Here is a 57,671-nt window from a genome sequence, read left to right as displayed (position 1 = left end):
GTCGTAGGCGGCCTGGATGTCGTCCAGCGAGAAACGATGAGTTACAAGGTGATCGAGCTTGAGTCGCCCCGTTGAGACGATGTTAAGCAGACGGCGCATTCTTTCCTTGCCGCCGGGGCAGGTCGAGGTAATGATGCGTTTGTTAGCGAGGCCTGCGCCAAATCCATCGAGTGGAATAGGAATGGCCTTCGAATAGATACCCACGCTGGAAATGGCCCCACCCGGACGGGTGACGTTGACGCAGGTCGCGATGGTCTCATCTCTCCCGAGACATTCCAGAGCGACATCGGCGCCGACGCCATTCGTGAGTTTCATAACCTCTTCCAAAACGTCGCACCGGGTTGGATTCAGAAGAATATCCGCGCCCATCGTCTTTGCCTTCTCGAGGCGAGCGTCGACTGGGTCAACTGCGATAATCAACCCAGCGCCGAGCAGGCGAGCGCCAGCGGTCGCGCAAAGTCCAATCGGCCCTTGAGCGACGACAACGACAACGTCGCCGATCTTGACGCCGCCGGACTCGGCAGCCGAGAAGCCAGTGCTGACGATGTCCGGGATCAACAGGACATCTTCGTCCGTAAGGTTGTCGGGAATCCGCGCCAGGTTTGCCTGTGCGTCAGGGACTACGAAATACTCGGCCTGGCAACCGTCGAGGTAGTTGCCGATTTTCCAACCTCCGGCAATCTGCCAGCCACCGGTCGACTTGCCGCCGCATTGCGAATGGAAGCCCATCAGGCACGATGCGCATTGACCGCAAGGGGTCACGGCCGAGCAGAGGACCCGTTGGCCTTCTTCGTAGCCCTTCACCTGCGAGCCGAGTTTCTCGATGATGCCGATCGGCTCGTGGCCAAGCGTCAACCCCTTCTCCACGGGGTATTCGCCCTTGAGGATGTGGATATCTGTACCGCAGATGGTCGTTGTGGTGATGCGAATCAGCGCGTCCGTCGGGCCGATGTCGGGCACGGGTTTATCGTCCAGCGCAATCCTGCCGGGTTCCACAAAGATTGCAGCTTTCATCATTTTCATCTGAACCTCCTACGTTGGATCGGGACCCCGGTTTCTCGAGTTGATTTCGACGCGATTCGCAGCATCCGTTTCCTGAGCGTCGGCTTCATTTCCGAACTCCGGCGTGAGATGTCTTAAATAATCGACAGAACAATTACAGTGTATCGCCGTATCGTCGCTTCGGGCTGTTTTTAGGACGGGTGGTTACCCTGGCGTCGGCGCCACGGTAGCGTTACGTTGATCGAGGTCTTCGATAGGAAGGTAGGCGAAACTGTTAAAGGAGTATGGTTCCTAAGCGGAACGGATGTGTATGGTTAAGAACAATTAACGGAGCCGCCTGCCAGCAACTAGTAAGCTTGGATTGAACGGCGGCGAATGCCGCTACAGCTCTGTAGGGCGACTGGCGAAGGGATACCAGATCGTCAATGCGGGGCACTTTCAGTGGCAAGGCTTTGATGAAGCTTGTCCTGAAGATGCAGGAGCGTGTCATGATCGGCTCACAACTTCTCAGCGTCATATCCACACTATCCAGACGCCGCTTGATTAGAATTCGGGCACAGGCGGTTCCACTGCATTCGGTGACGTGCAGCGGCGTGCTATCGAAGCGATCTCGCGTGCGCGCATACCAGTCTGCGGTCTACGCAATGAGACACAAGGCGCGGCGGATGTTCTGGTTCTGAAGCGCCTCTTTTTGCAATCAGGAGGGCGACATGGCTGGATCGCTGATGGATGTAGAAGAATCAGTCTTCTCGGACAGCGCCTGTTTAACTTTCTGAAGAGTCCCATCGCTCCGCCAAATCATGAATTTGGCGTAACAGGTCTGTTGCGACGGAAAAATGGCAGGCAAGTGCTTCCAGTGTTCACCATTCTGCTCAACCCACAAGATTGCGTTCAGTACGGCTCTTGGGTCGGCTCTGGGACGTCCGCGTGGAGCAGGGGTGCGGATTTCGGGGAAGCTGAACGCTCGTTTCGGTGAAGTCGAACAAGCTGGAGGGCGGTGCTGCGTAGTGTATGGATTGTAGCGTGAGTGTTCGGGATCAGGTGGTTTCAGGCAGCATGACCGGTTGTACCGGGGCCATGTTTCCTCCTTTTTCACGCGTGTGATCGTCGTCGTTACTGCGTAACGACGTAACGGCGAAGTACGCATGCCACTGCACCGAATCAGGTTCAATCTCCGCGAGGGTACGTTCATCTTCCGCGATGACCAGGCGCTCGATCAACGCCCGTTGCGTTACTGCGTAACGACGCGCCAGTCTTGCAAGTGCCAGGGAGGCGCGGGTGTCGATCCAGACGTTCAGGCATCGCTCGCCGTTGCCGTCATTGCCTGCATGAGGGCGCCGCGCCCTGTACGCGGCTTGCCGTTGCGCCGCTGTTTTTGCCATGTTCTTCTCCAATCTGATTTCGTTACTCCGTAACGGCTTCACGCGCGCGTTACTGCGTAACGTTGCCGTGGGCTACGCAGTTACCGGGTTGTTCTTTTTGCGCATCGAATCGCCCTTGAGCGGGATCTTGTGGGCCTGATGCACGAGACGATCAAGAATGGCGTCTGCAAGCGTTGGATCCTGCAGCCACGCGTGCCAGTGTTCGAGGGGCAACTGTAATGCGATGAACAACATTATGCGGAGTTCGTCCGTACGAACCCCGCTGCCGTCAGCGTCCAGTGGCTTTGCGTCTATGCATAATACGTGCAGTGTTCAGTGACGCAATCAGCTTATCTGTGGCTTTGAAGCGCCCAGAACGCAGCCTCGGCGCCACGATGGATTCGAGCGCTTCAAGTTTCACGGAAGGGTCGATGCGAGTGTACATTTCGGTGGTCTGCATGCTCGCATGGCCAAGCCATAGAGAGACCTTGCGCAAGTCTTTGGTCGCTTGCAAGACCGTGAGCGCGCAAGTATGTCTCAGCACATGCGAAGATACACGTTTGCTCAAGATGGATGGACAATCTGTCGAAGCGGCCTTGGTGTGCTTTCGCAATATATATTGGAAGCCGGACCGCGTCATGGACTCTCCGCGGGCATTGATGAACACTTCCGGGGTGCCAACGGCGCCTCTTATGGCTAACCACGCTTTCAACGCCGAGGCCGTCTCTTTCCACAAAGGCAAGCATCGTTGCCTGCGACCCTTGCCGTGAACGACTACACTCGCATACGGTTGCATATTCAAGTCACCAATGCACAATCCGACGAGTTCTGATGCGCGCAATGCGCCAGCGAAACAAAGGTGGAGCATGGCACGGTCTCGAATTCCAAACCAGTCAGACGGCACTGGGGCATCCAATATCGCCTGCATTTCCTGCTGGGTCAGGTGACTCACCAAACGGCTCTCCGTCCGCTTCATCGGTAGCGCCAAGACCCGACGAACCTGCTCTAGGGCGGAGGGTACCCGATACTCAACGAAGCGCATAAACGATTTGATTGCAGCGAGCCGGGTGTTCCGCGAACTTGCGCCGTTATGGCGCGTAGTCTCGAGATAATCGAGAAAGGAGAGGATCATTGGCGCATCTATCTGCTCGAGAAACAACCGAGACGGTTGAGTCTTCAGACGTCGACTGGCGAACTCCAGCAGCAATTTAAAGGCATATGCATACGATTCGCACGTATTGTCACTGGCTCCGCGCTCCAATGGCAGACGTTGCTGGAGGAATGCCGTGATATGCGGTGCAATCGGGGTCATGATATTGCTCCCACAAAGAACGATTCACAGCAGTCGGCGATACCCTGCAACAGTTCAGGTGTTGCCTCAAGATACCAATACGTATGATTGACGTTACCGTGCCCGAGGTATGTGGACAATGCCACCATGTGTTTCGTGATGCGGTCCCGCCTATCCGGGCAGTTCTCGAGTGACCTCACTGCAAATGTGTGTCTCAATGACTGGGGCGTTGGCCGTGGTCGCGCAGGAGCACACGGCAAGCCAGCCCTCTTCGCGGCGGAGTCAAACGCTGTTTCGACTGCCTTTACGCCTAATGGTTTTCTCCACAAGGAAACAAAGATGTGCCTATCGAACGGAGCATAGGAACGCCGTTGCTCGATGTAGCGGTCCAGCGCTAAACGGCACGTTTCGTGAATCGGAATAAGGCGACTTTTTCTGAATTTGGTATTCCTAATCAGTAATCCATCCGGCGTGAGGTCCTCGTAGACAAGCCGGAGGGCTTCCGAAACGCGAAGTCCCGTGCAAGCCAACAGTGCGAACAGGGTACCGTACGTTCTCTGGCGTAAGGGATGCGTGCCTTGCAGGAATGCAGCATGGACAAGTTTTTGGACATCCCCTTCAGACAGGATATAGGGCACCGGTCTCGGACCCTTTTCGCTCCCGAACACGGCCGCGGGAATCTCGTGACGTGCATCTTCAGCCCGAGCGTAGCGCGCGAAGCGCCTGACGTTGCCAAGCCTGCGCGCACGCTGCTGAACCGATTTCGCTTGCGCCGCCCACGCCAGAGCGGTCTCGTTGCAGACATGGTTCTTGGCCATGGAGTCCGAGAACGCGGCGAAGCTCCGCAAACAGCTGCCTTCTGACTTGAAGGCAAACCCGCACGCGCGACGCATCTCGATATACGAATCTATGAGGTCGGCTAGCATGATTGCACCTCAGGCCACGGTTGTGCGATCCTTTGCAACTCAGGTAGATCGACCTTGGCGTAAATCTGCGTCGTGGCCGTGGAACGGTGTCTGAGAACGAGCGCGATGTCTTGCAGCGAAGTGCCATCACGCAACATTGCGGTAGCCACCGAATGGCGAAGGACGTGAGCTGCACCGCCACTGGGACACGCGACACCTGATCGGCGCATTGCCCGTTCAACTATGGTGGAAACGGCACAGTGGTTCGCGAACTCGTGGAATGGAGCCCGGCAGCCGACGAATACTGCGTCGGTACTACTAGGTGGTCGTGCACGTTGTAAATAGTCTACGATCGCCCGACCGACTTCTCTGGTTAAAGGGAACTTCGTCGGGTGTCCGCTTTTTCCGGTAATGGATATTGACGCGCCTTTCCAGTCAATATCAGATAACCGCAAACGAACCAGATCTCCGGCCCGCAGCCCCAAACGGGCCAGCATCAGCACTATTGCATAATCTCGTATGCCGACCGGTGTAGCGCGATCGCAAGTGTTACGTCCCGGCCTAAATTAGGGTTGTCGTCGCGAGCTATGTGGCGTGAGATTGCGAGGGGCGTCGCGCACTAAATGAGGAATGGAATGGGCCTCGTTTAGTGCGCGACGGCGGCGCTAGATTGGAGGGTCGGTTTTACGGCGCCAAGGTTGATCGGGATCCATTGTCTCGCGATAGCGTTTGTCGGAGTCGCGACGCAGTTCGTGCTCGTATCGTTGTTCGCATACAAGGGCGAGGCGGTAGAGGAAGTCGGTCAGAGCACGAGCACAAGAATCAGGGATACCATGGGGGAATAGCGTGTCAAACTCGGGCGTCATTTCAACTCCTCGATCGCCTGTTGTAGCAGCTCGTCGGGTAGATGGTTCAGTCCTTTGGGCACGGCCATCTGCATAGAGGTGCGCAGAATCCGCCCCGCTTGCCGGGGCAAGCCGCGAGAGGCCTGGCGAAGTAACTCCAGGCCAGATTCGGCCAGCAACGTATGACTGCAGCCGGCGCTCTTCAATGCGTGTTGGATGAACAGGGCGAAGCGCTCGCGTTCGATCACGGGTTTGAGTTGAACGCGTGCCTGGATACGTCCATATAAAGCTGCGTACGGCGCACGCTCGAGCGTTTGGCCCAGACTCGGATGGCCTGCGAGCCAGACAGTGAGCAGGTCGCGCGAATCGAAGGCGAAGTTCAGGAAGGCCGGGAAGTCGCGGAAGAATTCGAGGGGCAGGTTCTGCGCTTCGTCGATAATCCACACGGGCAACAACTGTTTGCTCTCGACGAGCTCCAGGATGCGCAGCTTCAGATCCCGCCACAGGTCGGCACGCCGATAGGCGGGCTCCAGACCCAGCGCCCGAGCTAGGCTGCGGTACAGATCGATGCGCCCGAACTCGGTTTCAGCCAGATAGATGACCTGGTAGCGATGGGGATTCAAGGCCAGTGCTGCGTGGCGTAACGCGGCAGTCTTGCCCACACCGGGCTCGCCCGTGAGCAAGCCAATACCGGGACTGTGCAGTAGCCACTGGAAGCGCTCGTTGAATTGCGCCAAGGCGCCGTCGTCCCACAACTCACTATGTTCTTTGGAAAGCGGCGCGCAACGTAGACCGAAGTGTTGTCGATACATGTCACAGCTCCCGGGCGTAGTGACGTTGATAGGCAAGCTCGATAAGATTGGGACCGTGCGCTGCGTTCTCGATCGGCGCGTCGTGTCCTGTCACGGCCGGCTCGACGGTCTCAGGCTGAGATTTGCGCCGCTTGCGTGTGCGATTGCCGACAGCGTCGAGCAGGGTTGCGGCGCCCAAGGGCTCGCCCGCCTCACTTTCTACGCCCTTGACGGTTCCCGTATGGGGATCCACCACGAGCAACACGGTCTTGCCGACCAGCTCGTATGGCACTTCGAAGCGCTTGCCCTGAAATGACACGGTGCCGTCGCGGCGCACGTAGCGCTCGATACGGTGCAGGAACAGTTCGTCCAGTTGTGCGGCGCGTGCGCCGAGTGTGCCGATACGGGGTAGGTCCTGCTGATAGCGGGCGAGCGGCGTCTGGTTACACAGGCCGCTGTGTTCGGTGCGATGGTAAATCTGTTCGACCCAAGCCCACAGGCGCGCGTTGAGGTCCGCCAGATCATGGACGTGCGTGGTGTCGAGCTCGCTCAGGAATTGAGCCCGTAAGCTGCGATGCCAGCGCTCCAACTTGCCCTTGCCCTCGATATGGACTCGAGTCCATATCGAGGGTTATGTGCCGGCCAAATATATGTCGCGGCGGATGATGAAGGGCAGACCTGAAGCGGTGAATGGCCAGAACTATGCGACATATTAAATTGGTTCGATACTGGTAAGCCCCCGTTTCAAAGGACGGCACGCCATGTTGGAAACCCTATTCACTCGCCCTTGTAGTCTGGCTCGACACTGCTCCAACCCGTTCGCCGCATCTATAGATCAGTATCTTGAGCATTGCTTGGAGCAAGGCTATACACGGTCGTCATTGAGGAAGATCGCCTGGGTGTTGATGGCCTTTTCGCAAAGCCTTGACCTGTCTCGAACGAGCCGGATTACCCGTCAGGAGATCGCGTTTGCGGTAGATCGCCGCGCTCGTTTTGCCCGGCGACCTGAGCACGCCCAGGATTCGAGAAGCTCACGACTGTTGTTCATCCATATCGCGACCGCGTGGCTGCGTTTTCTCGGCTATCTGGAGGAGGATATAGTCGAGCCGCGGCCATTCGCACACCTGGTCGATGATTTCGTAAATTTCATGGCCGAAGAGCAAGGCCTGACCGCCGCGACAGTAGCGTTTCGTCGTGAACAGGTCACGCATTTCCTGGACATGACCTGGCCCGCAAGTGGCTCTCTGAATACGATCTCGATTCAGGACGTCAATGCCTATCTTGCCCGGCAAGGCAATCACGGCTGGAGCAGAGTGTCGCTGCATACACTCGCGGACGCATTGCGCAGTTTTTTCCGCTATGCGCAGGCCCAGGGATGGACCAGCAACATCGCGGCGGCCATCATGACGCCGCGTATCTATGCCCACGAAGCTTTGCCCCTCGGGCCACGCTGGGACGAGGTGCAACAACTCATTGAGTGTTTCACCGGTAACAGTGCAGCAGACCTTCGCGATCGGGCTATCGTACTGTTGCTCGCAGTCTACGGACTGCGTCGTGGCGAGGTTGCCCGACTTCGCCTGGAGGATCTGGACTGGGCCGGTGAGAAGCTCTATGTGACGCGCCCAAAGCAACGCTGCACGCAACAGTACCCCCTGGATTCGGTCGTTGGCGACGCGATCATCCGGTACTTGAAGGAAGCGCGGCCACGATGCGTTCATCGCCAGCTGTTTCTGAGTCTTGACGCGCCCATTCGCCCCCTTTTGCCGGCCTGCATTAGTCCCATTGTGCGTTCGCGCCTGGCCGCTCTCGGCATCCACCCCCCACGGCGTGGCGCCCATTGCCTGAGACATGCCTGTGCCCGGCAGCTGTTGGCTGGAGGCTTCTCCCTCAAGCAAATCGGTGACCATCTCGGTCATCGTAGCGCCGCAGCGACCAGAGAGTACGTCAAGGTCGACCTCGACGGTTTGCGGCAAGTGGCCGAACTCAATCTGGAGGCGCTGTTATGAAACTCTCCGATCTTGCGCACGAGTATGTGGCGTACAAACGCGCGCTGGGCATGCGTTTCGATACCGAAGCAGAGACACTGGCTGCGTTCTGCCGGCGTGTCGGTGATGTAGCGTTGGTCGAGGTCACCGCGGATCAAGTAAGGAGCTATCTTGATGGCCGCCTGCCCACATCCAGCTACTGGGAGCGCAAACACACGGTGCTCAACGGCCTGTTTCGATTTGCCATGCAGTGCGACTACATCAAGATTTCGCCGGTTCCTTGCCGCCATCCGCAAATTCCGCCCCCTCTGATTCCCTACATCTATTCGCAGGAGGAGTTAAAGCGCCTGCTGGATGCAACACCAGCTGTGTGCGGCCCGCAAGTTCCAATGGAGGCGTTTGTATTCCGCACTCTAATCCTGTTGTTATATGCAGCCTGCCTTCGACTCGGCGAAGCGCTGCGACTTACGATGAACGACGTCGATCTCGATCAGGCCGTTCTTTGTGTTCGAGAGACCAAATTTTACAAGACGAGGATGGTCCCTCTTGGCAGAGATTTGAGCACGGCGTTGCGCCATTATGTCCAGCAACGCAATCTGGTTCATGCGCACGATCCGGAGTCACCATTCTTTTGTTTTCGCGATGATCGTCCCTTGAGCCAATCAGCAGTACGAAGCGCTTTCCGGCGACTGCGTGCGCTCGCCCGTGTCAGTCGCCACGATGGTGCCCGCTATCAGCCACGGATTCATGATCTTCGGCACAGCGGCACGGTGCATCGACTAGTGGCCTGGTATCGCAGCGGCTCGGATCTACAGCGGCTTTTGCCCCAGCTTGCAACGTACCTCGGCCATATCGATCTCTCTGCCACGCAACGCTATCTCACGATGACCCCGGAACTTTTGCGCGAAGCAAGCCTTCGCTTCGAGCGGTATGCCAAGGAGCCCCGTCATGAATGACACAATTTTGCTCGGACCTTGGGTCCGGCGTTTCCTGCTCGAACACTTGGTCGCTGAGCGCAATCTCGCCGTGAATACCAGAAAGAGCTATCGTGACATGCTCACGCTGTTACTTCCCTATGTAGCCGGAAAGGTCGAGAAGCCAATCGATCGTCTGACGGTCACCGATCTATCGGCGCAAATCGTGCGTCTGTTTCTGACTCACGTGGAGCAGCAGCGCGGTTGCACGGTCGCGACGCGCAATCAGCGCCTGGGTGGTATTCACGCATTGGCGCGATTCATCGGCGAGCATAGCCCCGAGCATATCGAGTGGTGCGGCCAGATTTGTTTGATTCCTTTCAAAAAGGCCAGCCAGCCCTCGATTACCTATCTGGACAGGCAGGAAATGGATGCGCTTCTTGCTGCACATGACGAGCATAGCGCGCAAGGGCGGCGTGAACAGGGTTTGCTACTATTTCTCTACAATTCTGGCGCGCGGGCCAGTGAGGCCGCGCAGGTCAAGATCAAAGATATCGATTGGCACGCGGAGTGCGTCCGCATTGTCGGCAAAGGAAACAAGCAGCGCCGCTGCCCGCTCTGGACCGACACCCTCGATCAATTGCGTGTCTTGGCGGGCGAACGAGACGGGTCAGAGCCGGTATTCCTCAACCGCTGCGATCGACCGATGACCCGATCAGGCATCCATACGTTGGTAAAACGCTGTGCCGGCCACGCTGGTGATCGCATGCCATCACTCAAAGACAAGAAAGTGGGACCCCACGTGATTCGCCACAGTACTGCTTCCCATTTGCTGCAGTCGGGTGTCGACATCAACACCATTCGGGCCTGGCTTGGACATGTCTCGCTGACCACCACGAATGTCTATGCCGAAATCAATCTGGAGACCAAGGCTCGCGCATTGGCAACGTGCGCAGTATCCGGGACGATGAAGGCAAGAAAGCGCTGGCGCGACCAGCCCGACCTGTTGGAGTTCCTGCGCACGCTGTAACCCAAAAATTATGTGCTGGCCGCATCTCGCAAATCCATGCGGCATGCCGGTATAAAAGGCCGCCGCGACATATATTTGGCCGGCACATAACCCTCGGGAGCATACGGTCTACAATAAACCAGCCTGATCGACAGCCGTGCACAAATGCCCTGCAATGTCGCCGCCCGATAAGCGGCGCCGTTATCGACGATCAACATCTTGGGCACACCGCGTTTGAGCAAGGCCTGCTTGAGTACGCCCTCGATGTCGATCGCGCTCTCCGAGAAGCAGAACGCGCTATGGGCGATGAGCCGCGAGGCGTCGTCCATCAACGAGACCAGGTAGGTCTTGCGGCGCCCTCGGCCAAGCGACAAGTGCGGGCCATGCAGGACATCGCCGTACCAGATGGAGCCGGCGTGTTCGGCCACGAAACTGCGTTTCTCCTCGGGCAAGCTGGCCGAGCCAACGATGCGCGAGAGCCCGTGGGCTTGCAGCAGCCGATGAACGGCGCAGCGCGAGAGTGTGTCGTGCGCCACGATACCCGCAGATTCGAGCAGCAAACGGATCTGGCGGATCGAGCGTCGCGGATTCTCGCGCTTAGCTGCAAGGATCGCAGCTTGCACGGCCGATGGCAGCTTCGATTGCCCGCGATCCACACGGGGCTTGCTGCACAGGCCCTCCAGCCCGTGCTGTTTCCAGGCGTAATACCAGGACTGAAGCGTCTTCTCGCCGATATGGCGACGACGAGAACCGGGAATTGCGTACTCCTGCTGAGCCAGTTGGCGGATGATCTGCTGCAAGTCGCCGCGATCAAGCCGTTCGCGACTGACAAGTGGTCCGAGTACGGACAGGCGAAACAGGGCCTTCGGGTCGATGTCCTTCATGCTCACTCCTATGGTTAAAAAGGGAGTGCCATGAGAACCGCGAACCGAATTCGGCGCGAGTGGGCAAAGTGTGTGGAGAGCCCGGAATGACGAAAATTAGGTCGTCGCGTACCCAATCAGGATAAACGGATCACGGGACGCAAACGCCGTCGCCGTCGAGCCAGGCCATGGCTTCGCACAACGGCATGCGCTGCAGGCAGCGCAGCCAGAATTCAGTGATATCGACTGATCGCCCGAGTTCGCCGAAACGGCTTCGCAAATGAAATTCGAACGAGAGGCTACGCTCGCCAAGCCGCTGCCACCAGCGCCGTACCGTATGTCTGCCGAGCGCGAAGATCGCACTGGCGCGGCGCTGCGAGCAGCCGGCCAACAGAAGGAGTAAGACACGCTGTTGGTCCGCCCAGTTGTACCAACGGTGGGGAGCTATGCACAGCGGCAGGCGCGAACACGTGCGGCTGCAGGTTCGACAGCGAAAGCGCAAAACGGGAATCGGATTGAGAGCGCCAGCGGCGCTGCGGTCGGCCTTGCGATGGTAACGACCGTGACACCACACATCCGAGCAGCCGCAATGTACGCAAGCGACAGGTCGATACACTTGCGGCGTGCGATCGACCGCATTGAGATGTTGTTCAAGAACAGGAAACGCGAATACAATTCGATGCATAGGCCGGTCTACTTTGTTGTTCGTGTGGGGCTTCGTCACTTCCCACGATAACAGAGCAGTACTGGCCTTCTTTACGTCCGTCTCATCTCATGATGTTCAGGGTTAAGTTCCAAACTTCATCCTATTTGATACCGAGATAAACACCTCCGCTGGAACCCAGATATAGCGGGACGTAACAGCAAGAAGCGATGACCTTCTCAACGTCGTTTGCAAGAATGTAGCGAGGAAGCGACGACAAACCCCAATTGGCCACCTTAGGCACAGCGGCGTCGAGGTCGGGCCTGCATTTTCCTTCGGCTATCAGAAAGCGAAGAAACATGCGTAATGCCGTCGTACAGTTTTTCGTTGCTGCCAGCCCTTGCCTTGAGCTTTCATCGAGAACAAACTTTCGTAACCGAGGTGCCGTAAAGTTCGCTGGGTCAGTTCCCTCGTTTTTGAGCAGCTTCCCGATGGAGATGCCGTAAGTGGCCAGGGTCGAATCTTTCGTTCCTCGCCGCTCACGCATCCATCGACAGAATTCAACCAGCAGCTTCGGATCCAGTGCCGTGTCGCCGACATCGGATGGTGCCATGATTCCGGCTTCCCGAAGGTAGTCCGTGAAGAGGTGTACGCCATGCATCAAACCCTTGGGGTTTGCATGACCGTATCTTGAGCATGTGCATTTTTTCAGGTGTTTTTTGAACCGTGCTACAGCGTCTTGAGATAGGTCTGTATATGGAATTCGTTTCTTGTCAGTCCAATGAAGCAGATGCTCAGCTGCACGAATATGTCGGCGCGCGGTGATCTCCGCGAATCCGGTTTCCCATAGCTTCGCCGCAAACCCATCAAGCAGGTAGCTTCCAGCACTCCCGGAAAGCTCATCCACTCTCTGTTGAGATTCGAAGTACTTTGCAAACATGATGTCCTCCTGTTTCGCCGACGCGGCTAACGAAGACATCACGATTATGCATAGACGCAAAGCCACTGGACGCTGACGGCAGCGGGGTTCGTGCGGACGAACTCCGCATAATGTTGTTCATCGCATTACAAATTTTACGGGTTCGACTCCGTAAAAGCTGGCTGGTGATGATGGTCGAGCGGGTACCGACGCGATCGTCGAGGACTTCCAGCAGATCGTTGCGTGCGCTCTGATCGAGGTCCTGCAGGCCCCAGTCGTCGAGTAACAGAACATCTATCTTCGCAAGCTGCGCCAGACGCCGGGTGAAGCTGCCATCGCCGTGTGCGATCTTCAGTTCCTCGAACAGGCGTGCGACGCGTACATAAAGTACCGCGAAGCCTTGCCGGCAGGCCTGCTGGGCAAATGCGCAGGCAATCCATGTCTTGCCCGCGCCGGTCGGCCCGCTCAGGATGATGTTCTGGGCGTTGCGAATCCAGTCGCAACCGGCGAGCGTGGCGACGACGCGCTGGTCAAGACCCCGGCTCTGCCGGTATTCGATGTCCTCGATGCAGGCCTGCGGGTTCTTGAGTTTCGCTGCCTTCAGCAGGCGTTCGAGCCGCCGCGTGTCGCGCCACGCCAGTTCGCGATCGACGACGATGCCAAAGCGCTCTTCGAACGACAGGCTCGAACTGGCGGTGAGCGAGACCTGCTCCTCGAAGGCGCGCGCCATGCCGTCGAGCTTGAGAGCCTTGAGCTGGGTGAGGGTTTGCTGCATCAACATCGTGACCTCCTGAGGTCAGTGGTAATAGTCGGGGCCGCGCACGTTCTCGTGCTCGGGTGAATGCCATTCGGTGAGCTGCAACGGGAGTGCGGGTTGCCGGTCCAGGCCGGACTCGAGAATCGAGAGTACCGAACGGCGAGTGGGCGAACCGATGACGAGGGCCCGCTGGCAGGCTGCTTCGAGCCGATCCTTGCCATACTTGCGCGCGAGCCCCAGCAGGCCGAGGCAGGCCCGGTAACCCATCTCGGGATGCGGGCGGTTGGTCAGCAGATGGTTGACGATTGCTTCGGCGCCGGGGCCGATTGAGGCGCCCCAGTTCAGCAGGCGACCCGGTGTCCACTCCATGTGCGCGCGATGCGCCGCTGGCATGTGTTCGGGCACAGTCGTGTGCTTGCCCTTGAGCCGGCTGCGCGCGTGTGCGGCGACGCGCTTGCCGCTGTGCAGGATCTCGACGCCATGGCGGGTGACGCGAGCGTAGACTTCCTGACGAACCAGACTGTGCGGCACGCTGTAATAGTGGTGGTCGACCTCGACGTGGTAATCGATGTTCACCCGACACTTCTGGAACGTGGCGATCTCGTACCGACGCGCAGGCAGCGCGCGCAGCGCTGGCTGGTCGAGCCGTTCGAACCATTCCCGGCGATTGCCCTCGAGCTTCCTGAACGGGCGCTGGTTCAGGTCGGTGATGAGCCTGCCAATCGCCCTGTTCAGTTCAGCGAGGCTGAAGAAGCGGTGATTGCGCAGCCGGGCGAGAATCCAGCGTTCGACGATCTGCACGCCGACTTCGACCTTGGCCTTGTCCTGCGGCTTGCGTGGCCGCGCCGGCAGCATCGCGGTGGCGTAGTGGTTCACGAAGTCCTGCGTGGTCCGACCGAGCCCGGGTTCGTACCGGTCGGGCTTCGCAATCAGCGCTCTGGGGTTATCCGGGACGAGCAGTTCGGGGACGCCGCCGCAGAATTCCATCGCCTCGATCAGCCCGCCGATCCAGTCCGGCGTTGTCTCCGAAGGCATCGCACAGGCATACGTGTAATTCGAGGCGCCAAGCACGGCCACAAAGATGTGGGCCTGGAAGTCAACCCCGCCGTCGCGCGAGAGGACCGGCATGGTCTGCCCGGCAAAGTCGGCGAACAACTTCTCGCCGGCGCGGTGCTGCTGGCGCATCGAGCGCTTGAGCGTTTGCGCCCAATCCTTGTAGCGCTGGCAGAACTGCGTATAGCGGTACGTGCGCTGGCCGGGATGGAGCGCGACGTATTCTTCCCAGAGCAGTTGCAGCGTCACACCCTTGCGTCGCAACTCGCGGTGAATCAAGGTGCAGTCGGGCTCGATCCGCTTCGCTGGCGCCGGCGGCGAAGCCGGCGACAGGACGCGCCGCTCAAGTTCATCCTCTTCCAGTGGTTCGACCGTCGCCCAGTCGAGTCCGGCCGCAGTGGCGAGCTGAAGGTATTGCGTGATCGTCGCCAGGCCGACGCCGAGCGCGCCCTGTACCTGTCGATGCGTGAGATTGCATGCCCACTTCAGGCGGAGCACTTCCTTGATTCTGCGCATGGTTGTCCGGTGTGCCGGCATCGTTGGTAACTCCCAAAGGGAGCTACCTTAACGCCGGGGGATTGGCCCATACGCAGCGCCGCCATCACGAAACCGATGATCCGTTCCGGTTTGCCGAACATCGATTCCGGAAACCCGAACAGGCATTTCGGCAAATCGAACAACCGTTACGGAACACCCGCGCTTCTGTTCGACTTCAACCGCAACGCGTGTTCATCTTCCAGCGAAAACCCTGTTCGGCTTCAACCGAAATCTCTGTTCGGCTTCGCCGAAATAAGCAGCAGGGGCGGCAAACAGGTGCCTGACATTGACCCAGGCAGCATCGGAAAGTGGCAATTCAATCATCAAAAACCTCGCGGAGTCGTTGGCCGGGCACAGTCAATTAGAGTCTGCGCGGCCAACGTTTTAGTGACGTAACCTTGGGAGCCGAATGTAGTGGGCGTGCCTTTACGCCGCCGGCTTCGTCATAGCAGACGCAGGAATAACTGGCAGAAGGACGTACGCGCTGTGCGCGCCGTTCTGATGCAAGGTCGTGGTTCCAGAAAAAACGCTTGCGGGTCGGTCTTCAGCATCTTCGTGGAGAAAGGGGCCGCAACCTCGAAGTGGGTTTTTCATGTTCGAGAGATGTGCTGCCTCGCCGGAATACTCATAGTCCTTTCCGCGTACAGTCAGGCCCACTCGATAGCCGGCAGGAACCAGAAGGGACGTAGGCCAGATCTCCACATTGAGCGGCACGGGCGTGCCGGGGACCAACGGCGCACTTTTCAGGTGTGCATGATATGGACGCCACGGTTTGCTCAGTTCTTCGTCAAGCTCGCGGTGGGAAGCCCGTAGCCAACCTTGGCCCAACGGCATGTGCGGGTCCAGTGCACCTTGAAACACCACTTCCTCGCCGTCTGGGTCGAAGATTCGCATGACAATGAAAATGTCTGCATCGGTAGTGGACGACGATGCGAGCAGATTTGCGGCCAATGGTCCGGCAATGACCATCGGTTGCTCCAGCGGCGCAGTCAGGAAATCCAGTCCGTCGCCCTTGGCCTCGAATGACCGGTTCGCGTCAACCGAAGCAGGAGTCGGAGAGAGGGCTCCGTTCAGCAAGTCAAGATAGAGAGGCGTCCACTTCGTTTCAGGAAGTGGCCATCCGGTACTGTGGTACTCATGGTGTCCTCCGTCAACATGCCGAATTCGAAGCTGTACTCGATCCCGCTTTTCCCATCCGTTGTCGGCTCCCTTGAGAAAATGATCGAAGAATTCCTTCTGAAGACCGACGCCATAGTCCGTGTAAAATTCAGCCCAGTGCTCACCGTCGTGAACTTCGAGCCATTTCTGCGTGGACGCACTTCGCATGAATCCCTCGATGTTGCCCCGCAGATGAAGTCCGTGTCCTCCCCAGTTTCCGGCTGACAGCAGAGGGACCGTAATCTTCGAGAAGTCTGGCGACCGTTGACGGTAGTAATCGTCGTCGAAGTGACGGTGCTCGATATGTTTCCATGAAGGCACTCGTCGCGCTGTCAGGGCTTCGTCAGAGAGTGTCAGGTCTCCGCAAACCAGTTCGTTGGTCACGACGCTACGCGGGCCTCGCTCTCCGAGTCCGTTTTGCACGGTTTTGACTTGCATTTCCTGCCAGTCACGAGCGAATGTGCACAGGATGCCACCGTGATGCGTCGAGTCCCTGTATCTGTCGGCATATCCCTCCCAAACGCAGATGGCAGCGAGGTGAGGCGGTTGTAAGGCGGCCACGCGCCACTGGTTCGTTGCAAAATACGAGACCCCTGCGAGCCCGACTTTCCCATTGCTCCATGGCTGCAGCGCAGCCCATTCAATGCATTCGTATAAGTCCTGTGTTTCCCGCAGCGAATGGTTGTCGACAACACCGTCGGAACGGCCGGCTCCTCGCGAATCCACCCGTATGCAGACGTAACCGTCACGTACCCACTTTTCCGGGTCGACGACCTCCCAGTTCTGGTAAAGATTCGATGAGCCGCGCACCGCATCCGGAAATTTCTCCTCAAGAATTTTCCAGGCCGTGGGGTAGCCCTTCTGGAAAGACAGGCCTTTGCCGTACGGCCCGTAGCTCAGGATGATTGGGCCGCTCTTGTTACCCAGGGGTCTGAATATGTCGGCCTTGAGCACGTTTCCATCATTCATAACAATGGAAACATCCCACTCGACTACCATCCCGTCTCGCTCTTCTGTCTTGTGCGCCGTCATTGTTCACTCATAAGGTATTTGCGGGTTTACCCATTCTTTGTAAAAAATTATCACACGATCAATAATAAACGAGAATTTGGAGTTCGGGAACGCGCCCGATCTCTTAACAACCGACAGTTGCAGGGCAAGAGGAGACGAAAAAAATGGAGGGGAGAGCAGAGTCTGTGGCTTCAAGTGCCGATATCCAGCTGGAGCGAATTATGGATAGGCAAAAGTTTGGTTGGTTTCATTGCAAGGTGGTGCTGCTCTGTTTCCTGATCATCGTTCTTGACGGGTTTGACACAACGCTTATCGGGTTTGTCGCGCCGGCATTAGCCTCAAGTTGGCATATCAGTCGAGCAGCCCTCGGGCCAGTTGTCAGCGCAGCCTTGCTTGGCATTGCGGTCGGTTCGTTTTGCGCTGGACCTATGGCAGACAAAATCGGTCGCAAGGGCGTTCTGGTTGGCGGCGTTGGTTTTTTCGCATTGATGACGCTGGCGTCTGCGTTTGCCCCAAATGTCGCGACACTGTCGGTTCTTCGGATCCTGACGGGCTTCGGTCTGGGCGCGACAATCCCTAACGCATCGACATTGGCCGCCGAATACGCTCCTTCACGGCACAGGGCCACCGTGGTTACAGCCGTGCTGTGCGGCTTCACAATCGGCGCTGCCGCAGGCGGCTTTGCGTCGGCGTGGCTAGTCAAGCAGTGGGGGTGGCCAAGCGTCTTGATTTTCTGCGGCCTTCTTTCGTTACTGCTCACGCCGTTGCTGATGACGGCGCTGCCTGAATCGATTCAGTTTCTAATTGCTAGTGGTGCACCGGAATCACGTGTGCTTGAGCAACTGAGAAGGCTTGGTGGCGCGACGGCACGAATCACTGTTGGCTCTCCTGTGGGAAGACAGAAATCAGTCTCGTCCAGTCCAATTAAGCGGGTGTTATCCGGTTCTCTTCTGATTCAGAGCGTCGCGCTATGGGTGGCGTTCTTTCTCGCGTCTTTCGCGGTCTACGTTCTGGTCGGATGGTTACCGATGCTGGTAATCGACGTTGGATTCTCGTTGAAACAGTCTGCTTTGGTGGCAGGGACATTCCAGGCAGGCGGAGCTGTAGGTGTCATTTTCCTCGGCCGTATGATGGACCGGTGGAATCCTCATCTGTCGCTGGCGTGTGCATACGTCGCTGCAAGTATGCTGATATTTATGCTCGGCAGCGTACCGGCCGGCCAGCTCCTATGGCTGGCATTGCTAGCCGGCTCCATCGGGTTCTGCCTGGCCGGTGCCAATGCGGGCATCTTCGCACTGGCTGCGATGACGTATCCCACGGAGTCGAGGGCGACAGGGACGTGCTGGATGAGCGGTATAGGCCGATTTGGCGCAATCCTGAGCGGCTTTGTAGGCGCTCACCTCCTGGGCGCAGGGTGGACGATGGCAGAGGTCGCCGCATTGCTTACCGTTCCAGGTCTGGTCGCGGCGCTCGCAATTTTCGGGAAATGGTTGCACCATCGCCGGTCCTTGCGCGAGGCAAAGCGCGGTTACGTTGGGCAGGCGACCCAGGAGGTCCCGGAAGGTTAGCAATCGGAACCGCCGCGCCGTCAACGCCACTTTGAGATATATGCAGTCGCCGGCCGCGCACTTCATCACGCGCTAAAACAGCATGTTGCTGGTCACGTTGACGGCGCCTATCTTTCCGAGTCGGATCGTCTCGCCCAATCAGGACAATTAAGAACCGTGGCGAAGTCGATGGACTACCCTCGTATTTGTCCATCCGGACGATGGCCGTCGGCCCATCGTTCGTCCGTTTTTCTATTTGCACCTTCGATGACGTCGCCATTGCCGGTGAAGTGGGGGGCGAGCGGCAGCGGACGCGTAACTCCCCGCCGGGGAGCCTTGATCAGTATCCGAAGGGGTGGGACGACCATGGCACTATCTGCGCTCGACCTGTCGAGACTTCAGTTCGCATTCACGGTCTCGTTTCACATAATCTTTCCCGCACTTAGCATCGGACTGGCAAGTTTCATCGCCGTACTTGAGGGCTGCTGGCTGCGAACAGGGCAACCTCATTACAAAGACCTTTGCATGTACTGGTCGAGGATCTTTGCAGTCGGCTTTGGGATGGGTGTGGTGTCGGGTGTAGTGATGGCCTATGAGTTCGGAACCAACTGGGCTGGTTTCTCAAAATTCGCCGGCCCTATCACCGGCCCGTTGCTCATCTACGAGGTCATGACCGCCTTCTTTCTGGAAGCGGGATTTCTTGGGATCATGCTTTTCGGTTGGGAGCGTGTAAGCCGACGGGCCCACTTTGGAGCCACGTTGCTCGTCGCCATGGGGACGTTGATATCAACTTTCTGGATACTGGCGTCGAACAGCTGGATGCAGACTCCACAAGGCTTTCGCATAGAAAACGGTCACGTGGTGCCGGTTGACTGGGTCAAGATAATTTTCAATCCGTCTTTTCCGTATCGTCTGGCTCATATGACGATTGGTGCATTTCTGGTCGCCGCCCTCGTTGTTTCGGCAACCGGCGCATGGCATCTGCTGAAAGGTAGACGTGACCCCGCCGTGCGAGCCATGTTTTCGATGGCGCTCTGGCTTCTTCTGGTTCTAGCACCAGTACAGGCTCTTGTAGGCGACCAGCATGGATTGAACACCCGGGAGCATCAACCCGTGAAGTTGGCCGCAATCGAGGGGTTGTGGGAGACGGAAAAGGGCGGAACTTCGCTCAATCTTTTCGGCATCCCCGACATGGACGCGGAGCAGACACGCTATGCCATCAAGATTCCGCATCTTGGAAGTCTCATCCTGACGCATACGTGGGACGGCGAAATTCGAGGTATGAAGGAATTTCCGAAAGAGGACAGGCCAAACTCGCTGATTGTCTTCTGGAGCTTTCGCACCATGGCCGGATTCGGTGTCCTGATGATTCTGATGGCCTTCGTCGGTCTCATACTGCGACTCCGAGGAGGGATATTTGAGGTTCGGCTTTATCAGAAGGTGATGGTTGCGATGGGGCCCGTCGGGTTCATCTCACTGCTGGCAGGGTGGGTGACTACGGAGGCAGGTCGTCAGCCTTGGGTCGTCTACGGCGTAATGAGAACTTCGCAGGCGGTTTCGCCGGTGACCGCGCAGCAGGTTGGAATCTGCTTGATGTTGCTCGTTCTGGTCTATGGAGGGGTATTCGGCACCGGTATCTATTACATACTGAAGCTGATAAGGCGGGGACCACCGATTTTTAACCCGTTGGATGCCGAGCACCCAATCACTGTCGTAGAGCAGTCTGGACGCCGCCCTCTTGCCGCCGTCGAGTGACCTGGTCGCGTCCTCACCCGGGTTGCCCCGTTTCCGCACGCACTGGAACTGATATGACCATCACTGTTATCTGGGCAGCGATCATCGCGCTTGGACTCTTCATGTACGTCGCTCTTGACGGATTCGATCTTGGCGTAGGCATGATTTTTCCATTTTTCCCAGACGATGATGAGCGTGACTTGATGATGCACTCTCTCGCTCCAATCTGGGATGGCAACGAAACATGGCTGGTACTGGGCGGGGCGGCGCTGTTTGCCGCATTCCCGGTTGTCTATTCCGTCGCATTGTCGGCGCTATACCTGCCCATCATCTTCATGCTGATTTGCCTCATATTTCGAGGCGTGTCGTTCGAGGTGCGAGGGAAGGCGGGACGTACCAAGAACCTCTGGAGCCTTGCTTTTACCCTGGGGTCGGCCGGCGCATCCCTGTTCCAGGGAATCATTCTCGGCGCCTATCTACAGGGCATCCCCGTAAAGGATCTGACGTTCTCGGGCGATGCATTTTTCTGGTTGACGCCGTTTAGCCTGTTGTCGGGTTTCGGGCTGATGATCACGTATTGCCTGCTAGGTTGCTGCTGGTTGGTTATGAAGATGCAAGGCAACCTTCGTGAGCGTCTCAGAGCACTCGTCTGGCCGCTCACAATCGTTCTGCTTTTATTCATGGCGGCGGTGTCTATCTGGACACCGCTTAGCAACGTCTCGATCGCAAAGCGCTGGTTCTCAGACAGTCTGCTCTTTCTTCTGATTCCTATACCGGTTCTGGTGGCAGTTACCGCGTTCTCGATTTTTGCGTCGGTCCGAAAGCACCACGACGCGTTGCCTTTCGTGCTCGCTCTCGGACTCGTTTTGCTGGGCTATATGGGTCTGCTCGTCAGCGTCTGGCCATATGCGATTCCAGACAGCCTCACGCTGTGGGAGGCGGCGGCACCCATAGAGAGTCAGCGGTTCGCTCTCTATGGTGCCGTGATAATCATCCCGATCATCATTGCCTACACAACCGCCGGCTACTGGGTCTTTCGGGGCAAGACTGACACTCCAGAATCGCCCTACCACTGACAGGACCATGGAAGCCGCCGTTCGATGACCCTTGGCAACTCAATGCCGGGAGATCATGCCCAGTTCGCAATCAACCAACTGGTTGTCGAAGAGGCTGCGCTCATGGGCACCCTTGGTTGATCTGTCCGTCACCGAGAAAACGTAGATAGACGCGAACGCCACGATCATTGAGAAGAGCGCCGGATATTCATACGGGTAGATGGCGTGCGCGTGGCCCAGCACCTGAACCCAGATCGTCGGGCTGAAGATGGTGAGTATGACGGCGGTTGCCAGGCCAAGCGAGCCGCCCCAGACTGCTCCACGAGTCGTCAGACCCCGCCAGTAGATCGACAGCAGAAGGACAGGGAAATTCGAGCTGGCTGCAATCGAAAACGTGAGGCTGACGATGAAGGCGATATTCTGCTTTTCGAAGACGATGCCGAGCAGGATTGCAAGCACGCCGAGCGCAAGCGTTGTCATTCTCGAGACGCGCATCTCTTCGCTGTCGGTTGCCGTTCCTTTGCGAATCACGTTGGCGTAAAGATCGTGCGACACAGCCGACGAACCTGCGAGTGTAAGCCCGGCGACGACGGCGAGAATGGTCGAGAACGCCACTGCACATATGAAACCCAGGAAGATGTTGCCACCCACCGCATGTGCAAGATGGATTGCCACCATGTTCACGCCGCCGATGATGGCACCCGACGGGGTATGGTACTCAGGGTCTGTTGCGACGAGTGCAATGGTGCCGAAGCCGATAATGATGATCAACGCATAGCCGATACCGACAATTCCCGTTGCGTACAGAATGCTCTTGCGCGCGGCTTTGACGTCGCCGACCGTGAAGAAGCGCATGAGAATATGCGGAAGGCCGGCTGTGCCGAATATCAGAGCCAATCCGAGTGATACAGCGGAGATCGGGTCGGAGACAAGGCCACCTGGGCTCATGATCGCTGCATGCTTGGGATGGGCGCTGATTGCCTGAGTGAACAGCGCGTTCAGGCTGAAGCCGAACCGGCTAAGAACCATCATGGCCATGAACGCCGCACCAGCGAGCAGGAGAACCGCCTTGATGATCTGAATCCATGTGGTTGCCAGCATGCCGCCGAAAAACACGTACACAACCATCAGAACGCCGATAATCAGCACGGCGGCAATATAGTTGAAGCCGAACAGCAGCTCAACCAGCTTGCCTGCTCCGACCATCTGGGAAACGAGGTACAGCAGCACGATAACGATGGAACTCGATGCTGCAAACGCTCGAATCGGGCGCTGTTGCAAGCGGTATGAGACGACGTCCGCCAGCGTGTAACGCCCCAGGTTGCGTAAGGGCTCTGCAATGAGGAACAGGATGATGGGCCAGCTTGCCAGGAAGCCTATCGAATAGATGAGGCCGTCGTAGCCGCTTGTGAAAACAAGGGCTGAAATCCCGAGCAACGAGGCGGCTGACATGTAGTCGCCGGCGATCGCCCAGCCATTCTGGAAGCCCGTAATGTTGCCACCGGCCGCATAGTGGTCTGACACACTGTTATTCTTTTTGGCTGCCCAGCGGGTGATGAACAAGGTCGAGGCCACGAAAACCAGGAACATGCCGATTGCAATCGGGTTGTGCGCCTGAGCGGCTGGCGAGGGGGCTGCTGCAAGTGCTGGCAAAGCATTGAGCAATAAAATCGTGAGCAGGCTGAGTCGTTTCACTTTTGTGCTCCTTGCTTGATTTCGGCAATAGCCGCGTCAAACGCTGTGTTTGCCCGGAAGACGTAGATGGCGACCAGCAGGAATGTGAAAACGAACATTCCCAGACCGACCGGAATTCCCCAAGTCGACGGCAGGCCCGATGAAATCGGGTGTCCGAGCGTTTGCGGCGAGAACGCGAGTGTCAGAATGAATCCGAAGTACACGATAAGCATCGTCGCGGTGAGCGACCATGCGAATGTGCGACGACGATGAACCAGCGCCTGAAAGCGCGGGTCTTGCAGGATCGGATTAGCGGCCACGACGTAGACTGCGCTTGGCGGCGATGCATCGCCGGGCTGCGCGGAAGCTGTATGTACCATGCTGTCTCCTTGCATGTATTGTTATGATGGGTGCGGTTGAGGGCCGACTGAATTCCGTCGGCCCACCTTGAACTTCTACTGGAAGCGGGGTGAAACTGCCGTCTCACGCATTACTGCGTCGGGGGTTCGGTACTTCTCGGCCATCTCACGGTCGGTATCGGTTTTCAGTTGCGCCTGCATGTAGGCGCCGAGATGGCGGGCGTGCTGGACAATCGCACTACCAAACTGGGTTCGTACGGCGCTGTATTCCGCCAGAGCTGCTTCAATGCTGCTGCTATGGTTCAGTGCCTCAACCAACGCCATGGCGTCGCCTGCTGCTTTGGTCACGCCCATGCCACAGTGCGGCCGCGCGACAAATGCAGCGTCTCCGAGCAACGCGATACGCCCGAATGCCATCTCAGGCACTTCCAGGTCGAAAATGGGCTGGAAGAGGGGTTGGGTTGCCTTCGTTACTACTTCGGCAAATTGCGGCGCGAGGAGCGTATTCGCGGCTTCTTCCATGTCGGCGATTACATCAGGCCGAATCAGCGTCGGCGGAATGCCGCCAACCCAACGTTTGCCGGTCGAATCGGTCAAGAGATCCGGAAGACCTTCTTCTTCACTGGTTGCCCTGTACCAGACGAAGTTGTAGCGACGCTCGCCCGGCTTGATACTGTTGCCCTGTCCGGCGACCGGGTAGCCCAGAATCTGCTCATGAGCGGGAAGGCAGAATGCAAACTTCTCGAACAGCGCATCGCGGGTCTCGGGTGTCAGGGCTGCTTCGTCGACCAGCCCTCGCCACGCGACATATCCAGCATACTGCAGCTTGACATCAGGAAGAAACTGATCGCGTATCGCAGATTTGAATCCATCTGCTGCGATGATCAGATCGGCGCGATGCTCGCTTCCGTCGCTGAGAGTCACCGACGCATACGTGGGTTCGCTTTTAACCGACGTCACAGTGCCACCGGAATGGTAGTTCACGGTCGGAAAAGCGGATCTCAAAACGTGGTACATCTTGCCCCACGCGGTCAGCGTCTGGGGCATCTCACGCTCTGAGATTACACTGCCATCACGCGCAAGAGTGACACGCGACTGAACGTGAACGCCGATGCTGTCGTCGATCTCGACACCAGCAGCGTTGAGTGCGTCAAACAATTCTGGGTGAGTGACGATGCCTGCGCCGCGACCGGCGAGTTCTTCGGGCACGCGCTCGAACACATCTACCTGCCAACCGTTGCGGCTAAGCAGGTTCGCCGCAAAAAGTCCACCCAGAGAGCCGCCGACGATAATGGCGCTCGGGCGTGAGGAAATAACATTCATCATCAGTCTCCAGTCTTCGATGCTTCTTCAACTGCAGCCGCGTGTGGGACTTTCAGATGTGCTACCTCAGAAGCAGGGTAATTCAACTCAATTGTGACCCCGGAAGGGTCCTCGATAAACACTTGATGCAATCCCAGACTAGGCACGGTACGGTCGCGCCACGCGATACCCTCGGCTTCGAGGGTTTTCCACATTTCTGCGACCCCCGTTGCGAGAAAAGCGATGTGGTCCACAGTGCCGGTGCCGGTTTCCGGCAGCGCCTTGTCCCCAAGGTAGGCGAGCAGACCTTCGGGGTTGTTAGGATCAACGCCGATAATGTGGACGGTTCCGAAGTCGTTCTCGTCACCGCCTTTGTAGAGCCACACGCCGGGAAAATCGAAGGGCGGGCGGTAGCCTTCTTTGAATCCAAGTACTCGCTCGTAAAAACGGCAGGACTTCTGCAAATCGTTGGTACGGATTGAGTAGTGCGCAAGTTTCGTGATGGGCATCGCTGCCTCCTACAATTTATCGATCGATTAGTGATCGTGTGATAAATTGTAGGCGAAGATGCGCGCATAGCCAAGGCAGTTGGGGGAGGTATATACCCTAGGTGCGCGGTGAGGACTATTGCGGAAAATCGGGGTAATCGACAGGTTTTCATTGCTATGACGACGCTATCTATGTGATAGGCGCAACGGAAGTGACGCGTGGCTACTGTTGCGGCAGTCATGACTAGTCTAGAAGTTGGCGGTGCTTTCGTGCCCCAATCCAAAGAACGCGGCGAGTTCAGGGCCTTTGCGAAGCAGCTTTTCGACTTCTTCGCGTCGACGTGAGGCCCAGCTTTGAAGGGCCGGTTGCACCTCATTTCCATACTCATGTCCAAGTGCTTCGGCAAGAGAAATGGCGTCGTCTGCTGCTTTCGACGTCCCGGAGCCGGTATGAGGGCGTACGGTGCACGCTGCGTCACCCACAAGCACAACGCGCCCAAGTGAAAAGCTCGGGCTCAGGGCGTCATAGATGGACTGAAAGAAGGGTTGCTGTGTTTTTCTGACGAGTTGTTGGAGGACATCGGGCAGGAACTCCCTCGCTAACTGACAGAGCTCCGAGATTGACTCGGATGACAGTCTGCCCGGGCCAATGGACGAGTGGTGCAGTTGGCCAAGATTGTCGGTGAGGTGTTTATTCATTATCGACGGATCATTCTCGTTTCGATACCAGAGCCAGTTAAATCGCCTGCGTCCTGGTTCGAGTGATCCGTTGATGCCAGGAATGAGGAAGGCCATGAACATATGGCCGGATTCCCGGAACATCGTAAAAGCGTTGGCGAGTGTCTCTATCGAAGATGGGGCAAACGCCGATTCGTCAACGATACCTCTCCATGCGACATAGCCAGCGTATGTGGGCACATGTTCAGGGAAGACTTTGGCACGGATCCTTGAGCCGCCTCCGTCCCCTGCGACGAGGATATCGGCAAGGATGCTGTTTCCTGCGCCAAAATGAACCTCAATACCGTTGTCCCGCTCGGTGTAGCCCGTTATTTCCTGGCCGTAGGAAATCTGATCGGCGGGAAGCATGGAACTCAGCGACCTGTACACGGAGTCCCATGAGGAAAAGGGCAGCTTTTCGGGCTCCTCGCTGATCAACTGGCCGTCAGCTCCGATGCGTCGACGCAGTCGCGTGGGAACGCTAATCATCTCCTGGGTAAAATGGCCATGCTGTTCGAGGAATCGCAACATGTGACGCAGAACTACGACGCCACCGCCTCTGCCGCGAAGAGGCGTTTCGGAGCGCTCGTAGACATGGACGTCATGCCCAACGCAACCAAGCGTTAGCGCACTTGAAAGTCCGGCAATGGAACCGCCTGCAATGATGATTTTCATAGGTTAATTTGAGCACGCAATCGGTCGCCAGCGATTGGGAGGGCTCGCTGACGTTTGCCCGTTGCGTTAAAAAGGGCGTTAGCAAGCGCGCCGGCGGTGGGGCCCATCGCCGCTTCAGCGGCACCAAGGAATGGCGTTCCCGGTCGATCAATGAGATGGGCAGCCACTGTTTGGGGGACCTGCGAAAGCCGCATGATTGGATAGGTGCTCCAGTCAAAGCTTCGGATTCGCTGAGTGTCGAAGCGGAGTTCCTCGTACAGGGTTCAACTCGTTGACTGGATACCTCCCTCAATTTGATTTTTCACTCCGTCCGGGTTGACGATTTGTCCTGTATCGACGGCTGCGACCGCCTCTTCAAGGTGAACTGTTCCTGTTTCGGGCTCAGCGGATATCAACCGCAATCACAACGTAAGCCATAAGATTTTTGTACTTTGCGAATGCGAAACCCACACCGGCACGAGGGTGACGTGGAGTTCGGGGCCATCCAAACTCCTTTGCAGCGAGCTTTATCACGTCGATAGGGCGTTGGTCATCCAGGTGGGTCAGGCGGAACTGAACCGGGTCTACATGTGCGGCCATCGCAATCTCGTCCATAAAGCTCTCGATTGAGAACACATTCATGTGTGCGCCCAGCCCGCGCAGTGCGGACGTCCGCAGAGGCATGGTCGGTGAGAAGTTATTCTCTACACGTATGTTCGGCACGGCATACAGCGGGAGAGCGAAAAGCGCGGCATGCCCAGCGACATCGTCTGCTCCATTGTGGCCATAGCATCCGGAACCCTCAACATGGATGCAACGTACCCTGTTCTTCGGCATGTCGAGCATCTCTGCCAATGCGTCGCGTAGTGGATAGACGCCCTGCGAATGAGTCCAGAACGACGCGCTTGCCCCAGTAGCGCATTGCTCGACCTTTAGCGCCGGTCAGGAGGTCTTCTCCCTGAAGCTTGCTATCCTGGACTCAGCAGTCCGAACGCAGTCGATTACGCTAGGGCTGGCTGATGTCTACAGGGTTGCAGCAGTACGCGCTGTGGTCGGCGTGATTCTCGCTCTGACTCTCAGACCGCCGCCGGTACCGTAGTTGTTGGCATGGTAAATAGTAGCTCTCCAGATGCGAGATCGAACGGGGATCGCCGTCTTAATTTTTCTGAATGGCCCGCAAGATTCACCTGAGTGAGGGTAGAGCCGTCTTATACTTTTCTGGACTATTCCGCTAAGACGCCCGGGAGCACCACTTCTGCCTTTGAATGTGCGTTCACTCGCGCACTTCCGCCTATGGAGAAAATATGTCCGCCCTGCTCACGCCTCATCAGATATTTGGTCTATCCCTCAAGAACCGGGTTGTGATGGCTCCGATGACGCGCTGTCGCTCGAAGATGAACGGACTGCCCAATTCGCTGATGGCTCAATACTATGAGCAGCGTGCGTCGGCCGGCCTCCTTATAACGGAAGCCACAAACGTCAGCGCGATGTCTGCGGCATTCGAGCTCGCTCCTGGCATCTACACCGACGAGCAGATGGATGCATGGAAGCCCATTGTCGCGCGTGTGCACGCGGCCGGAGGGCGCATCTTCATGCAGCTCTGGCATAGCGGACGGGTCAGTTCATTCGCGCTGCTCGACGGTCAATCGCCTATATCGCCATCCGGGATAAATGACGACCTTGAGCAACTGCAGGTCTGGGGACATTTGCAAAACGGTCATTACACGAAAATTCACGCAACGCCGTCGCGAGAAATGACGACGGACGAAGTTGCAGACGCCGTGGCATATTTCAAAGCGGCCGCGAAGCGCGCTCATACGGCCGGTTTCGACGGCGTGGAGGTGCACGCCGCAAACGGATACCTGCCCCATCAGTTTCTATCGTCGACGACCAACGTCAGAACCGACAGATACGGGGGATCAGTTGAAAAACGTGCCCGCTTCCTGCGCGAGATTCTTGAGCAGGTAAGTGAAGTGTTGCCACTGAACCGGGTTGGCGTTCGGATATCGCCATTCGCGCTCTACAACAACGTCCGCGATGGCAATCCCGAGCAGACCTACACTTTTGTGTCCAAGATGTTGCAAGAGTTTGGCGTCGCGTATGTCCATGCTGCCGATACGAATGGATGGATTGGCAAACCAGATCTGTCCAAAATCGTCTCGATCGTGAGAAGCGGCTACGACGGCACACTGATGGTAAATGGCGGGCTTACGCTCGATGAAGGCGAATCACTTATCGAGAACGGGACCGCGCAACTCGTGGCTTATGCACGGGCCTTCATCGCCAATCCCGATCTCGTCGAGCGAATTGAGCATAAACAGCCGTTGTCCATCGCAAATGCGTTCGGGTGGTACGGCGGGGATGCGGCCGGCTATACCGACTATCCGACGCACGCAGGCGAAAAGACGACACCCGGTGGCCTTGAAATCGGCGAATTCTGATACTGACACGGTCGTCGTTGCAGGCAGACCGCGGCGGCAAGCTCCGTTTTTTTCTTTCAGGCGAAACAGAACATGAGACGACGATCCGTGCTCCGGATTGGTGGCTTTGGCATGCAGATTCATCAAATACTTCAAGTGCGGGAACTTTGCCAAAATTATCCGGTTGGACTACCGGTTTAACTGCATTATGTTGTCCCCTAGCGAGATGCCGAGTTCAGACATGCCAATTCCCAGGCGTTTTTGCTGCATCTCCCAACGGGCGAGCGCAGTCGCGAGAGGTGTGGCGTCGCCAGACAGGGCATGGGCAAGCGTTACCGCATTTACAGCAGCTTTGGCGGTGCTTCCGGCGGTGTGCGGTCGAGGAACGAAAGCAGAGTCGCCGAGCAGAATCGTCCGATTGAAAACCATCCTGTTGACGGCCAGATCCTGAATGGCTTGCACAAAGGGTTCAGCTGTTGCAAAGACAAGCTTTTGCAGGGTTGGGGCGAGGAGGGCCTGAGCGGCAGACCTAAGTTCGCTGATGTCCGCATCCTTCGTCGTTCCGGGGGGCAACGACGTCGAGCGCTGCTTGCCGAATCTGTCCAACATCAGAGCAACGAGCTCGCTAGCGGTCACGGGGCGATACCATACCCAATTCCAGCGGCGCGTCCCCACCCGTGTTGTGCCGTTCTCGCCGGGAACGAGGTAGATCAGCATCAGGTGCGATTCGCCTTGCTGGAACGTGAACCTGTCACGCAGAACCGCTGCTGCGGAAGACGGGAGATCGTTCTCCTCAACCAGGCCACGCCATGCGACGTACCCTGCATAGCTTGGATGCGTTCCCGGAAGCACCTGCGCTCGAACTGCTGAGCGCGAACCATCCGCTCCAATTAGGATGTCGCCGGTCGCGGTTCGCCCGCTCTCGAAATGCGCGACAACTTCATCGTCGATCTCTTCCAATCTTGTAAAGCGCTCGCCAGGATGAACAACGCCTGCGGGCAATCCACGCCGCATCGCGTTGTAGATCAAGCTCCACGAGGTTTGCGTTTGAGGCATGGAAAATCGCTGAACAATTCGATCCTCTCTGTCGAGATAGATGCGATCGCCGGAATCGACGCCAATGTCTGTTGGAATTGATACGCCGCCAAACCGGAACGCCTCAAGAACGTCCGGCTGAAGCACGATGCCGCCACCACGACTGTCGAGTTCGTTCGGGGACTGCTCAAACACGTCGACATGCCATCCAATCGCACGTAGAGCTGTCGCCGTGAAAAGACCGCTAAGCGATCCGCCGACAATGACTGCACGTTGCTGGGTACTGTCGAGCATGGTGAATTCCCCAAAAAAAGCAATTCGGTTGCTATCTGCGAGAGGCGCTCGCGCCGCATTGTAGTGGATGGGCACGGATTTGAGGCCCGTATGCATCCGCGTCGCAAAAATTGGGTGAGTACCGACAGCCGGCGTTGAAGGAATCTATCCGTTGATGGCTGGACGGGAAGGCATCGGGCTATCTGGCGTGGCTTATCAGGCTCGATCTGGGATGCTTGTAACGGTGTCAATTCATGGTTCTCTTACAGAGCTGCGGCGATACCCCTGTCGCAACCTCTAACGAACGTCGATGACTAAGATTTCAGGGCAATTGTGGGCGACCGGTTATGACGTGCGATCCGATTCGAACAGAAACTAGGTGCGTCGTTCGGCCTCATCAATCCACTGTTCGAAAAGGCTTGCCGACCCGAACGCTCGCTGCTTAGAGCAGTTTAGTTATTGCGGTGGGCCTCGACCGGTCCATAGCACGTTAATTGTTCTGAATTTACAAAGCGTGGCTTGACAGAGATCTTACGGCCCGGGAATCCATTGCGAGTGTTGGCCGACAACGCTGATAGCACGGGTAAAGCGCTTTTCGGCGTATCGACTTTCAGAAATCGTTTCGAAAGGCGTCAGGGCGATCGCTGGTATCCAAAGCCTGCGGTATTTATAGAATTCGACTCGACCAAACGGTTGAGCTCTAGTCTGACAAGTGACAACAGCACTGACCTTGACACTAAGGCGCTCGGTCGAGTTTCACAACAATTAACAGCCCACTGATCGTGTGGACGCGCAGACTGTACATGCGAGCTGTTTGAAGTCGGTGTTTGCCGCACACACCCAACTTGGCCACCGCTCCATGCCCGGATCGACTCTCGGCATGCATGCGAGGAATGATTCTGACGATCTTGATAGGGTGACAAGCCATGGCTGACGAGAAGGATGTGCGGACATACTCCGAACCTGCAGGCGGCTGGGGTGCGTTGAAAGCGACAGCTAAGGTGCTCTCTCTCCAGGGCATTCCGATTTACGGCCCCAATACGCTTTTCCATATGAATCAGCCTGAAGGATTCGACTGCCCTGGATGCGCGTGGCCTGATCCGAAGCACACTTCATCTTTCGAGTTCTGCGAGAACGGCGCCAAAGCAGTAGCGTGGGAGGCGACGACGAACCGGTGCACGCCCGAGTTTTTCGCCATGCATCCTGTCTCTGAACTACAGGCGTGGGATGACTACGATCTGGAGATGGCGGGGCGGCTAACGCATCCGATGGTCTATGACTCAGCAAGCGACCGGTACAAGCATATTGGGTGGCATGCGGCGTTCGAAAAGATTGCCGGTCATCTAAATGCATTGGATGACCCGAACCAGGCTGAATTTTACACGTCAGGTCGCGCTTCCAATGAGGCAGCGTTCCTCTATCAGATTTTTGTTCGGGAGTACGGCACCAACAACTTTCCGGACTGTTCAAACATGTGTCATGAAGCCACGAGCGTAGGGCTCCCAAGGTCAATTGGAGTTGGCAAAGGCACCGTGACTCTAGAAGACTTTGACGCCGCAGACGCTATTTTCATCTTTGGCCAGAATCCTGGCACAAACAGTCCCCGCATGATGACGAATCTTCACGAGGCGTCGCGAAGAGGGGCCCGCATTGTTTCGTTCAACCCTTTCAGGGAGCGTGCGCTAGAGCGCTTTCTGAACCGCCCCGGATTTGGTGGAGGCTCCAATTTTTGAGAAAATGGAGCTATGAACAAGTCGAACAAATTTTCTGCTGAAGTCCGCGAGCGTGCTGTGCGCATGGTGCAAGAGCATCGGGGCGAGTATCCCTCGCAGTGGGCAGCGATCGAATCCATCGCCCCCAAGATCGGCTGTACGAGCCAGACGCTGCTGGGATGGGTCAAGCGAGAAGAAGTTGATAGGGGTGAGCGTGAGGGCGTCACGACGTCGGAACGTGAGCGCCTCAAGGCACTGGAGCGTGAGGTTAAGGAACTGCGCCGTGCCAATGAGATCCTGAAGCTGGCGAGCGCATTTTTCGCCCAGGCGGAACTCGACCGCCGCCTGAAGTCCTGAAGGCCTTTATCGATCAGCATCGCGACACCTTCGGGGTCGAGTCGATCTGCAAGGTCTTGCGGATTGCCCCGTCTGGCTATCGGCGTCATGCCGCACAGCTTCGCGATCCGTCGCGGCGCTGTGCCCGAGCGAAACGCGATGAGTTTCTGAGTCCGGAAATCAAGCGAGTCTGGCAGGCCAACATGCAGGTCTACGGCGCAGACAAAGTCTGGAAGCAGTTGAACCGGGAGGGTATCGCGGTGGCACGTTGCACCGTCGAGCGGCTGATGAAGCAACAGGGTTTGCGCGGTGTGAGGCGTGGAAAGCGAGTTCGCACGACGATCCCCGACGTATCGGCTCCACGCCCGCTCGACCGGGTCAACCGTCAGTTCAAGGCTGACCGGCCGAACCAGCTCTGGGTTTCGGATTTCACGTACGTCTCGACGTGGCAGGGCTGGCTTTATGTCGCATTTGTGATCGACGTATTTGCTCGGCGCATTGTCGGCTGGCGCGTCAGCTCGTCGATGACCACGGACTTCGTTCTGGATGCACTTGAACAGGCGCTGTACGCTCGACGGCCGGACAATGACGGAACACTGATCCATCACTCCGATAGAGGTTCGCAATACGTCAGCATTCGCTACAGCGAACGGCTGACCGAAGCAGGCATCGAGCCGTCGGTTGGCAGCAGGGGCGACAGCTACGATAACGCGCTGGCTGAAACGATCAACGGGCTGTACAAGGCAGAAATGATTCATCGTCGTGCGCCGTGGAAAACGCGTGAGTCCGTCGAATTGGCGACGCTGGAATGGGTAGCCTGGTTCAACCATCATCGGCTGATGGAACCTCTCGGCTATATCCCGCCCGCTGAAGCTGAGGCAAACTACTACCGGCAATTCAGCAATACCATCGCTGTGCCGGCATCAACTTAAACCAACCAGCCTCCACGATTCTCGGGGCGGTTCATTCAGGCTCCCCAGGATCCGATAGAAATGGTGACGCTAAGGTCCACGCCGATCAGTACCTTTCTATATCAGGTCCGTGTCGGTGGTGACGTCGCGGCGCTGAAAGGAATCATGAAGGCCGTTTTGGAATTCGACAATGCGGAGTTGACCGCTGGGCGGGCTAGCGTACTGGATCACGATTTCATTGATCAACACACTGTCGGACTCGAAAGGCTGATCAAAGATTTGTATGCAACAAAATGGGAAGCCATTGAGCGTCAATCCGGTTTGAGCAAAGAGGATCTGACCAATGTCGCCAAAATCTATATCGAATCGAAAAACACAGTGCTTGTCTATGGGATGGGGCTGACCCAGCATCATCGTGGCACCGAAAACGTGCAGCAGGCGGCCAATCTGATACTTCTGCGTGGCAATATCGGACGGCTGGGCGCCGGCATCTGTCCGGTCCGGGGACACTCGAACGTCCAGGGAGACCGTACAGTTGGCATCACGGAAGTGCCGTCGCAGGAGCTGCTGGCCGGTATAGAGAGGACTTTTGGTTTTAAGCCGCCGACCGCGAACGGACACGATGTTGTCGAGGCCCTGAAGGCGATGGTCAACGGCATCGCCAAGGTATTTATCGGCCTCGGCGGAAATTTCGCCGCCGCAGTCCCGGACTGGCCGTTGGTGCAACCGGCCATACGCAAGCTGGACTTGACCGTCCAGATATCCACGAAATTGAATCGCGGTCATCTTGTGCATGGCAAGGAGGCGCTCATACTCCCGTGCCTCGGCAGAACCGAGATAGACAGGCAGGCTTGCGGGACCCAGTCTATAACTGTCGAGGATTCGATGTCGATGGTCCACGCATCCGCAGGCCGCAATGAGCCGGCATCAGTCTATCTATTGAGCGAGCCTGCGATTATTGCGGGAATTGCGAGGGCTACGCTCGGCGAGCAAAGCTGCGTTCCGTGGGAATCAATGGTCGCGAGTTACGACCGCATTCGGGATGCGATAGAGTCGGTGTTCACTATCTTTGCAGGGTTCAATGAAAGGATAAGGCAGCCTGGTGGCTTTCAGCTCAGATCCACTGCACGCAATCGAGAATGGGCCACCGCCTCACGACGTGCCAATTTTGCCGTTTTCGCAGGTCTTGAGGAAGATCCTCATCACATGGATGAGAATGCTCTATGGCTGACGACCATGCGAAGCCACGACCAGTACAACACCACCATCTACTCGCTCTCTGACCGTTACCGAGGGGTATTCGGGCAGCGCGACGTGGTGTTCATTAATGGACGGGAGATTGAGAAACGGGGATTACACCCCGGAGAGCGTGTCGACCTGATTGCCTTGTCGAACGATGGCGTAGACCGTGTCGTGTGCGGATTCAAGATCGTGGAATATTCACTTCCTGACGGCTGCTGCGGAGCTTACTATCCGGAGACCAATCCACTCGTCCCTCTTTATGCCCACGACCCGGACAGCCATACGCCTTCATACAAATCTGTGCCGATTCGACTGCGGCGATCCGCGCCGCACGGTAGTGTCAACGCGGCGTAGGACCAGTTGGATTTGGACCTTGAGAAAGCAGTGGGCGAGTTTGCAGTTGTATAGGTTGGTCACGATACGATGTCGCTGAGAAACTCGAGGAAGGCGCCGATTCGTCGTGAGCCCCGATGGTTGGGCATATAGAGCGCGGTGATGGAAGACCGGGCGTCATTTGGGTTGATCTCATACTGTTCAAACAGTTTAGTCAACCGGCCGGCTTGAACATCGGAGTCGATGAGCCAGCTAGGAAGCAGCGCGATACCAGCACCGTTCAGCGCGACTTCCCTGAGTACTTCAGAATTGTTCGTCTTAAGGCGGCCTGTAACCGCGATTTTTGTGACGTTTCCGCCTTGGCAGAACGTCCAGACCTGTTGGTCAGAGCCGTAAGAAAAACGCAGACATTGGTGAGTGGAAAGCGCTTCAGGTGTTTCCGGAATGCCATGCATTTCCAGATAGTCCTTGCTTGCGACAACGTAACGCTCGAAGTGACCTATTGTCCGGCTGACAACGTCCGCGCTTGGGGGCGGGTCACCCAGTCTTACGGCGAGATCTATCCGGTCAGTTAAAAGATCAGAAATCCCGTCATTAAGAATGATGTCCAGTTCCAGCCTCGGATGGCTTGCCAGGAAGGAGCTTATGTGAGGAACAATGCACTGGCGTCCAAACGCTGCGGGCACGGAAACGCGAAGCGGACCTGAAGGATTCACTCCTCGATCCGAAACAGAAGCGTCCGCTTCGGCCATGTCTTCTATGATCCGCTTCGCCCTGGCGTAGTAAGTTGCGCCGGCGTCTGACAGTGCCACCTGTCTCGTAGTGCGATTGAAAAGTACCGTCCCGAGCGACTCCTCAAGTGCCTCGACGGCTCTTGTTACTGATGAGGTGGCGATATTGAGGCGTCGGGCTGCACTCGTAAACCCGCCTGTCTGTGCAACCTCGACAAACATGGATAGCGCCGTGAACTTGTCCATTCTATGGTCCCTCACGCAAAGAATCGTCGGCTTGACAGTTCATTCTATCTGGCATTGTTGATCGCTGGATTGTTCGTGGTAACCAATCGAGTTGGAGGTGTTTGATGAAAAAGCTTGACGTTGAAGTGATGTATGACTTTATTTGCCCGTGGTGCTGGATCGGCGGCGAAAAGCTGAGACTGGCAATGTCGGAGACGGGTTCGGAAACCGACATCAAGCTGGTCTTCATTCCCTACGAACTTAATCCGGGTATGCCAGCAAAAGGGCTTAACCGAAAAGAATACCGTTCGGCGAAATTCGGCAGCTGGGCGCGCTCTCAAGCCATGGATTCGCAGGTGGCGGAAGCAGGGCGCGATGTTGGTCTGGACTTCCATTATGAATGTGTCGAACGTACGCCCAACACGTTGGCTGCGCACCGACTGGTCTGGATGCTTCAGCAGAGCTATCCGGTGTCGACACTGGTAGAAAACATCTTTCGCGCGTATTTCTCCGTTGGTCAGGACGTCGGTGACGTTGCAGTGCTGACGGAGCTCGCTGTAACGGCCGGGTTTGACCGCGCAGAAATCGATACCTTTCTCTCGGGAAGTGATGGCACAGACGAGGTTCGAACAATTGAAGCCGGCGCTATCGACCGAGGTGTTAATTCGGTTCCGACGGTTAAGATAGGGAACGACATTGTTAGCGGAGCTCAATCCGTCGCTCTATTCAGACAACTCCTGGAAAAAAATCTAAAGAGCCACTCCGTGCCTCTTTAGCCAAATCACTGATTACCCGGTCCGGATAAAACGTTGCAGATGTGCTGGCCGAACCGTGTCGGATATTGAATACGGCCAGCACTTTCTCGTGGGTCGTTGGCCGTCTCCGTTCAGTGTCAGGCAACGCTGACTGCAGGACACAGCTGTTGGAACCGTGGCACGACGCGCATCGCACAGTGAATACAACGACGCAACCGACCACTGGTAATCAATCGATCAATATTAAACGTGAAAGTGGCAAATGGCAAGCTACGGCCTGCATGAGGTTTGACGAAAGGACGGCGTAGGCGGCCGCCGGGGCCGATTGGTTTGGCATGGCGATCATGCCGTTGGTAGCGATCGTTGCCCGGCTGCAGGAGCGTCCGGGCAACGAGTCACCTGCAGCCTAGGTGGTGGCCCTAGCTTTGGTTGCCTTTGGGCGCTTTGTGCTACCCGCTTCCAGCACTTTCTTCAGCGCAGAGGGTGTGCCGTTCAGGAATGCATCGATCTGATGTTCGATGTGCGAGTCAAGATCCTCCGTGACTGGCAACCCGTAGATCCACTTCCGCACGCCAACGTAGAAAATGCTCGCGTGCAAACTCCAGACTAGCTCGAGTTCGACGGCTCGCTCGGCCGGCCCGGTAGGCGCCGGTAGGCCGTGCGCCTGCCTGATTTCGTCCATGACGGGGTTGAAGACACGTTCCCGGAGACGCGCGAGGTATTTAGTTGATACCTTCACGGGTGAGCCCTGCGAATATAAAGATTCGAATCCACTCACGACGCAGGATCGTATGAGCGTACGCCTGATAAAAACGGACCATGCGCTCCTGGAGTGGCATTGAGCGGTCTCTTATCAGTTTCTCCCAGTCGCTGTCCCAGCTGTAAACCTCTTCGTAGACGCGATCTATCAGGGCCTCTTTGCTCGGGAAATATCGATACAGTAGCGGTTGCGTGACGCCAAGTTGGCGTGCGAGTTCCCGTGTGCTGCCGGAGAAACCATGGGTCGCAAAGTGGTCGATTGCTTTTTCGACAATCATGCGCTCCCGGACCTCAGGCGCAAGCCGGCGGGTACCTGGTTCGTGAGGTTCGGAGAGTGCGGGGGCGTCGATCGGCCCATTTTTCTTTGGCATGTGGACCCAGAGGCTCGAGAGATCAGAGGGCCATAATACAAAGATTGGCTTCGCCTGACTAGCTGCCCGTCGCGGCGCCTTCGACATGTCTGCCACTCCAGTTGTACTCGAGTGGCGAGTTTGTCTCGTTCTGGCGCTCGCGAGATCAGTTGTGTTACAGGCCTCAATATTCCGCCCGATAGCTCTTTGGTGAACATGTGCAGTACACGGCGACGATCGCGATTGGTTTGTGCCTCAAACTTACCGATTGGTCTCTGGAGATTGAGCCCCCATCGTGACGGCTTCGGGCGGGAAGGATTGCGCGTCGATCTTTCAAGCCGGACCGGCACCACCACATCGGGACCGAAAGGCCTTCCATTGAGGATGCAGCATTGATGTGCTGGCGTAGAGCGTTGGATTGCGCTCATGCCAACACGCTTGTGAAGAGCAAAGCGATCACTTCGGTCGATCCACTCAGCGCGCGGTGCAGAGAATAGGCTGACTTCGGCTGGAGCGCTGTCCAGTCGTCGATGTGTCGCCTCGCGACAAAGAGAGAACCAGTGACCTGTTGATTCTCGCGCGGCAAAAGTCCGCATCGGCATCGTTCAGGTCAGTCGCGACAAGATCAGCAATCGACCAGACTGAACGCGTTATCCAGCTCACTTGAGAGGATCATAAAAGCCGCGTTCGCTCGCAGGTTCCTGTTTGTGCGCGGCCGGTACACGGCGTCCCCCTTCTTGATGGCTGCGCCGCTTAACGCGCATTGGCCGGTCACGCGCGCGACACAGACTCGCCAAACCTGCTCTGTGTAGCATCCGGCAGTTGAATCCCGCCAATCAATCACGGCAGTCGTCTCATTCAGCCGTTCGATGACCTTGACAAGACCCAGGCCGCCGGAGACGCAGGGCGATTTTCCTTTGCTTTCCGTTGCGGCGTGCTTTATTGGGAAATGGCCAGTGGCGCCGGGGAGAGTGGGTTCGCCATCCGGCCAGGAGCTGAGCGCGCCAACGGTGCGTTGCCACGGATCGCAAGCGGGATTTAAAAGAAGCATGATAACTCCTAAATCGACTGGCTTTGATATTGATACGTCGCGAACTGGGAGTGAAAAAATTGTGCTTACCATTCAATATCGAGATATTGAAGGACGGCGGACGCCAAAAAACCTATCTTCAGGATGCAATCAGTTAATGAAAGTAAAAATGAGAATATCGAATGGTCGTATTCAAATGGCAGCGCGGTAAAAATCGCGCAAATGCTTATAAAGCATAAAATCGAGAAGGCTTGTTGAGCGACCCGTAGCCGTCTTAACAAGGCTACTCCAAGCGCCAGCCAGATGACCTTCGAAACGAGCAAGGCGAGAAATTGTCCGAGCCCGGCGAACGCGTCATATTCGGCAGGCGTTTCAATAATTGCCCAGCTGCACACGGCGATCGAAAATATCCGGACCCCGAATGAGATATGAACATTGTTTTTTGCCTCAACTGGCTGCTTGAGGTAGCTCATGAACTCTTCGCTGTATTGGTCGAGTTGACCGTCCGACTTGCTAACTTGCGATTCCATATTTCACACTCGACAGCGGTTACCCCCTGAAGAGGGTTATAAGTATTCTGATTCATGCAAAGCGCATACTGAAATGAATTGTCCTTAATTTGATGCGAACTGGGCTCGGGGCTGCTGAGCATGGATCTCTACGGAAGACCCGCGAGCAAACATAGGCGGTCGCCAGTCGACTACGTCGCATTGCACGGCCAACGAAGCGACCGTCTACTTGCCGTCGCGTCGAATTCACTTCAAGGCAAGGTCCAGGTGTTTTAGGTCCGCGCCGGCGCTGTCGGGCACGGCCATGCCGGATTGCGAGCGGTTGCTGTGACGATCCTGCAGCCAATAGCCGAGGCTCATGAACACGCTGCCGCCAACCAGGTTTCCAATCGTCACAGAGACCAGGTTCGCTGCCGCGCGCGCCAACGTCACGCTTTCTGGGTGGAGGCCGATGAGCGCCAGGGCGAACAGGAATATGTTGGCGCCACTATGTTCGAATCCACAGGCGACGAATGCAAAAACCAGCCAGAAAATAAGGCCCAGTACATCCAGGGCACCTCTCAATGAGCGTGGTCGTACTGGCTATGCAGCGGTGCTTGCACAAAAACGCGTTGCTTCATGCCTATTAAATTCAATTAAGAAGTGCGCACTCCAGGCCACATCGGTCTATGGTTGGATTGGTGCCAGCTCGTCGAGACGATACCTCTCCATTTCAGACGCGGACGGCCGATAGACAAATTCGGCGGTGCTTTGAAGTGAACGGTGGAGACGGAAGCTCCCGAAACGTCCGGAAGACGAGCCCATATACGGGCTGTGTTGTGCGATCGTAGAGCCGTTTTTCCCAGCACTCTACGAGGAGGCTGTGCTGCGTTGAATTAGCGGGGAACGACCATGGATAGCGCGAAGGTTGTCAGCTGGGGCACCTGAACTCTCCGCCTGGCGGGCGGCTTCTGCACTCTGTGCGACTTTCTGCGAGTTCGAAACTGTGATCCGAAAGGCTATCACCTCAAGGCCGTACGTACACTACGACGTGTAAACAGGCTGTGTGATGTCTGTTTCCAATGACAACGCTGAGCGTTGCGGCCTGGAAGTGCGAAGGCTAAGCATGCCAGTGCCTCAGGTCATCGAGCAGTGGTGCGCGGAGTTTGTCGACGCAAGCACAAAGTGACCCGATCCTCTTCCTTTCCAACTTCTGCATGTTGGCATCGCTGCGTTTTCATTGCCAGACAGTACTGGCGTTGCATGCTCGGAAGCTACCTTCTTAATAGTGCTGAATCGCCGGAAAGTGCGTGGCCGTTGACGTATCCTTTCCGGAAATTCGGTGCTATCTCTCATGATTTTTCCCCACCCGACCAGATTGCACCGAACAGCGGGATGGGCCATCAGCGACCTTCGCTTAATGCGTGCTTGCTTGTCTGAGGCAGCACATGCGCGTTTGAGGCTGGTTGATCTGCTCGATCCAACAATAGAGAAAAATTGAGTGTTTCTGGGCGGAGGATCCGAGATGGTCAACCTCATGTGTGAGATTTGTGGTGTTCGCAGGTCAGTTGCTCGTGTCGCGCTGGTCCAGAATCACGAGCGCCGCATACTAGACGTATGCGAGTTCCACTTTGAGCGCCTGTTGCGTCATCAAAGGACGCTGTCGCCACTGGAAGCACTGTTTCGCACCGACCTTGGCGGACCCGTGCAGGACGACGCAAGGATTGTGGATCTTTCGACGCCGACAGCGGGCGACTCCGATTCGATGTACATCAACGAATACTTCAGTGACACGGTAAGAGAGTTGCTGCAGCGTGCTGCAGAGCGGGCGTTGGAGTTCGGTCGTTCGGAAGTGGATACCGAACATCTCCTCTATGAACTGCTCGCAATCCCCGCTGTCGCCGAGACCTTTAATCAACTGCATCAATCGGCCACTGAAATTCAGAAGCTTATAGATGAAACCGCGCCCAAACAGAGCAAGGTGGTGAATCGGCGCAACGATCGAATGTTAGTTTCGCCTCGTCTGAAGAGCGTGTTGCAAATCGCGTACCACGAGGCCAGGCGACAGGGGCTTGGCTATGTTGGACCAGAGCATCTGATGATTGGCTTGGCTGCCGTGCCCGACAGCTTTGCAGGCAATCTACTTCGTAAGCTGGGGGCCAGTGCCCAAACGTTGCGCCAGGAGCTGCAGCATCAACCCACCGGTCAGGATAAGAACAAGAAGGCGGAGACTTCGACGACACCTCACCTGGACAGATTCAGTCGTGATTTGACATCGCTCGCGCGAGAGGGTCGCATTGACCCTGTCATTGGACGTTCGGTCGAGATCGAAACAATGATCGAGATCCTTGCTCGTCGCAGAAAAAACAATCCAGTTTTGATTGGGGAGCCCGGCGTCGGAAAGACCGCAATCGTCGAGGGGCTTGCGATCCGGATGGTGAAAGGGGACGTGCCAGATTCGTTGCGTGACAAGCGACTACTTGAATTGAACATTAACTCAATGGTTGCAGGTTCGAAGTATCGTGGAGAATTTGAGGAGCGGGTGCAGCAGCTGATCGACGAGATTCTCAAGAATCGCGATGCGCTTGTAATTTTTGTTGATGAAGTGCACACAATCGTCGGAGCTGGGCAAGGCGGGGGGGAGGGTGGTCTTGATATCGCGAACGTGTTCAAGCCTGCGATGGCACGCGGCGAGTTGAATCTCATCGGTGCAACGACACTTGCGGAGTATCAGAAGCACATCGAGTCGGACTCGGCTTTGGAGCGACGTTTCCAGCCGATACTCGTATCCGAAGCTACCGTTGAACAATCAATCAACATACTGCGCGGGTTAAGAGACCGACTCGAGGGGCATCATCACGTAACCATCCAGGACGACGCGATCGTGGCCGCTGCCACGTTATCTGACCGCTACGTAGCAGGAAGATTCCTACCGGACAAAGCCATTGATCTCGTGGACCAGGCGGCGGCCCGCGTTCATCTGTCGGCCACGTCCCGACCGGCTGACATTCTTGAATTCGAATCTGAAATTGCGCAAATGAAGCGGGAGCAGGATTACGCGGCGACTCGAAAGCTATTTGAGCGTGCGCACGCGCTGGACAGTCGAATCAAGGACAAGGAAAAGGCTTTGTCTGATGCAACAGACAAGTGGAAGAGTAAGGTCAGCTGTAACACTTCAGACGTATCTGCGACTCACATTGCGGAAATCGTCGCGAAACTCACCGGGATCCCCGTCGCTCAGCTGACGGCGGCCGAGAGGGAGCGGCTGATGGATCTCGAGGGCCGACTGCACCACCGGGTCATCGGACAAGGCGAAGCAGTCCGCGCAGTCAGTGATGCTGTACGCCGCGCACGCGCGGGATTGCAGGGCAGCGGCCGACCGACCGCTGTGTTTCTATTCCTTGGACCCACGGGTGTGGGTAAGACAGAACTGGCAAAAGCTCTGGCCGAGGTTGTCTTTGGTGATGAAGATGCATTGATCCGAATGGACATGAGCGAGTACATGGAGAGGCATGCCGTTGCGAGGCTGATGGGGGCTCCTCCCGGCTACGTCGGCTACGATGAAGGGGGCCAACTGACGGAGAGAGTGCGTCGGCGACCCTACAGCGTCATCCTGTTCGATGAGATCGAGAAGGCACACCCCGACGTCTACAACGTACTCCTCCAGGTGTTCGATGACGGTCGTCTCACAGACGGCAAAGGGCGGGTCGTCGACTTCGGCAATACCTTGATGATTGCAACCAGTAACCTCGGGGCGGAAATCATCGGTGGGCATAAACGGGCTGGCCTTGGCTTCATGCAAAACGATGCCTCGCCCTCCGTCCGAGGCGGGGTAATGGATGTCTTGAGGCAGCACTTTCGTCCGGAGTTTATCAACCGGGTTGACGACATCATCATATTTGAGTCACTTGGGCAAAAAGAGACTTTGCAGATAGTTCGGTTGCAACTCGAGCAGGTCAAGCGAGTCGCAAGCAGTCAGGATATCGAAATTACGTTCTCCGAGGCAGTGGTGGAATTGCTTGCAAGGGTCGGATATCGGCCCGAGTTTGGTGCGAGAGAGCTTCGACGCCAGATCAGGCAACTCATAGAGAACGAGCTAGCTCGACAAATCCTGGACGGAACCCTTTCGGAGGGCATGAAAGTGCTGTGCGAACTGGATTCCGAGAGCCATAAGATTGCATTCCGCCAGCAGTCTGTCCCGCGTTCCGAAAGCACGTCCGACTCGTCGCCCGGAAACGTTGGGCCAATTGCAGTCCCCGAAGGCTAGCGCCTGCCTCGGGGCGGCAGATCGCCGAGAATCGCCCCGATGCAAAAGCGGGGTGACATCTAAGGTTCCGACACCCAGACGTCATGGGACGCGGGACGCCTGGTGACCATACTGGAAGGTGAGAGTCTGGTAGACGACGCAACGGGGCTTGTGATTTCTCAAGTTGCGCAACGACCCGGAGAGTCCAGATACCCCAGATACCCCTTATCTAACCGCGCTCGAAGCTCGGGCTTTAACGTTTCGCGCCTCGATCTCGGAACTCGAAGCAATCGACCTTAAGAATTGCGGCGGAAACGAGGATCTGGTCATGCGCCTTATCGAGGAATACAAGGTCCGCGCGGACTCAAATGGTTACGCTGATTCAGGCGAGGTGGGGTACGTCCGGCGCCATCGGAGTCGACTGAATCTGGCCCTGAGGGCGGTTGTAGCGGCGCGGCGCGCGCTGGTCAAGTTCCGTGAAGAGCGACGGATCAAGGATGCCGTTCTTCACAAAATCGCGGCCGAGCTCGACCTTGAAGAGTTCAGGCTACATCTGCTACTTGGACCGTGATGCGGAGCCGCTGCCGTCAGCTTCACATAGACGGAATCGCTGGCCTGCCTAAGTAAGACGCCGTCCAGATTGGAACGGATAGGGGCTGCGGAGCCGCCTCCAGCATGCGTTTGTCACCTGGTGGCGCAAAACTCCGTTGCTCACCGTTCGGATTCTCTTTCCTTTGCCTTACGCGTAATCTCCCCTCATCGACAAGGAATGTGGTGAATATCCGAGAAGGGCAGTAGCTGACTTCCTGACGACTGTTTCTTCGCTTTACACCTTGTCTGGCATTAATTTGCCGTTCAAAGGATATCTCTCGCAGGATGGCTTAATCCGCCGGCGATAGAAATCCATCCCTGTTTGCTTCAAAGGAGGTTTGTTGTGTCGAACAAAATGTTTTCTCCGATTAAGGTCGGCGTGCTCAACTTGCCGCATCGTATCGCTATGGCTCCGTTAACGCGGTCGCGGGCATCAAAGACAGGTAATGTTCCGACCGCGATGAACGTCGAGTATTACCGTCAACGCGCGAGTGCTGCTCTGATTATCACCGAAGCCGCGCAAATCTCCCCGCAAGGTCAAGGCTATGCCTGGACTCCCGGCATCCATAGCGCTGAGCAGATCGAAGGCTGGAAGGAAGTAACTCGGGCAGTTCACGCTGAGGGCGGTCGTATCTTCATGCAGCTCTGGCACGTTGGCCGCGTATCGCATCCGTCGTTCCAGCCGGATGGCGCGCTGCCTGTTGGCCCCTCGGCCTTGCCGGTGCCGGGCAAGACTTTTATTGTCGATGAAGACGGTGCAGGAGTCTGGGCCGACGTGCCGACGCCGCGCGCGCTTTCCGTAGCAGAGATTGATCAGATTGTTGCCGACTACGCGGTTGCCAGCCGCAACGCAATCGACGCAGGCATGGACGGTATCGAGATCCATGCAGGAAATGGATACCTTCTCGACCAATTCATCAACAGCAATAGTAATAAGCGCACGGATGAATACGGTGACTCCTCTGAAAATCGCGCTCGTTTCCTGCTTCGGGTCGTAGACGCGGTGATCAGGGAAGTGGGTGCGAACCGCGTGGCCGTAAGACTTACGCCGATGGGCCGCTTCATGGGCATGGGCGACGATACGCCGGAGGAAACGTTTGGTCTCGTCGCCAGTGAACTCAATCGGCGCGAGCTTGCGTACCTGCATGTGGTTGAGCCGGAGATTCTCGGTACCGTACTGGACGACAGCTACGATGCTCGCTGGAAGACCATCATCCCCTTGATGCGGAAGAATTTCACCGGGATTCTGGTTCTGGCAGGCGGCTACGATGTGGAAAGCGCAAAGAAAGCGCTTGCGGACAGCCGTGGCGACATCATCGCGTTTGGTCGGCCGTTCATCGCTAATCCGGATCTCCCGGAGCGTCTGAAAATTGGCGCCGAGTTGAACGAAGCGGATCGGGCGACCTTCTTCGGTGGCGATGCCGCAGGCTACATCGACTATCCGGCGCTACCCAAGCTGGAGGAAGCAGTAACCGGCTAAGCGCTTAGCGGCGCGCGTGCTCCCGAGAACGTTCGGGGGCGCGGGCGCATCGTTCATTCCTTCCTCTCCATCGAGGATTGTCGGCCTGATGTGTGGCGACAGTCGTTCGGTTCGTAGTAGCGTTTCATTGAAGCGGTGATTCAGCCGGTCCAGAAAGAGAAACTTCGACTGAGCGCGAACTACCAACATTTGGGATGTCGGGCTACGCCGGTCATCCTTGCATTGATTCCTTTCCGCCAGGCTCTCTGTACCGACGCAGCCTGCGAATGCTAGCCGCCCGCCCGTATCGAGGAACCGCGCGCAGCGCTTCCCAACTCAATTTTCATCGACCGCATGTTCGAGCGGTCCGCGTGAGAGGGCTTCATAGCACCGTACAGCCGGCCATCCTGGCGGCGCAGCAAAGGCAGGTTCAGAAGTCTTAATAACCGCCCTTGTATCGTCGCTCTAGACTGTAAACATTCCCCCAGCCGGCGTCGGAACCACACATCATCCGCAAAGCTGACGCTGATCAAACTGCGTTAGATCGGCAGGGCGAGGCCGCGTAACGGTGTGCCGTCAACCACCGCTAAGCGCTAACGACCACGGAAGGTAGCCGGCACCCAACCTCACAGAGAGTCGCTTCTCGGTCACTTTCAACAAATACAGCCTGGACGAAGAAGGTGTCTGATTTTTCGCCGCAGGTCCTCCAGCCAGTGCGTAGGGACAGTCGATGTACCTGTAGGAGTGACGCGATATGAAAGTCGGAAGAGGGACGCTGTGGGGATTGACTGCGGTCATGTTGATGATCGCGCTAGGAATATCCCTGTCGTACAAAAAACCGCATGGTGACTATCTTGTGACTCGGGCATCTGCCGCAGCTCCCGTCGCGGCACCACATCCTCAGGTCGACGTGGCGTCGGTTGTAGTCAAGACGATCACGGACTATCAGGTCTATGCCGGGAGGATTGAGGCGATAGACACGGTTGAGATACGCCCTTTGGTCCCGGGCACTATCGTAGCCGTCCACTTCAAAGACGGTAGTCTGGTGAAGAAAGGTGACAGTCTCTTCACAATTGACCCTCGTCCGTACATAGCAGAGGTGGACCGGGCGGAAGGGCAGCTCGCCGCAGCGCAGGCGAGGAACGGCTACGCATCGACCGACGCTGAACGGGCAGAGCGTTTGCTGAAGGACAATGCCATCGCTAAACGGGACTATGACCAGGCGCAAAATGCCGCCCGCAGCGCTTCGGCCGACCTGAAGACCGCTCGCGCGTCACTCGAAGCGGCAAAGATCAACCTTGCGTACACAAATATCGTCGCGCCTGTCTCTGGCCGCGTATCCCGCGCCGAGCTAACACTGGGAAACATTGTGTCGACGGGCGCAAGTGCCCCGCTCTTGACCACTCTCGTTTCTGTCTCGCCTATATATGCCTCCTTTGACGCCGATGAGCACACCTACCTCCAGTTTCTGAGCAAGGACTCCAAGGAGAAGGTATCGGTTTCACTTGGGCTGGCGAACGAGAAGGGATATTCACGAGAGGGCCGTATCGACTCCGTCGATAACCGGCTCGACAACGGGTCCGGGACTATCCGTGTTCGCGCACGGTTTGATAACACCGATGCTGTTCTCGTACCCGGTCTGTACGCCAGGGTGAAGGTGGGCGGAGGTGCGCCTCACCAGGCATTTCTTATCGAAGATGCCGCTGTTGAGACCGATCAGGACAAGAAGTTCGTGCTTATCGTTGATAGCAGCAATCGGGTTCAGTACCGGAATGTCTCGATCGGCGACATGTACGACGGCTTGAGGGTTATATCAGATGGCCTGAAGGAGGGTGACCGTATCGTTGTCAACGGCCTCCAGCGAGTCAAGCCTTCTGACGTTGTGGAGGTACACACAGTGGCGATGGGTGCTAGCCCTGCGTTGTCCGAGAACACCGCCCAGTAGCCTTCAGCCACCAGGGAAAGATGTCATGAACATATCCCGCTTTTTCATCGACCGCCCCATCTTCGCTGCGGTCTTGTCGGTGCTGATCCTGCTGGGCGGCGTCATCTCGATATTCAAGTTGCCGATTTCGGAGTATCCCGAGATTGTTCCCCCATCTGTGGTCGTCAAAGCGTCCTATCCGGGAGCTAATCCAAAGGTCATTGCCGCAAGCGTCGCAGCTCCGCTTGAGGAGCAGATCAATGGTGTCGAGGATATGTTGTACATGGAGTCACAGGCGACCAGCGACGGTAACCTGAGCATCAGAATTACGTTCAAGCTGGGAACGAATCCGAATCTCGCGCAGCAACTCGTTGAAAATCGCGTCTCCCAGGCGTTGCCACGTCTTCCCGAGGACGTGCAGCGGCTTGGGGTAACGACAATCAAATCGTCGCCGACATTGACGATGGTGGTGCATCTGATTTCCCCGAACAGTCGATACAACCTGATTTACCTCAGAAACTACGGGTTGATCAACGTCCGCGACCGGCTTCAGCGAATTCCCGGTGTTGGGGAGGTGCAGTTAAAGGGAGCGGGCGACTATTCAATGCGGATATGGCTTGATCCTCAGAAGGTGGCCCAGCGGAACATGGCCGCGACGGACGTGGTGAATGCGATTCGCGAGCAGAACGTGCAGGTTGCCGCCGGTCAGATCGGCGCCTCACCGGCAACGCCTGATGCCACTGTTCAATTGAATGTAAATGCCAGAGGGCGGCTGCAGACGGAAGAGGACTTCAGAAACATTGTCCTGAAAACGGGTAAGGATGGCGCTGTCACGCACCTGCGAGACGTCGCGCGGGTCGAGCTTTCCGCCGCCGAGTATGCAGACCGTTCACTGTTAAATAACAAGCCCGCTGTCGCGATGTGGGTGTTCCAGCAGCCCGGGGCAAATTCGCTCGATATTTCCGCGAACGTTCGAAAAACAATGGAGGAGCTCAAGGCCGATTTCCCTCCTGGCGTTGAGTATCGCATCGTCTACGATCCGACGCAGTTCGTAAAGGCGAGCATCCACGCGGTCATCCACACGCTTTTCGAAGCCATCATTCTTGTTGTGATTGTCGTCGTCATCTTCTTGCAGACGTGGCGGGCTTCGGTCATTCCGCTGATAGCGGTTCCGGTGTCCATCATCGGGACGTTCTCGCTCATGCTGGCGTTCGGCTTTTCGATAAACGCATTGTCCCTCTTCGGCATGGTCCTCGCCATTGGTATAGTCGTCGACGATGCGATTGTCGTCGTCGAGAACGTCGAGCGAAATATCGAGACCGGGATGTCGGTCAAAGACGCCACCTACAAAGCGATGGAGGAGGTGAGCGGGCCTATTGTTGCAATCGCGCTGACGCTTGTTGCGGTGTTTGTGCCGCTCGCGTTCATGTCAGGCCTGACTGGGCAGTTCTACAAGCAGTTTGCCGTAACGATCGCGATATCTACGGTTATCTCTGCCTTCAATTCGCTCACGCTCTCGCCGGCGCTTGCAGCGCTCATGCTTAAAGGTCATGAGGAACCGAAGGACTGGTTGACACGGGGCATGGAGACCGTGTTCGGCGGATTCTTCCGTGTTTTCAACCGGACCTTCAAATCTGGATCGGAGAAGTATGGGGGCAGTGTCGGAATCGTCGTCTTGCACAAAGGCCCGATGTTGGGTCTCTACGCGGTCCTGATAGGCCTGACTTTGCTAATGGGCAAGATGGTGCCAGGCGGGTTCGTGCCTGCACAGGACAAGCAGTATCTCGTGGCGTTTGCCCAGCTTCCTAACGGAGCGTCATTAGACCGGACGGAGCAGGTAGTCAGGCAGATGAGTGAAATCGCAATGAAACAACCCGGGGTACAGGACGCAGTTGAGCATCCGGGGATGTCCATCAACGGCTTTGTTCACTCGTCAAGTGCGGCGGTCATCTTCATCTGCCTGTCTGACTTCGACAAGCGAACTACCAAAGAGACGTCCGGTCCCGCGATTACGGAGGCGCTAAACAAGAAGTACGCGGCAATCAAGGAAGCGTACATCGCGGTTTTCCCTCCGCCACCCGTATTGGGGCTTGGCACAGTGGGTGGGTTCAAGCTTCAACTTGAAGATCGAGCCGCACTAGGGTATTCCGCCTTGAACGACGCAGCTCAAAAGTTCCTGAAGGTTGCCGCGCAGACACCTGAGCTGGGACCAGCGTTTTCCAGCTATCAGATCAACGTGCCGCAGATCAACGTCGACATCGACCGCACACGGGCAAAACAGCTCGGCGTGGCGGTCACGGACATCTTCAGCACCCTCCAGATTTACCTCGGCTCTTTCTACGTCAACGATTTCAACAAATTCGGTCGAGTCTACCAGGTTCGTGTTCAGGCCGATGCCCCATTCAGATCCCATACAGGCGATCTGGGGTTCCTGAAGACGCGGAATGCTGATGGCGATATGGTGCCGCTCTCATCGGTAGTCACAGTCACCCCGACTTACGGTCCAGACGATGTTGTCCGGTACAACGCGTACACGGCGGCTGATATCAACTCTGGACCCTCGTTAGGCTTTTCAAACAACGAAGCCCAGAAGGCCATTGATCGGGTTGCGGCTCAAACGCTTCCAAACGGGATCAAGTACGAGTGGACCGACCTAGCGTATCAGCAGATTCTGGCAGGAAATTCGGCAGTATATGTCTTCCCGATTAGCGTTTTGCTGGTTTTCCTCGTACTGGCTGCGTTGTACGAAAGCCTCTCGTTGCCACTCGCTGTGATCATGATTGTGCCAATGAGCATCCTGGCCGCGCTTACCGGCGTGTGGCTTACTGATGGCGACAACAACATTTTCACGCAAATCGGTCTGATGGTCCTTGTCGGCCTGTCAGCGAAGAACGCAATTCTCATTGTGGAATTCGCTCGAGAGCTGGAAATGCAGGGCCGGACGATAGTCGAAGCCGCGGTCGAAGCCAGCCGGCTGCGACTGCGTCCGATATTGATGACGTCCATCGCTTTCATCATGGGCGTCATCCCGCTGGTTGTGTCGGAAGGCGCCGGGTCGGAAATGCGGCACGCGATGGGCATCGCTGTGTTCTCCGGGATGTTGGGGATGACCGTATTTGGGCTGATGTTAATCCCCGTGTTCTACGTCTTGCTCCGCAAACTAGCGGGTGGCGAGGTGATCGTCGACCGGCACGGCAAGCGGCCGACTGTGCGCGGAATAGATGCCTCGGAATAACCGAAGGAGCAAGGCATGGTACCCACAATATATAAATGGTCTATGCGGTGGATCTCCTGCTCGGGATGTCTGGCGATAGCGGCCGGTTGCTCCCTTGCCCCCAAGTACGACAGGCCGCCAGTCAGTGGATCTGCCACACCATTTAAAGAACTTCAGGGCGCGACACCGTCCCTCAGTTCTGATACGGCACCACTGGCCGACGGCAGCACGTGGAAGACCGCGCAACCGTCTGAGTCAATTCCACGGGGTGAGTGGTGGACGATTTTCAACGACCCCAAACTCGACGAACTTGAGTCCGAAGCGGCGCTCAATAATCAGAATCTCGAGGCGGCGGTTGCCCGTGTGAAGGAATCGCGAGCCATTACGCAAACCGTCAGGTCCGGTCTGTTTCCGACAGTCAACGCCGGATTTGGCCCGACTCGAGAAAAGGTATCGCCCGCGTCACAGTTCCAACCGGACGGAACTGATTTCCCATCCCAAACCCTGTGGCGTGCGCAGGCGAACGCCGCCTACGAGGTAGACCTCTTCGGTCGGGTCGCTGACTCCGTGCAGGCATCGAAAGCGGATGCTCAGCGAAGTGAAGCGCTGCTCAAGTCGGTCCTTCTTGCCTTGCAAGCGGATGTCGCGCAAAACTACTTCAAACTCCGAGAGCTTGATGCAGAGATTGACGTCTTCAGACGTACCGTTACGCTGCGCCAGCAAGCCCTGGAATTGGTCCAGCATAAGTATCGCGAGGGTGATATCAGTGAGCTTGACCTGGCTAGAGCTCGCTCGGAGTTGGCGACAGCTCGATCGGACGAGATGACCGTGCAGCGTATGCGCACGGCGTCGGAGCACAGTCTGGCCGTCCTGCTGGGGCGTGCGCCGTCTGAATTTTCAATGGCCGCGAGTCCAATTGAACCCATAAAAGTTAGCGTCCCGCCGGGTCTGCCTTCGTCGCTTCTCGAGCGCCGGCCCGATGTGGCGGCGGCAGAGCAGGCGATGATCGCGGCGAATGCCAGGATAGGAGTTGCCAAATCTGCGTACTTTCCATCGCTAATCCTGACAGGTTCTGGCGGCTTTGAGGCAGCGACTCTGGCGGATCTGTTCAAGTGGTCGAGCCGGGCGTTTCTGCTAGGTCCTCTGGTCGGTACGGCACTTACCATCCCTCTGTTTGATGGAGGTAAGCGTAAAGGGAATCTGGCAAATTCCAGGGCAGTCTACGAGGAGGATGTTGCGCTTTATCGCCAACAGGTCCTGACGGCATTCAAGGAAGTGGAGGACAACCTGTCGGATCTGAGGATCCTGCGAGACCAGGTTCAGACTCAATCCGAGGCAGTTGACGCGTCATCGAGAGCAGAGCAGCTATCAAGTACGCAGTATAAGGAAGGCGCGGTCAACTACCTTGACGTTATCGATGCCCAGCGAACCGTCCTGCAGTCCCAGCGTGCCGCTGTACAGCTTTCCGGTGTGCAGGCTGTCGCTACGGTGAATCTGGTGCGTGCACTTGGAGGCGGTTGGGGGGATGCAGAAGCGACTCCACTTGCTCCCGGTATGGAAGAGAGCATTTCGGTGAAGTAAAAGGGCTAGCAATCCGAGTTCAGAATTGAAGGTCGCTTTGACCATTGATGCAATCAGATGGGGATGGGCGTCTCGAGCGAGACGCCCATCGGATGAGGCAAATCGTTACAGCTCAGCGATCTTTTCTGCAAGCCCCTGCATCAACCCACAGAGATACTGAGCTGTATCCCTTCCCGACTTCTCAGGATGATTGTAGCTGCAGGGATTCACATCCTTGATCAGACCTGCAGCCAGTGCAGTGTCGACCAGTTCAATCGCCTTGCGAACCGCCTCGTCTCTATTCAAAGTTGCCATGTCTAATCTCCTTGGTTCGGGGAAGGTCAATTACCATTGTAGTCGTTGAGATAGCTCTCTATAAATTATATTTCGCTATGCAAATCAATTGCGACTATCTGATGCAAGAGATGCGGTATTGTTGGCGACTCAGTGTTTATTTATAAGTTTGAACTGGCGTAACAGGGCACGATTGCCGCTCTGCTTGAGTCCCTGCATTTAGCGCGGGTAACGATTGAGCTCATGGCGGATTTGACCGTTGAGCGACGGCTCTTCCGCGCAGCGCGCGAGACGAGGCCTCGCGTGTTCCAGTGTCTCGCCCATAAGAGCGCTGCGACCCAGCCCACAACACTCCATCCGAAAAGAAGATTGAAAAGCCCAATCTTCATGACGTCCGGGCTCCGCTTCTTTATTGCAACGGTGAGCGGAAGAAAATAGATCGTGGCTACAGCGATCAACAGATTCACGAGAAAGACGGACATAGCTCACCTCAGTAGATAGATTTGCATGCCCGACATGACTCTGAGGTGGCATACATGACATGTTAATAATAGAGCGACTTAGGCACCGGATAAATCAGCGTAAGTCGAACGATTCGTTGCGCGCAGGGCAACAGCGACTCGCTCCTGACGGACCTGGTCAATATTTCGCCTCATTTCTTGGCGGACTCGGACGAGGCAGGTTGGCGTGCTGCCAGAGGATCTTCGGACAGGACGTTATTCTCATTTTCTTCCGGCCACGCGCGGGCATGCTCCCGCTCCGAGGATACGGTCTCGGCACTCATGCCGCGCTGGGACGCAGGTGCGCCTTCGATTGGGGAGTAATGCGGTGCAGGACCGTATCCGCCGGCATATGCAGAGCTTGCGGCAGCCCAGGCCACTACAGAAAGGGCGATCACGATTTGATTTTTCATGATGGTAAACCTATGAGGTGATATACCTATGTGACCAGAAAATTGAGTTTGATGGCAAAGGCGGCCAAACAGTGACCCACGTCATGAACGCATACCGAGTGGAGGGAGAAGTACTCGGGCCGCTTTTTTTCCCTGGAGCGACTGCGGGGCCACGCAGTCGACGGGACCTTGAAGGAAGGTCTCAAAAGTCAATTCTTAAACTCAAAAGCCTGGCTACCTTGTACTTCCGGCAACCGGGTTCGCCGGCGATGGCAAAACCCAGGTTGTAGCCGTCAGCCTTTTCTTCCTGTTCTGGTCAAAACACTTTTCCGACCTCTCAAATTCAGGTGTGTGAGACCTGCCTTGAGCACTGGTACGAGAGGATGCCGAGCGAGACTGTCAGCAAGCCAAGTACGATTGCTAGTGCTGTGATGGCAGGGTTAAGCCCGATACGGTCGGCAAGCAGTCCGAGGCCGACAATAGGAATTATTCCGCCCATATAGGCGATTGAGAAGAACGATGAAATAGCTTGTGCGCGGTTTGCCGGTAGTGCGATCTGATTGACCACAGAGACGGCCGACATAAACGCCAGGCCTTGTCCAAACCCGCCGATAAGGTCGCTCGCGATGAACAGCGAGCCGGAGTGCAGCGGCAGCGATGCGGCCATTAGCGCGACACTTACGCCAATCGCTACGGCACCGAGCATGAGACCACGATGCGGTTCGACCTTGCGCAACGCAAACTGCGCGACTGCTGACCCGATAAAGAGCGTTGCGACGCCCGTGCCGGCGACAGCAGGGCCGTGCCACGGAAGAAGGTTGCCGAGAAACGCTGGCGCAAGTGAGGCGAAGAGGCTAAAAAGTGTGTAGCCGGTGAAGGTTGTTATTGAAGCAACGGCGAAGGGCCGTACAGTCGCTGCCGTTGGTGCATGAAATCGAAGAGTAGGGCGAAAGTCGACGATTGGACTAACATCGCCGTCGGCCGGATGAATCAGGAGCGCAAGTAAAGCGAGGAGCGCCGCAATACCGAAGATGATGTAAGGCGTTAATAACGGGTGAGGGAGCGCTTGTGCCACGACCCCTCCGACAAAGGGACCGAGTCCGAGCCCGACGATGTTCATTATCGAGCCCACCAGCGGCGCCCTTTTAATCCGGCGGCTTGGCTCCAGGGCTACTAAACCTGCAGTCGCGGAGCTCGAGGCGATGCCGGCGGCAACTCCGATTGCGAACCGGCCGACGGCGAGGACTGGTAGCGAATGTGCGACCGCCGAGATGACCAGGCCGGAAAGCAACAGTAGCAAAGCGATTCGCAGTGCGTGTACGAATCCAACGTGGTCACTCAGATGCGACAGTAAGAGGAGCGCTAGCAGAGCTCCAGCCATGTAGCTCGAGTAAACGATGGTGATGCCGCTCGACGTGATGCCGAAGGCATGTTCGTAGAGGGGATAGAGCGGGCTGGCGAGGGTGGCGCCGGCCATCGTGACGCCCAGCGCAAAGGCAATGGCGACGAAGCGTCGGCCAGCTGCAGGATGCTCCGTGGGGAGCGTTGGAGGGTTGTTCATATGGGTGCCTCAAAGCGATGATTTATGTGCAGATTAAAGCCGCAAGCATTGGGGTGGTATCCCATCCATACGCAACGATTCTTTGCGCAGGGCGAAGCGGCCAGCCCGCTGTATCGAAGAAGGCACGCTGACGGTCGCCGTAGAGGTGGGTAAATCTTGAAATTGCCCTTCCTGGCCGCCGGCAAGTTCTTTGGAACGTCCCCTGGGCCGAACTGCGGCGAACACCGGGCTTTTGAGCCAACCGCTAGCCGTGCCCACGACCGGCCGGTACTTCCTGCCATGTTTCAAAAAATTCGCTTAGAAGGTCGTTCACGCGTCCTGGGCGCTCCTCTTGCGATAAGTGACCACACTCGGGGATCGGCTCCGCACGCAGATTGACGGTCATCTCTTGCCCAAACGGACTTCACGTCGAACAAGCCGCCGACGGCATAGAAATCCTCTCCCCATATCGCCATCGTCGGACACCGGATTTTGACGTCGGCGTCGGCGAGGTATTGCGTGAGATCCTCGGCATTCGCCCGGTAGTCAGACATCGCGCCTCGGACCGCGCCTGGATGACCGGCGCCTTTAACGCCTTGCCAGGCTGGCTGCACGTCTGGCAGTCGGATGGCGCCCAGTTTTCATCGTAATCCGGAGACCGGAAAGTTGCGCTTAATACATCTGAACGGCAAGGGCACGTCAGTCGTTGCCGAACGCGTCCGTCCAGGAGGGGGGAAATTCATACGTCATTGGCTCTGGAGCCGAGGAATCGAAGGCCGAAGGTCGACTGATGCGGCGCAGACAAAGAGACGTCGCAGTAACTTCACTAGCGGAGCGCCGTTAATAAGAATTAAGGCTGAATCATTAGAATTCACGCAGTATTTTTACGTCCGGCTCATACCATAGTACGGCGAGGTTTGTCGAACTAGCCACAGCTTGGGTAGATTGACATCAATTTGCCAAACGTCGATCAATACGAGTTCATCTCTTTGCCTGCTGGCCGTTCTGCCGCAGCGCGACGCCGGCACACATTGACGGGCCCCAGTTCCTCCGCCGTCGCGTGAAGTATGCGCGGCGTCTACCTCTTTCCGTCAAGGAGATGCATGTGTCTTCCGTGCTGTTTTCCCCCGCAAAAACTGGCGCAGTCGAGTTGCCTACCCACCGCAGTATCAGCGCAGCATGCGGGCCTTGTGGCCTGGTTCCGAGATTGCCCGTCCCGATAAGTCATTGATCAGGTAGAGGTTTTTGTCCGGCAAGCAATTGTGCGTTGCGCTTGGGGCCATTACAGGAACAGACGCAGATAGCCTATCCTTCTCTCACTGTCAAGAACAAGGAGGTTATGTGAAACAAGTCGAGATTCAAATCACCTATGACTTCATCTGCCCTTGGTGCTGGATCGGTCACAAGAATCTGGAGAAGGCGCTCGGTGTGGACGATTCGGGCGCCTCTTTTGTGGTGTCGTACCTGCCATACGAACTCAACCCTACGCTGCCTGCCGCCGGCGTTGATAGAAGGGAGTATCGAACCAGGAAGTTCGGTACGTGGCAGCGATCGCAAGCGATGGACGGCGACGTAACCACTTCAGGCAAGAGAGTCGGACTGGACTTCGACTACGATCGCGTGAAGGTCACTCCCAACACGCTTCTTGCGCATAGACTTATGGCCTTCGCGCGTCGGGCAGGTGATGCACTTCGAACTGGCGAATTATTTAACGCCATATTCGAAGCTTACTTCTCACGTGGCGAAAACATCGGCGATGTCTCCGTATTGGAGGCGGTTGCGGTTGCCGTAGGTTTCGACGGTGACGAAGTACGCGCGTTCCTGCTCAGTGATCAGGGAAAAGCTGAGGTATTGGCTTACGAACTCGACGGTCAGGAAAGCGGGATCAATTCCGTGCCGATGATTCAGATTGGCTCCCGGCGTATTCAAGGCGCACAGCCAGCATCGGTGCTGCTTCATGCTTTGGACTCGGTCACAGGGGCGTCAAACGCGAACGGCGATACGTGCGCCGAGGATTTGGTCGACACGCAGCGGTAAGCGGGGCGAGGCGCTTGGCATTGTTTCGGGCATTCAGGGAGCAGCGATGAAGCAAAAATTGATTCTTCACTATATCTATGACCCGTTTTGCGGTTGGTGTTACGGGCTTGCTCCGGTAATTGATGTCGCGGTCGCCCTGAATGGCGTGGAAGTTGTCGCCCATGGCGGAGGGATGCTGACAGGCGAAAACGCCCAGATGATGTCGCCGGAGTGGAGGGAGTTTGTCAGGCCGCACGAACACCGCATTTCGGCCATTAGTGGGCAGGTGTTCGGCGAGGCGTACTCAGATGGCGCACAGTTTGACTACAGCATTCTGCTGGACTCATCTCTGCCGACGGCGGCGATGCTCGCAGCTGAAGAGGTTGCGGGCGCCGGATTGAGGATGCTCAAGGCACTACAGATCGCGTACTACGTGAAGGGGCGCCCTATTGCGATGAGAGAAGAGATCCCCCGTGTCGCAGCTGAACTCGGGCTCGATGCTTCTGCTTTTGCGGAGGCGCTTGATCGCGCAGTCGCCAGGCTTGACAAGCATTTCAGCGAAAGCCTGATCTTGCTGGCGCAACTGGACAGCGCAGGCTTTCCGACGCTGGCTCTGGAGAAGGATGGCGTCATGCGCAAGCTACATGTGGGGCAGTTCCTCGGTAAGCCTGACGCGTTTCGCGCGATGCTGACAAAGGAGCTCGAGTCGCCGACAGCCTAGGCCCACACATTGGCCCAGGGATGGAAGACGGTTTGCCTTA

44 protein-coding genes, 8 pseudogenes and 1 other annotated feature (1 of these 53 only partly in view) are annotated in these 57,671 nt (G+C 56.8%); of the genes and pseudogenes, 21 read left to right on the top strand and 31 right to left on the bottom strand.

All coding sequences use genetic code 11. The annotated features are described in order from the left end of the window. The 9 genes and pseudogenes from AYM40_RS30480 to AYM40_RS30450 form a co-directional block, all read right to left on the bottom strand. Positions 1–1,023 carry the 5' portion of a zinc-binding dehydrogenase gene (locus AYM40_RS30480; protein WP_063499745.1) on the bottom strand. 51 nt of this gene lie to the left of the window's left edge, so 1,023 of the gene's 1,074 nt are visible here — the first part of the coding sequence; it begins with the start codon at positions 1,021–1,023; its stop codon lies off the left edge, out of view. Between the two features lie 676 nt (positions 1,024–1,699). Beyond that, positions 1,700–2,149: a transposase gene (locus AYM40_RS43905; protein ID WP_420488489.1), complete on the bottom strand. Its 450-nt coding sequence runs from the start codon at positions 2,147–2,149 to the stop codon at positions 1,700–1,702. Further along, positions 2,040–2,396 carry a hypothetical protein gene (locus AYM40_RS30470; RefSeq protein ID WP_236720999.1) on the bottom strand — a complete coding sequence of 119 codons (357 nt, stop codon included), beginning with the start codon at positions 2,394–2,396 and terminating at the stop codon, positions 2,040–2,042. The genes AYM40_RS43905 and AYM40_RS30470 overlap by 110 nt, the downstream gene beginning before the upstream one ends. A gap of 60 nt (positions 2,397–2,456) precedes the next feature. Next, positions 2,457–2,609 (bottom strand): annotated as a pseudogene (locus AYM40_RS39325) (ATP-binding protein); the annotation flags it as partial. A gap of 43 nt (positions 2,610–2,652) precedes the next feature. Next, positions 2,653–3,675, bottom strand: coding sequence for a tyrosine-type recombinase/integrase (locus tag AYM40_RS30465; protein ID WP_063499742.1), 1,023 nt, complete (start codon positions 3,673–3,675; stop codon positions 2,653–2,655). Continuing rightward, on the bottom strand, positions 3,672–4,472 hold the full coding sequence (locus AYM40_RS43900; protein WP_420488525.1) for a tyrosine-type recombinase/integrase: 801 nt from the start codon (positions 4,470–4,472) through the stop codon (positions 3,672–3,674). The genes AYM40_RS30465 and AYM40_RS43900 overlap by 4 nt, the downstream gene beginning before the upstream one ends. A 101-nt stretch (positions 4,473–4,573) precedes the next feature. Then, positions 4,574–5,092, bottom strand: a pseudogene (locus AYM40_RS43895) (site-specific integrase); the annotation flags it as partial. A gap of 329 nt (positions 5,093–5,421) precedes the next feature. Then, on the bottom strand, positions 5,422–6,216 hold the full coding sequence (locus AYM40_RS30455; RefSeq protein WP_063496150.1) for an ExeA family protein: 795 nt from the start codon (positions 6,214–6,216) through the stop codon (positions 5,422–5,424). Between the two features lies 1 nt (position 6,217). Continuing rightward, positions 6,218–6,784, bottom strand: coding sequence for a Mu transposase C-terminal domain-containing protein (locus AYM40_RS30450; RefSeq protein WP_063496151.1), 567 nt, complete (start codon positions 6,782–6,784; stop codon positions 6,218–6,220). A gap of 265 nt (positions 6,785–7,049) precedes the next feature. On the opposite strand from AYM40_RS30450, the gene AYM40_RS30445 reads away from it, so the two are divergent. The 3 genes from AYM40_RS30445 to AYM40_RS30435 are packed head-to-tail and all read left to right on the top strand — an operon-like array spanning position 7,050 to position 10,124. Then, the gene (locus tag AYM40_RS30445; protein ID WP_236720813.1) at positions 7,050–8,201 is read left to right on the top strand and encodes a tyrosine-type recombinase/integrase; all 1,152 of its coding nucleotides are present in this window, start codon (positions 7,050–7,052) and stop codon (positions 8,199–8,201) included. Beyond that, entirely contained in the window at positions 8,198–9,136 is a 939-nt protein-coding gene (locus AYM40_RS30440) for a tyrosine-type recombinase/integrase (RefSeq protein ID WP_063496153.1), read from the top strand. The genes AYM40_RS30445 and AYM40_RS30440 overlap by 4 nt, the downstream gene beginning before the upstream one ends. After that, on the top strand, positions 9,129–10,124 hold the full coding sequence (locus AYM40_RS30435) for a tyrosine-type recombinase/integrase (RefSeq protein ID WP_063496154.1): 996 nt from the start codon (positions 9,129–9,131) through the stop codon (positions 10,122–10,124). Before AYM40_RS30440 ends, AYM40_RS30435 begins: the two co-directional genes overlap by 8 nt. A 95-nt stretch (positions 10,125–10,219) precedes the next feature. Here AYM40_RS30435 and AYM40_RS30430 read toward each other — a convergent pair. The 5 genes and pseudogenes from AYM40_RS30430 to istA form a co-directional block, all read right to left on the bottom strand. Next, positions 10,220–10,987: pseudogene (locus AYM40_RS30430) on the bottom strand (DDE-type integrase/transposase/recombinase); the annotation flags it as partial. A gap of 130 nt (positions 10,988–11,117) precedes the next feature. Next, a complete protein-coding gene (locus tag AYM40_RS42865) occupies positions 11,118–11,540 on the bottom strand; it encodes a DUF6431 domain-containing protein (RefSeq protein ID WP_420488488.1) in 423 nt (140 codons plus the stop codon). 232 nt (positions 11,541–11,772) lie between these two features. After that, complete coding sequence (locus tag AYM40_RS40850) at positions 11,773–12,549, bottom strand: hypothetical protein (RefSeq protein WP_148662357.1); 777 nt, start codon at positions 12,547–12,549, stop codon at positions 11,773–11,775. A 154-nt stretch (positions 12,550–12,703) separates the two neighbouring features. Further along, a pseudogene (gene istB, locus AYM40_RS30415) lies at positions 12,704–13,309 on the bottom strand (IS21-like element helper ATPase IstB); the annotation flags it as partial. 15 nt (positions 13,310–13,324) lie between these two features. Next, complete coding sequence (istA, locus tag AYM40_RS30410; protein ID WP_063499739.1) at positions 13,325–14,875, bottom strand: IS21 family transposase; 1,551 nt, start codon at positions 14,873–14,875, stop codon at positions 13,325–13,327. Between the two features lie 75 nt (positions 14,876–14,950). On the opposite strand from istA, the gene AYM40_RS30405 reads away from it, so the two are divergent. Continuing rightward, positions 14,951–15,271, top strand: coding sequence for a hypothetical protein (locus AYM40_RS30405; protein ID WP_063499738.1), 321 nt, complete (start codon positions 14,951–14,953; stop codon positions 15,269–15,271). Positions 15,272–15,301: 30 nt separating this feature from the next. On the opposite strand, the gene AYM40_RS30400 is transcribed toward AYM40_RS30405, so the two are convergent. Beyond that, positions 15,302–17,065: a CocE/NonD family hydrolase gene (locus AYM40_RS30400; RefSeq protein WP_063499737.1), complete on the bottom strand. Its 1,764-nt coding sequence runs from the start codon at positions 17,063–17,065 to the stop codon at positions 15,302–15,304. A 200-nt stretch (positions 17,066–17,265) separates the two neighbouring features. Here AYM40_RS30400 and AYM40_RS30395 point away from each other — a divergent pair, with 200 nt between their 5' ends. From AYM40_RS30395 to cydB, 3 genes are all read left to right on the top strand, one after another. After that, positions 17,266–18,612 (top strand): MFS transporter, encoded by a 1,347-nt coding sequence (locus AYM40_RS30395; protein WP_236720998.1) that lies wholly within the window; start codon positions 17,266–17,268, stop codon positions 18,610–18,612. 345 nt (positions 18,613–18,957) lie between these two features. Next, positions 18,958–20,346, top strand: coding sequence for a cytochrome ubiquinol oxidase subunit I (locus tag AYM40_RS30390; RefSeq protein WP_063499735.1), 1,389 nt, complete (start codon positions 18,958–18,960; stop codon positions 20,344–20,346). 53 nt (positions 20,347–20,399) lie between these two features. Continuing rightward, positions 20,400–21,401 carry a cytochrome d ubiquinol oxidase subunit II gene (gene cydB / locus AYM40_RS30385; protein WP_063499734.1) on the top strand — a complete coding sequence of 334 codons (1,002 nt, stop codon included), beginning with the start codon at positions 20,400–20,402 and terminating at the stop codon, positions 21,399–21,401. A 39-nt stretch (positions 21,402–21,440) separates the two neighbouring features. Here the strand turns inward: cydB and AYM40_RS30380 are convergent, their stop codons facing one another. The 6 genes and pseudogenes from AYM40_RS30380 to AYM40_RS39315 all read right to left on the bottom strand — a co-directional run. Next, positions 21,441–23,075: a cation acetate symporter gene (locus AYM40_RS30380; protein WP_063499733.1), complete on the bottom strand. Its 1,635-nt coding sequence runs from the start codon at positions 23,073–23,075 to the stop codon at positions 21,441–21,443. Then, positions 23,072–23,434: a DUF485 domain-containing protein gene (locus tag AYM40_RS30375; protein ID WP_063499732.1), complete on the bottom strand. Its 363-nt coding sequence runs from the start codon at positions 23,432–23,434 to the stop codon at positions 23,072–23,074. The genes AYM40_RS30380 and AYM40_RS30375 overlap by 4 nt, the downstream gene beginning before the upstream one ends. Before the next feature lie 75 nt (positions 23,435–23,509). Next, entirely contained in the window at positions 23,510–24,736 is a 1,227-nt protein-coding gene (locus AYM40_RS30370; RefSeq protein ID WP_063499731.1) for an FAD binding domain-containing protein, read from the bottom strand. Between the two features lie 2 nt (positions 24,737–24,738). Next, on the bottom strand, positions 24,739–25,224 hold the full coding sequence (locus tag AYM40_RS30365) for a VOC family protein (protein ID WP_063499730.1): 486 nt from the start codon (positions 25,222–25,224) through the stop codon (positions 24,739–24,741). 228 nt (positions 25,225–25,452) lie between these two features. Beyond that, a complete protein-coding gene (locus AYM40_RS30360) occupies positions 25,453–26,595 on the bottom strand; it encodes an FAD-dependent monooxygenase (protein WP_063499729.1) in 1,143 nt (380 codons plus the stop codon). Then, positions 26,592–27,468, bottom strand: a pseudogene (locus AYM40_RS39315) (molybdopterin cofactor-binding domain-containing protein); the annotation flags it as partial. The pseudogene AYM40_RS39315 and the gene AYM40_RS30360, both read right to left, overlap by 4 nt. Positions 27,469–27,878: 410 nt before the next feature. Between AYM40_RS39315 and AYM40_RS30350 the strand changes: the two are divergent. Beyond that, entirely contained in the window at positions 27,879–29,015 is a 1,137-nt protein-coding gene (locus AYM40_RS30350) for an alkene reductase (protein ID WP_063499727.1), read from the top strand. Between the two features lie 168 nt (positions 29,016–29,183). Here AYM40_RS30350 and AYM40_RS30345 read toward each other — a convergent pair whose 3' ends face one another. Beyond that, on the bottom strand, positions 29,184–30,323 hold the full coding sequence (locus AYM40_RS30345; RefSeq protein ID WP_063500809.1) for an FAD binding domain-containing protein: 1,140 nt from the start codon (positions 30,321–30,323) through the stop codon (positions 29,184–29,186). Positions 30,324–31,228: 905 nt separating this feature from the next. Here AYM40_RS30345 and AYM40_RS30340 point away from each other — a divergent pair. The 3 genes and pseudogenes from AYM40_RS30340 to AYM40_RS30325 all read left to right on the top strand — a co-directional run. Then, a pseudogene (locus AYM40_RS30340) lies at positions 31,229–31,996 on the top strand (molybdopterin-dependent oxidoreductase); the annotation flags it as partial. A gap of 51 nt (positions 31,997–32,047) precedes the next feature. Then, positions 32,048–33,282, top strand: a protein-coding gene (locus AYM40_RS30330) for an IS3 family transposase (protein ID WP_420488449.1) whose coding sequence is annotated in 2 segments (ribosomal slippage) — positions 32,048–32,336 and positions 32,336–33,282 — 1,236 coding nt in all. Because the reading frame shifts where the segments join, the coding sequence is not laid out codon by codon here. Continuing rightward, positions 32,326–32,442 (top strand) — a sequence feature (AL1L pseudoknot). (Overlaps the previous gene by 117 nt.) A 39-nt stretch (positions 33,283–33,321) precedes the next feature. Beyond that, a pseudogene (locus AYM40_RS30325) lies at positions 33,322–34,857 on the top strand (FdhF/YdeP family oxidoreductase); the annotation flags it as partial. 59 nt (positions 34,858–34,916) lie between these two features. Here AYM40_RS30325 and AYM40_RS30320 read toward each other — a convergent pair. Next, on the bottom strand, positions 34,917–35,813 hold the full coding sequence (locus tag AYM40_RS30320) for a LysR family transcriptional regulator (protein WP_063499725.1): 897 nt from the start codon (positions 35,811–35,813) through the stop codon (positions 34,917–34,919). A 104-nt stretch (positions 35,814–35,917) separates the two neighbouring features. Here AYM40_RS30320 and AYM40_RS30315 point away from each other — a divergent pair, with 104 nt between their 5' ends. After that, positions 35,918–36,568 carry a DsbA family oxidoreductase gene (locus AYM40_RS30315; RefSeq protein WP_063499724.1) on the top strand — a complete coding sequence of 217 codons (651 nt, stop codon included), beginning with the start codon at positions 35,918–35,920 and terminating at the stop codon, positions 36,566–36,568. A gap of 385 nt (positions 36,569–36,953) precedes the next feature. Here AYM40_RS30315 and AYM40_RS30310 read toward each other — a convergent pair. The 4 genes and pseudogenes from AYM40_RS30310 to AYM40_RS30295 form a co-directional block, all read right to left on the bottom strand. Beyond that, positions 36,954–37,677: pseudogene (locus tag AYM40_RS30310) on the bottom strand (TetR/AcrR family transcriptional regulator). A gap of 604 nt (positions 37,678–38,281) precedes the next feature. Further along, positions 38,282–38,707, bottom strand: a complete 426-nt coding sequence (locus AYM40_RS30305) for a DUF3331 domain-containing protein (RefSeq protein ID WP_063499723.1) — start codon at positions 38,705–38,707, stop codon at positions 38,282–38,284. A 65-nt stretch (positions 38,708–38,772) separates the two neighbouring features. Continuing rightward, entirely contained in the window at positions 38,773–39,216 is a 444-nt protein-coding gene (locus AYM40_RS30300; RefSeq protein ID WP_063499722.1) for a hypothetical protein, read from the bottom strand. Positions 39,217–39,441: 225 nt separating this feature from the next. Next, positions 39,442–39,759, bottom strand: a complete 318-nt coding sequence (locus AYM40_RS30295; RefSeq protein ID WP_063499721.1) for a formate/nitrite transporter family protein — start codon at positions 39,757–39,759, stop codon at positions 39,442–39,444. Positions 39,760–40,699: 940 nt separating this feature from the next. Here AYM40_RS30295 and AYM40_RS30290 point away from each other — a divergent pair. From AYM40_RS30290 to AYM40_RS30265, 6 genes are all read left to right on the top strand, one after another. Continuing rightward, positions 40,700–43,441, top strand: coding sequence for an ATP-dependent Clp protease ATP-binding subunit (locus tag AYM40_RS30290; RefSeq protein ID WP_063499720.1), 2,742 nt, complete (start codon positions 40,700–40,702; stop codon positions 43,439–43,441). 163 nt (positions 43,442–43,604) lie between these two features. Then, entirely contained in the window at positions 43,605–43,991 is a 387-nt protein-coding gene (locus AYM40_RS40845; RefSeq protein WP_148662356.1) for a hypothetical protein, read from the top strand. Between the two features lie 363 nt (positions 43,992–44,354). Next, complete coding sequence (locus AYM40_RS30280) at positions 44,355–45,491, top strand: alkene reductase (protein ID WP_063499718.1); 1,137 nt, start codon at positions 44,355–44,357, stop codon at positions 45,489–45,491. 775 nt (positions 45,492–46,266) lie between these two features. Continuing rightward, positions 46,267–47,415, top strand: a complete 1,149-nt coding sequence (locus tag AYM40_RS30275; protein WP_063500808.1) for an efflux RND transporter periplasmic adaptor subunit — start codon at positions 46,267–46,269, stop codon at positions 47,413–47,415. Positions 47,416–47,440: 25 nt separating this feature from the next. Further along, a complete protein-coding gene (locus AYM40_RS30270; protein WP_063499717.1) occupies positions 47,441–50,629 on the top strand; it encodes an efflux RND transporter permease subunit in 3,189 nt (1,062 codons plus the stop codon). Between the two features lie 15 nt (positions 50,630–50,644). Next, complete coding sequence (locus AYM40_RS30265; protein ID WP_063499716.1) at positions 50,645–52,189, top strand: efflux transporter outer membrane subunit; 1,545 nt, start codon at positions 50,645–50,647, stop codon at positions 52,187–52,189. Positions 52,190–52,294: 105 nt separating this feature from the next. On the opposite strand, the gene AYM40_RS30260 is transcribed toward AYM40_RS30265, so the two are convergent. The 4 genes from AYM40_RS30260 to AYM40_RS30250 all read right to left on the bottom strand — a co-directional run bounded on the left by AYM40_RS30260 (position 52,295) and on the right by AYM40_RS30250 (position 54,915). Then, on the bottom strand, positions 52,295–52,483 hold the full coding sequence (locus tag AYM40_RS30260) for a hypothetical protein (RefSeq protein ID WP_063499715.1): 189 nt from the start codon (positions 52,481–52,483) through the stop codon (positions 52,295–52,297). Positions 52,484–52,623: 140 nt separating this feature from the next. Then, positions 52,624–52,944, bottom strand: coding sequence for a superinfection immunity protein (locus tag AYM40_RS43890; protein ID WP_063499714.1), 321 nt, complete (start codon positions 52,942–52,944; stop codon positions 52,624–52,626). A gap of 170 nt (positions 52,945–53,114) precedes the next feature. Next, positions 53,115–53,375: a hypothetical protein gene (locus tag AYM40_RS40840; RefSeq protein WP_148662355.1), complete on the bottom strand. Its 261-nt coding sequence runs from the start codon at positions 53,373–53,375 to the stop codon at positions 53,115–53,117. 322 nt (positions 53,376–53,697) lie between these two features. Beyond that, positions 53,698–54,915 (bottom strand): MFS transporter, encoded by a 1,218-nt coding sequence (locus AYM40_RS30250; protein ID WP_063499713.1) that lies wholly within the window; start codon positions 54,913–54,915, stop codon positions 53,698–53,700. Between the two features lie 374 nt (positions 54,916–55,289). Between AYM40_RS30250 and AYM40_RS41595 the strand changes: the two genes are divergently transcribed. The 3 genes from AYM40_RS41595 (at position 55,290) to AYM40_RS30240 (ending at position 57,631) form a co-directional block, all read left to right on the top strand. Beyond that, positions 55,290–55,544, top strand: a complete 255-nt coding sequence (locus AYM40_RS41595) for a hypothetical protein (RefSeq protein WP_158515357.1) — start codon at positions 55,290–55,292, stop codon at positions 55,542–55,544. Between the two features lie 691 nt (positions 55,545–56,235). Continuing rightward, complete coding sequence (locus AYM40_RS30245) at positions 56,236–56,931, top strand: DsbA family oxidoreductase (protein ID WP_063499712.1); 696 nt, start codon at positions 56,236–56,238, stop codon at positions 56,929–56,931. Positions 56,932–56,977: 46 nt separating this feature from the next. Next, on the top strand, positions 56,978–57,631 hold the full coding sequence (locus AYM40_RS30240) for a DsbA family protein (RefSeq protein ID WP_063499711.1): 654 nt from the start codon (positions 56,978–56,980) through the stop codon (positions 57,629–57,631). Positions 57,632–57,671 lie beyond the last annotated feature (40 nt).

This window comes from Paraburkholderia phytofirmans OLGA172 (genome assembly GCF_001634365.1).
Lineage (GTDB): Bacteria > Pseudomonadota > Gammaproteobacteria > Burkholderiales > Burkholderiaceae > Paraburkholderia.
The sequence above is the reverse complement of the archived record's forward strand: the minus strand, read 5'-3'. Positions and strand labels throughout refer to the sequence as shown.

What these genes read in the sequence shown, in the direction of transcription:
- AYM40_RS43905 (WP_420488489.1), bottom strand. Translation starts at nt 2,149, where the DNA reads ATGCGTACTTCGCCGTTACGTCGTTACGCAGTAACGACGACGATCACA.
- AYM40_RS30465 (WP_063499742.1), bottom strand. Translation starts at nt 3,675, where the DNA reads ATGACCCCGATTGCACCGCATATCACGGCATTCCTCCAGCAACGTCTG.
- AYM40_RS43900 (WP_420488525.1), bottom strand. Translation starts at nt 4,472, where the DNA reads ATGGCCAAGAACCATGTCTGCAACGAGACCGCTCTGGCGTGGGCGGCG.
- AYM40_RS30455 (WP_063496150.1), bottom strand. Translation starts at nt 6,216, where the DNA reads ATGTATCGACAACACTTCGGTCTACGTTGCGCGCCGCTTTCCAAAGAA.
- AYM40_RS30440 (WP_063496153.1), top strand. Translation starts at nt 8,198, where the DNA reads ATGAAACTCTCCGATCTTGCGCACGAGTATGTGGCGTACAAACGCGCG.
- AYM40_RS30435 (WP_063496154.1), top strand. Translation starts at nt 9,129, where the DNA reads ATGAATGACACAATTTTGCTCGGACCTTGGGTCCGGCGTTTCCTGCTC.
- AYM40_RS40850 (WP_148662357.1), bottom strand. Translation starts at nt 12,549, where the DNA reads ATGTTTGCAAAGTACTTCGAATCTCAACAGAGAGTGGATGAGCTTTCC.
- istA (WP_063499739.1), bottom strand. Translation starts at nt 14,875, where the DNA reads ATGCCGGCACACCGGACAACCATGCGCAGAATCAAGGAAGTGCTCCGC.
- AYM40_RS30405 (WP_063499738.1), top strand. Translation starts at nt 14,951, where the DNA reads ATGATCCGTTCCGGTTTGCCGAACATCGATTCCGGAAACCCGAACAGG.
- AYM40_RS30400 (WP_063499737.1), bottom strand. Translation starts at nt 17,065, where the DNA reads ATGACGGCGCACAAGACAGAAGAGCGAGACGGGATGGTAGTCGAGTGG.
- AYM40_RS30395 (WP_236720998.1), top strand. Translation starts at nt 17,266, where the DNA reads ATGGATAGGCAAAAGTTTGGTTGGTTTCATTGCAAGGTGGTGCTGCTC.
- AYM40_RS30390 (WP_063499735.1), top strand. Translation starts at nt 18,958, where the DNA reads ATGGCACTATCTGCGCTCGACCTGTCGAGACTTCAGTTCGCATTCACG.
- cydB (WP_063499734.1), top strand. Translation starts at nt 20,400, where the DNA reads ATGACCATCACTGTTATCTGGGCAGCGATCATCGCGCTTGGACTCTTC.
- AYM40_RS30375 (WP_063499732.1), bottom strand. Translation starts at nt 23,434, where the DNA reads ATGGTACATACAGCTTCCGCGCAGCCCGGCGATGCATCGCCGCCAAGC.
- AYM40_RS30370 (WP_063499731.1), bottom strand. Translation starts at nt 24,736, where the DNA reads ATGAATGTTATTTCCTCACGCCCGAGCGCCATTATCGTCGGCGGCTCT.
- AYM40_RS30365 (WP_063499730.1), bottom strand. Translation starts at nt 25,224, where the DNA reads ATGCCCATCACGAAACTTGCGCACTACTCAATCCGTACCAACGATTTG.
- AYM40_RS30360 (WP_063499729.1), bottom strand. Translation starts at nt 26,595, where the DNA reads ATGAAAATCATCATTGCAGGCGGTTCCATTGCCGGACTTTCAAGTGCG.
- AYM40_RS30350 (WP_063499727.1), top strand. Translation starts at nt 27,879, where the DNA reads ATGTCCGCCCTGCTCACGCCTCATCAGATATTTGGTCTATCCCTCAAG.
- AYM40_RS30345 (WP_063500809.1), bottom strand. Translation starts at nt 30,323, where the DNA reads ATGCTCGACAGTACCCAGCAACGTGCAGTCATTGTCGGCGGATCGCTT.
- AYM40_RS30320 (WP_063499725.1), bottom strand. Translation starts at nt 35,813, where the DNA reads ATGGACAAGTTCACGGCGCTATCCATGTTTGTCGAGGTTGCACAGACA.
- AYM40_RS30315 (WP_063499724.1), top strand. Translation starts at nt 35,918, where the DNA reads ATGAAAAAGCTTGACGTTGAAGTGATGTATGACTTTATTTGCCCGTGG.
- AYM40_RS30305 (WP_063499723.1), bottom strand. Translation starts at nt 38,707, where the DNA reads ATGCTTCTTTTAAATCCCGCTTGCGATCCGTGGCAACGCACCGTTGGC.
- AYM40_RS30300 (WP_063499722.1), bottom strand. Translation starts at nt 39,216, where the DNA reads ATGGAATCGCAAGTTAGCAAGTCGGACGGTCAACTCGACCAATACAGC.
- AYM40_RS30290 (WP_063499720.1), top strand. Translation starts at nt 40,700, where the DNA reads ATGGTCAACCTCATGTGTGAGATTTGTGGTGTTCGCAGGTCAGTTGCT.
- AYM40_RS30275 (WP_063500808.1), top strand. Translation starts at nt 46,267, where the DNA reads ATGTTGATGATCGCGCTAGGAATATCCCTGTCGTACAAAAAACCGCAT.
- AYM40_RS30270 (WP_063499717.1), top strand. Translation starts at nt 47,441, where the DNA reads ATGAACATATCCCGCTTTTTCATCGACCGCCCCATCTTCGCTGCGGTC.
- AYM40_RS30265 (WP_063499716.1), top strand. Translation starts at nt 50,645, where the DNA reads ATGGTACCCACAATATATAAATGGTCTATGCGGTGGATCTCCTGCTCG.
- AYM40_RS30260 (WP_063499715.1), bottom strand. Translation starts at nt 52,483, where the DNA reads ATGGCAACTTTGAATAGAGACGAGGCGGTTCGCAAGGCGATTGAACTG.
- AYM40_RS43890 (WP_063499714.1), bottom strand. Translation starts at nt 52,944, where the DNA reads ATGTCCGTCTTTCTCGTGAATCTGTTGATCGCTGTAGCCACGATCTAT.
- AYM40_RS40840 (WP_148662355.1), bottom strand. Translation starts at nt 53,375, where the DNA reads ATGAAAAATCAAATCGTGATCGCCCTTTCTGTAGTGGCCTGGGCTGCC.
- AYM40_RS30250 (WP_063499713.1), bottom strand. Translation starts at nt 54,915, where the DNA reads ATGAACAACCCTCCAACGCTCCCCACGGAGCATCCTGCAGCTGGCCGA.
- AYM40_RS30240 (WP_063499711.1), top strand. Translation starts at nt 56,978, where the DNA reads ATGAAGCAAAAATTGATTCTTCACTATATCTATGACCCGTTTTGCGGT.